A 57,671-nucleotide genomic window follows, 5' to 3' on the forward strand; every position below is an offset into this window, starting at 1 on the left:
TCTTTCCTTTTAACTCAGATGGTTTCATCTCTTTTCCATCCAGGTAATATTTTAATTTAACAGATACCGGAAGTTTCTTATCTGTCGTTCCCTGATAGTAGATATCCTCGCTATCAGTAGTCCATGTCAGCTTATCTCCGTCTGCGGTATATTTTTCATCACCTTTTACGTTCTTGATATCGCTCAGTGTACTTTCATCTTCCAGATTGCCGGATACGCTTCCGGAATTCTTAAGCCAGTTAGATACGGTTACCTTATCCGTCTTACCACTTGCCTTGGCATTCACGTATACTGTTTCTTCTTTATATACATCACTGTCTGAAGTTCCACTTGCCGCAAAAGCTGGTGTCACACCCATCATCACTGACATTCCGACTGCTACAGATGCTGCAATTTTTCGTTTCATTTTTCTGTTCTTATTCATAATTCCTGCTTCCTTTCTTAATTATCATGGATTGTTAATAACAGGTTACTTTGCTTCACTTGTCTGTGCTTTTGCCTTTTTCCCAAGAAATCCGATGGATGTCTTGCAGATTAATTTGTCAAATATCATGAACATTGCCGGCAATACCAGAAGCACGACTACCATACTGATAATGGCTCCTCTTGCAAGCAATGTACAAATCGAACCGATCATTTCAACCTGAGAATAGCAGGCAACTCCGAATGTTGCAGCAAAGAAGCTAAGTCCACTGCTGATGATGGACGGCATACTCGTTTTATGTGCAATGCTGATTGCTTCCATCTTATCTTTTCCACGGCTTCGTTCTTTCTGATATCTTGTCGTCATCAGGATTGCATAGTCAACGGTTGCTCCTAACTGGATCGCACCGATAACGATACTTGCCACGAACGGAAGGCTGACTCCCTGATAGTACGGGATTGCCATATTGATCATGATCGCAAATTCAATAACCGCTACCAGGATTACCGGCAGTGAGATCGATTTGAAAATGATCAGAATGATTACAAATATAGCTGCGATCGAGATAATATTTACATTAACCAGATCAACATCTGTAACATCCTGCAGGTCTTTCATCAAAGGTGCCTCTCCGATGACCATTCCCGACTTATCGTAGGATTTTACGATCTTATCTATCTTTTTGATCTGTGTATTTACCGGATCTGTTGCGGATTCATATTTCGTACTGACGAATGCCAGTTCATAATCCTTACTCTGCATCATCTTACGGACATCCTTTGGGATCATGGAATCCGGTACGCTAGGACCGATCAGTGAACTCATGCTGATGGTCCATTTTACACCTTTTACTTTATCGATCTTCTTGAACATCTGCTGCTTATCTTTGGCACTCATGTTCTTATCCATCATGACGATGTGCATGTTACTTGTACCAAAGTCATCTTTTACTTTTTTGATCGATACATTACTGTTCAGTGTTGCAGGAAGTGAATCTGCAATGTTGTAGTAGATCTTTGTATGATTATTACCGTAAATTGCAGGAAGTAATAATACAAGAAATGCTACGATCCATACTTTATAATACTTTGTGATAAAAGCGGATGGACGATCCATGTTGCTTAACAGTAATTTGTGTCTTGTCTTTTCAATCGGCTTATCAAATACAAGGATCAGTGCCGGCAGGATCGTTACACAACAGATAACGCCGATCACAACACCTTTCGCCATTACAATACCAAGGTCACGTCCGAGTGCAAATGTCATAACACACAGTGCGATGAATCCGGCTACGGTAGTAACGGAACTTCCGACTACTGATTTGAATGTGTTAGCAATCGCGTGCCCCATGGCTCTTTCTTTCTCGCCAGGGAATCTCTTCTTATTCTCTTCATAACTATTCAGAAGGAAGATGGAATAATCCATCGTTACACCAAGCTGCAGGACTGCTGTCAATGCCTGTGTGATATAAGAAGTTTCACCAAGTATAATATTACTTCCAAGGTTATACAGAATCGCAAGTCCGATACTTAACAGGAACAGAAACGGAACAACAAATGATCCTGATGTAATCTCCAGAACTACCAGACTCAGAAGTGCTGCAATTACTACATAGATTGGAAGTTCTTTCATTGCAATGTTCTTAATATCTGTAACGATACCTGTCATACCGCTGATGAAACACTGTTTATTCGCAATCTTACGAAGCTGTGTCAGTGCCTCCATGGAATTATCGGACGATGTCGTATCATCGAACAATACCAGCATCATCGTGGCATCTCCATTGATAAACGCTTTTCTGATATCTTTTGGGAGCATCTCAGTCGGAAGACTGATATCTGTCACATCGTCATACCAGAGTACATCCTGTACATGTGGCACTTTCTCAAATTCTTTTTCCAGCTTCTGTACGTCTTTCATATCCATGTTCTCAACCGCGACCATGGAGAACGCACCCATTCCAAATTCATCTACCAGTATATCCTGCCCTTTTACCGTCTCTAGGTGATCCGGCAGGTAACTCAGCAGGTCATAATTTACTTTCGTCTTTGCTATGCCGATTACTGACGGAATAATTAATAAAACTCCAATTATCAACATCAGTATTCTGTGCTTGGCAATCCATTTGCCAACTTTGACCATTATTTCCATCTCCTCTTATTTTCTTTATGCATTTATTATTATAGCCAAAAATGACCGGTAGTCAATATTTTATTTAAATTATTTTTTTATTTCGTTGATAATCTTTATCCATATTGGCGCACACAAAAAAAAGAAACAGCACATCCCGTGTTGTTTCTTTTTTGTTTCTATTCTATAATTTATTGCTTCACACATTCCGAAAGCAGCTTAATGTGCTGCTGCCTCTGCATTTCCGGCAACTTTTTCTTTTCGTTTGTCATGCATTGCAAATAATCCGGCTAACAGAGTTCCTGAGATGGAATGCCATGTACAGGATACCGCACAGATAATTGCAGATTCCGGTGTAGATGCAAACTGGGCAGTTGTAGTTGCAAGATTCGTTGCAAGTCCGGCATTCTGCATACCTACTTCGATAGAAATGGTTCTCTTCTTTGACGTATTCATACCAACCAGTTTTCCTGCTCCATATCCAAGCAGATATCCAAGTCCGTTGTGCAGTAATACTGCTACGAAGATCACAACACCTGACTGGAAGAACTTGGCTCCCTGTGAAGATACCACACCGCCGACAACACATGCAAGTCCGAGAACAGCAACTCCCGGCATAACTTTCTGAAGTTCCCGGAATGTTTTATTCTTTCCCAACAGATAATTTAATAAAAATCCAACACCAACCGGAAGGATAACAGTCTCAATGATTGATACGAACATCGGAAGTCCCTTGATCGTGATCTGTGTACCGCTTGCCAGTAAAGATACCATGAGTGGTGTCATAACCGGTGAGACCAATGTGGATACTGTTGTCATTCCTACGGAAAAGGCTACATCCCCGCCGCACAGATAAGACATGATGTTGGAAGATACACCTCCCGGACAGCAGCCTACAAGAATCAGCCCAAGTGCGATTCCATCCGGCAGATTCAATACCTTTGAAAGCGCAAATGCAAGGAATGGCATGATCAGATACTGCGCAACCGCACCAACACAAATGTCAAATGGACGCTGTGCAAGAATCCTAAAATCTTCCGTTGTAAGTGTCAGTCCCATACTGAACATGATAATACCAATGATAATAGACTGACATGTGAACTTGTTCGATACCATGTCTGTGAACAGTGCCAGATTTACCCAGCCCATCATAGACGGAAGGAAAAATGTAACCACTGCGATTGCGATTACAACAATTGACGTGTAGTCTGATAAAAATTTGCTTACTTTTTGTAATGCTTTCATTACTCTTCTCCTCCTTTAAGCAATCACTGTCCACCAAAAAAAATCCCTTTCCAGAATATACTCTGAAAAGGGACGAAATCTATCCGCGTTACCACCCTAATTCTGTAGAATCTTTCTACAGCTCTCATTCACGTACCATCATACATGCTCCCTGTAACGGGGGATACCGGCGAGGTTTACTTTGATATTGCTTTCAACCCGCTTCTTAGAGAGGATATCCTTATCTGCTTATTACCTGCTTCCACCAACCGCAGGCTCTCTGTGAAATAACGATAGATACGGCATTGTTCTCATCAACGAATTTCGGTGAACTATATGTGTTTTTTACAAGTCCTTATTATAAACCTGTCATTTCAAATGTCAAGTATAATTTTCCATGATTTTGCATATTTTTTCATCTCATCTTGCAAAATACTCCTTGCCTTCCCGGATTTTTACTCTCCGATCCTTGGAAGATTCCATCTGTAATGAGCCGCAAGAAAACGTATCAGCATAACGATCAGTGATGACACCACCATCGCCGGAAGTTCTCCGTAACTTCTGTATATGATCACACATATCCACGCCCCCGCAATGGATGCGCATGCATAAATATGTTTCACAAATATATACGGCGCAACTCCTGCCATCGTATCACGCAAGAGTCCTCCTCCGACTCCCGTCATTGTACCAAGGAAGACCAGCAGAAATGTATTATCGATATAGCCGCAGCTGATACCTTTTGTCACTCCCATTGCCGAAAAGATTCCAAGTCCTACAGAATCCATTGCCAACATAAGTTTATCATAGACCTCACCAAAACCATCCTGCAGATATTTCCTGCGGAAATATATAATACAAAACACAAGCACCGCAGCAAGTACGGCATAGATCACATATACCGGATGCAGAAGTGCCGATGGCACCTTCCCAAGTATAACATCACGAACCATACCTCCGCCAACTGCCGTTGACACACCAAGCACGATCACTCCGAATATATCCATGCTGCACTCAATTCCAACCATTGCCCCCGATGCTGAGAACGCTACTGTTCCGATCAGTTCGATTGCAAATATAATCCACTCCTGAATATCCATCTTGTTTTCCCCATCTTGTCTTTTATTTTTTGTAAATTTACTGTCCTGTTCATGCTCTGTCATTCTATTTCCGAAGGTCTTCCAGCATCTCTCTGACCGTCTTCCCATACACCGGATGACGTTTATAAGGTGCAATCTCATGCAAAGGCTCCAGTACAAACGCTCTCTTATGCATCTCCACATGTGGAATACATAAAGTATCCGTCTCTGCAACCAGATCATCATAAAATATAATATCCAGATCCAGCGTTCTCGGTCCCCAATGTATGATTCGTTCTCTTCCTGCCTCTTTTTCAATTCGGTTCAGCTCTTTTAATAACTCTTCCGGATATAATAATGTCGAAAGCTTCAGACAACCGTTTAAGAAATCCGGCTGATCCGTCACTCCGTACGGAGGTGTCGTGATAAATGTCGATACCTTCTCCACCTTTGTATTCTTCATCTCATCCAGCGCCTGTACCGCGGCTTCCAAAATGCTTCTGCTATCCCCCATATTCGATCCGAGCGCAATATATGCCGTATGCCATTCACGCTCAATCTCTACACTGACCGTCTTAAGCGGCAGTCCGACCGGTGCCCACGGTTTCTTGATCTCAATCTGCACCTTCTGCAGACCTGCTATACGCACCAGCATCTCCTCTGCCAGTCCTTCCGCAACCTTCTCCAGAAGCTTAAACGTATGACTTTTCAAATACTCTGTGATAAATGCACTTGCTTCTCCATAATGGATAGATGCAGTCAGCTCATCTGTCAGTCCTGCCCGTCTGGTATCCGTATACATAACCGCAGACACCACAAATTTCTGCCCCAGTACATTTTCCTCCGGAAACACACCATGATTGGCAAATACTTCCAGATCTTCTATCTTTATCTTGTCCGGTTTCATCTCATTCCTCACTCTTTCTATACTTCGTGTCCCCGCATGATTGCTTTCGTCATCTGAATGGCTCTCTTATTTTTCTCTACATCATGGACGCGTACGAATGCACATCCCTTCTGTACCCCATATACGGTCGTAACCATCGTACCTTCTTCCCGCTGCGTCACCGGAAGATCCAGCGTCAGTCCGATTACGGATTTTCGTGATGTTCCGAGCAATACCGGATATCCAAGTTCATTTAATATCTCCATCTTATCGATAATCTCCAGGTTCATCTCATAAGTCTTTCCAAATCCGACACCGGGGTCAAGGATGATCTTGTCATCCTCAATGCCTGCTGCTTTTGCAAGTCTTACACATTCTTTCATATCATCCATGAAATCTTTCAAAAAGTCCTGATATTCCGCCTTTTCCCGATTATGCATCAGACAGCATGCAGCCTGATACTTTGCGATCACACTTGCCATCTTCTTGTCATATTTTAATCCCCAGATGTCATTGACAAGATCTGCACCTGCCTGAAGTGCAGCCTCTGCGACATGGCTTTTGTAGGTATCGATCGACACCGGTACATCAAATTCTTTCTTAAGCACTTCAATAATTGGCGTCACTCTTGCAATCTCTTCTTCATCCGTGATCTGGATATGTCCCGGACGCGTAGATTCCCCGCCTACGTCAATGATATCTACACCTTCTTCAACCATCTGGTGTGCATGTGCAATTGCCGCATCCATTCCGTTAAACTTTCCTCCATCGGAAAAGGAATCCGGCGTCACATTCAGGATTCCCATAATGTATGTATGATTTGCTGTATCAAAATTCTTTCCACCTATGATCATATTATTATCTCCATATTTTTCTCTTCTTCATTCCAGTTACACTTCTTCTCTGCCATGCAGGAAAGACACATTCTGGAACGTTTATCACTTTCATAGAACAGTTCCTCTATCGGCTTCATATGCTCATGCCGTCTTCGGTGTCCCCTGACTGCCAGACAGATCAGTGCTTTTTCTTCATCCGTAAATGTAAAACCAGTCGGAAGAGAATCCAATATCCGCCTTGCTATTCTCTCTCCTGCAATCTCATGCGGAATCTGCTGTCTGTACTGAAAAGATTTGCCAATATCATGCAGCACCGCCGCTACGTAGATCAGTTCCTTATCGAATCCAAGTCCTTCTTCCAGATTCTTAATGTAAGCAATTCTTGCCACATCCAGAAGATGGTTCATCTGATGACAACAGAATACCCTATCCGTCTCACATTCACAGATACGCTTATAGTATGTCTGATACACTTCATGATTCACCACCGCATTCAGACGGGGCATCCCTTTTTGTCTTTCTGTTACTCTTTTCATCTACATCTGTATCTCTTTCTTTTTATCGTCCAAGCATCCGGAAAAATCTCTCTTCCAGTACCGGATCTGTCTCAAATACACCGCGTCTTGCAATTGTCACAGTCTGGCTTCCCGGCTTCTTGATCCCACGCATTGTCATACACATATGCTCTGCTTCGATCATAACGATAGCCCCTTCCGGCTGCATATGCTCCATCAAAGCATCAGCAATCTGTCCGGTAAGCTGTTCCTGAAGCTGCAGTCTTCTTGCGAATACCTCCACGGTACGGGCAAGTTTGCTTAATCCTACAACTTTCCCATCCGGAATATAAGCAATATGTGCTTTCCCATAAAATGGCAGAAGGTGATGCTCACATGTCGAATAGAATGTAATATCTTTCTCTATTACCATCTCATGACTGTCAACGGTAAATGTCTTAGAAAGATGTTTTCCTGCATCCTCATCCATACCTCCATATATCTCTTCATACATTCTTGCGATCCGGTCCGGTGTATCAATCAGTCCTTCCCGGTTCACATCTTCTCCCATTCCTTCCAGAAGCAGCCGCACTGCCTGTTCTATCTTCTCATGATCTATCATATTCTTTCCTTTCTCTGCGGATTCTGTACACATCCTTCCATACACCGGATTACTTCACTTAGATATGACAATGAACCACATGCGATCACCACGCGTTTCCCACTGTCTTCTGTTGCATAAGTGTACGCTTTTGCAACGGCATCTCCAATACTCTTTTCTGCGTACACGCTCAACTGTTCTGTCATACAGTCTCTTACACATTCTGCAAGCTTCTCTGCCGGCAGTGTACGTTTCTTATTCGGCAGATCTACCGTATACACCCGCTTTGCTGACGGACACAGAATCTGTACGATCTTCTCATATTCTTTATCTTTAAATACACCCATGATCAGGATAAGTTCCTCTCCCGTAAAATACCGTTCAATGGATGTCCTAAGCTTCTTCGCCGCATCTTCATTATGCGCACCATCTACGATCACAACCGGATCTTCAGACAGACAAGTAAAACGTCCCGCCCATCTCGTTGCATCAAGACCGTCCCTCACTGCTCCTTCCTCAATCTGATATCCCAGCTTCCTGAGGCTTTCAATTACTTCCAGTGCCACAGAAAGATTTTCTCTCTGGCACTCTCCTGCAATGTGATTCTGCATATGCGCATATTTTTTATATGAAAATGTAAGTCCTTTATAATCTTCTTTTTCGATACTCATCTGTTCCGGCTCTGCTTCTGTGTATATACAGTTCAGACTCTCTGCTTTCTTTCGCAGGATCAGTCTGACATTCTCTTGCTGTCTTGCTGACACTACCGTACATCCCGGTTTGATGATCCCGGATTTCGTCTGTGCGATCTCTTCCAGGGTATCTCCGATCACCCCCAGATGATCAACACTGATCGTTGCAAATACTGCGCAAACTGTATTCTTAATTACATTCGTCGCATCTGTCTCTCCGCCGAGACCGGTTTCCAATACAACCAGATCACATTTTTGTTTCTTAAAATACAAAAAAGCCATCGCCGTCTCTACTTCAAACACTGTCGGAACAGGTTCTCCTTTACATACAAGCCGGTCAATTGCTTCTTTTATCTCTTCCATGATCTCTGCAAATTCTGATTCAGAGATCCATTTCCCATCTATCTGTATCTTCTCCAGATAAGAAATGACTGTCGGTGAAACATATCGCCCGGTTTTGTATCCTGCCTTACTTAATATCATTGAAGTGTATGCAAGCACAGATCCTTTTCCATTCGTTCCTGCAATATGTATGAACTTCAGATCATCCTGGGGATTCCCAAGTTCACGCAACAGACCTCGAATCGTATCTAAGCCAAGTACACTTCCGTATTTCGACATCTCGTCCAAATATACCCTCGCTTCTTTATAGGTCACGTCTTTATTTTCCTTTCATCAAAAAAATAGTGCTGTCAAACAGACATTTCTGCCTAACAGCACTATCATACCACTATTGAATCACACTAACAAGTGATTGCTTCTTTAATTTATTAGATATTCAACAGATCACTGAACACCTTCAGTGCACCCTCTGTCTCGTGTGCAAGTACACGTTTTGCAAGTACTTTACCAAGCTGTACACCTTCCTGGTCAAAGCTGTTCACATTCCATACAAATCCCTGGAACATAACTTTATTCTCAAAGTGTGCAAGAAGTGCACCGAGAGATCCCGGATTTACCTGCTCTCCGATAATGATGCTTGATGGACGTCCGCCTTCGAAATTCTTATTACGGTTCTCATCGGATTTACCACATGCAAATGCAACGATCTGGGCAGCTACATTTGCACAAAGTTTCTGCTGGCTTGTACTATCCTGGATCACAACATCTGTTTCCATCTGGCTGTTCTTGTATCCAACGAACTGTAACGGCACGATATCCGTTCCCTGATGCAGTAACTGATAGAATGAGTGCTGTCCGTTTGTTCCAGGCTCTCCGAAGATGACCGGTCCTGTAGGATAGTTAACCGGCTCACCGAAACGGTTGACAGATTTACCGTTAGATTCCATATCCAACTGCTGTAAATGTGCAGGGAAACGGCTCAGTGCCTGGGAATATGGAAGTATGGCCGTACTTGGATATCCCAATACATTTCTCTCATATACACCAATCAGTGCATCCAGCATTGCAGGGTTCTTGAATACATCTTTATTCTTAGAAAGTGCATCTTCTGCTGCAGCACCATCAAGGAACTGTGCAAATACTTCCGGTCCGAATGCCAGAGATAATACAGCGCCTCCAACTGCAGATGTAGAAGAATAACGTCCTCCGATATAGTCATCCATGAAGAATGCTGCAAGATAATCGTCACTCTTAGCCAGTGGAGATGTCTCACTTGTAACAGCGATCATGTGCTTAGAAGCATCCAGTCCCGCATTCTTCAGTGCATCTTTTACAAATGATTCATTGGTTAATGTCTCAAGTGTTGTTCCTGATTTTGATACCAGTACGAAGATAGAATGTGCAACATCGATAGAATTAAGTACAGCTGCCGCATCATCAGGGTCTACGTTACTGATGAATTTGGCTTCCATCTTGAATGTGTCATTCTTCTTAGCCCAGTTCTCAAGTGCAAGATACATTGCACGAGGTCCGAGATCACTTCCACCGATACCGATCTGTACAACCGTTGTAAATTTCTCACCGGCTCCGTTTGTGATCTCTCCTGCATGTACTTTATTTGCAAAATCTGCGATCTTAGCCTGCTGTTCTGTATAGAATGTACGCTTGTCCACTCCGTCAGCCTCTACAGCTTCTCCAAGCTGTCCACGTGTCATGTGATGAAGTACCAGACGTTTCTCTCCTGTATTGATCACTTCTCCGTTATAGAGTGCTTCGAATTTTTCTGTCAGCTGAGCTTCATCTGCTAATTTAGCAAGTGCTGCCAACACTTTATCGTCAACCTGCTTTGCAGCATAGTTATAAGTAAGTCCCTCTGCCATCGGAACGCTGTAATTCTTTACTCTTTCGGCTCCGTTTTCTCCTGCCATTGCATTTACAAGATCTACACGTTCTACGTTCTCAAGTTCTTTGAATGATGTAAGGGTATCTAAGTTGTTCCAGGTAATCATAATATTAGATTCCTCCTTAAAAAATTAAATATGTTGCTGGTCTGTGATCCAAACCGTATTCTATATAAATATTAGCATATTTTAACGATAATAACAATTCCTATGGCGCCCTTTCATTATTTGTTATTCCTGCTTCCGTAATCATAGCCATATTTTCCATATGTATGATCCGTATCATTTTCACAGACTATACTTATGTTAAATCTTGGTAAAGCTTCTTAATAAATACGCAACAAAAAAACAACCAACATATCGTTGATTGCTTCTTATCTTTCATATACCTTCAAAACTGCATACAAGAAATATTTCTTTCATCCTACCTATCACCTTGCTTGGTCATGCCCTCGACCGATTAGTATCAGTCAGCTCCATACATTACTGTACTTCCACCTCTGACCTATCTACCTCGTCGTCTTCAAGGGGTCTTACTACTTACGTAGGGATATCTCATCTTGAGGGGGGCTTCACGCTTAGATGCCTTCAGCGTTTATCCCGTCCCGGCTTGGCTACTCTGCCATGCATTTGGTATGCAACAGATACACCAGCGGCCAGTCCATCCCGGTCCTCTCGTACTAAGGACAGCTCCTCTCAAATATCCTACGCCCACGCCGGATAGGGACCGAACTGTCTCACGACGTTCTGAACCCAGCTCGCGTACCGCTTTAATGGGCGAACAGCCCAACCCTTGGGACCTACTTCAGCCCCAGGATGCGATGAGCCGACATCGAGGTGCCAAACCACTCCGTCGATGTGAACTCTTGGGAGTGATAAGCCTGTTATCCCCAGGGTAGCTTTTATCCGTTGAGCGATGGCAATCCCACTTTATACCACCGGATCACTAAGTCCTACTTTCGTACCTGCTCCACCCGTCGGTGTCGCAGTCAAGCTCCCTTCTGCCTTTGCACTCTTCGAATGGTTTCCGTCCATTCTGAGGGAACCTTTGAGCGCCTCCGATACCCTTTCGGAGGCGACCGCCCCAGTCAAACTCCCCACCTGACATTGTCCCCCGACCAGTTCATGGTCGCTGGTTAGAAATCCAATACTGCAAGGGTGGTATCCCAACAGCGGCTCCGTGACAACTGGCGTTATCACTTCCTAGCCTCCCACCTATCCTGTACATGCAATACCGAATCCCAGTATCAAGCTGGAGTAAAGCTCCATGGGGTCTTTCCGTCCTGGCGCAGGTAACCAGCATCTTCACTGGTATTTCAATTTCACCGGGTGCATTGTTGAGACAGTGCCCAAATCATTACGCCTTTCGTGCGGGTCGGAACTTACCCGACAAGGAATTTCGCTACCTTAGGACCGTTATAGTTACGGCCGCCGTTTACTGGGGCTTAAATTCAAAGCTTCGCGTTACCGCTAACCTCTCCTCTTAACCTTCCAGCACCGGGCAGGCGTCAGCCCATATACTTCACCTTACGGTTTTGCATAGACCTGTGTTTTTGCTAAACAGTTGCTTGGGCCAATTCTCTGCGGCCAGCTCTCGCTGGCACTCCTTCTCCCGAAGTTACGGAGTCATTTTGCCGAGTTCCTTAACAATGCTTCTCCCGTCGGCCTTAGGATTCTCTCCTCATCCACCTGTGTCGGTTTACGGTACGGGCTTAAGTAAAACAATAGCGGCTTTTCTTGACGCATGGCTCACACACTTCCCTACTCTTAATTCGGTCCGCATCACGTCTTCGGATTGTACAGCGGATTTGCCTACTGTACTCCTACCCCGCTTGCACCGGCTTTTCCATTTCCGGCTTGTGCTCTCCACACGTGTCCCCACAGTTCTGTTTACTTAAGGTACAGGAATTTCAACCTGTTGTCCATCGGTTACGTCTTTCGACCTGGCCTTAGGCCCCGACTTACCCAGAGCAGATCAGCTTTACTCTGGAAACCTTAGATATTCGGCCGGAAGGATTCTCACCTTCCTCTCGCTACTCATTCCGGCATTCTCTCTTCTATACAGTCCACAGCTCCTTATCGGTACTGCTTCGTCCCGTATACAATGCTCCTCTACCAATGTACTAGGTACATTCCTGAGCTTCGGCAGTGTGTTTCAGCCCCGGACATTTTCGGCGCAGGACCTCTCGACTAGTGAGCTATTACGCACTCTTTGAATGTATGGCTGCTTCTAAGCCAACATCCTAGTTGTCTTTGAAATCCCACATCCTTTTCCACTTAACACACATTTTGGGGCCTTAGCTGCAGGTCTGGGCTCTTTCCCTTTTGACTGTCCAACTTATCTCGTACAGTCTGACTCCCATACAACATCTACACGGCATTCGGAGTTTGATATTCTTCGGTAAGCTTTGACGCCCCCTAGGAAATTCAGTGCTCTACCTCCGCAAGACTTATATGAGGCTAGCCCTAAAGCTATTTCGAGGAGAACCAGCTATCTCCGGGTTCGATTGGAATTTCTCCCCTATCCACACCTCATCCCCACCCTTTTCAACGGATGTGGGTTCGGTCCTCCATTGCCTTTTACGGCAACTTCAACCTGGACATGGATAGATCACCCGGTTTCGGGTCTGCTCCGACTGACTCATTCGCCCTATTAAGACTTGGTTTCCCTTCGGCTCCACACCTTTGGTGCTTAACCTCGCCAGCCAGCGCAACTCGCCGGACCGTTCTACAAAAAGTACGCGGTTCCACATATAAAGTGGTTCCACAGCTTGTAAACATATGGTTTCAGGTTCTGTTTCACTCCCCTCCCGGGGTCCTTTTCACCGTTCCTTCACAGTACTATGCGCTATCGGTCACTAAGGAGTATTTAGCCTTACGGGGTGGTCCCCGCATGTTCAGTCAAGGTTCCACGTGTCTCGACCTACTCTGGATACCGCCATGTCAACTCATCTTTCGCTTACGGGGCTTTCACCCTCTCTGGCCGGCTTTCCCAAAACCGTTCTGCTAAATTTGTTGAATCAATTATGCGGTCCGAACCCCGGGATGCACGCACCCCGGTTTGGGCTCTTCCGTTTTCGCTCGCCGCTACTCACAGAATCACATGTTGTTTTCTCTTCCTCCGGCTACTTAGATGTTTCAGTTCACCGGGTTCCCCTCCTAACGTTATGTATTGGCGTTAGGATACTTGAGGTTTGCTCAAGTGGGTTTCCCCATTCAGAGATCTCCGGATCAAAGGATATTTGCTCCTCCCCGAAGCTTTTCGCAGCTTATCACGTCTTTCATCGGCTCTTAGTGCCAAGGCATCCACCATACGCTCTTTCTAGCATGACCAACTTGCTTTCATTCACGGGAATGAATGATCGCTACACCGATATAGCGTTATCGGCGTTGGCTTAAGGTCAATTTTATTTACGTCTGTTTTCTTCAGACAGTAATTATTACTCTGTTTATAACAATTACCTCGGATGTCTTGATTAAGATATTTAAAATCTTATCATTTCTATTTCTTATATGCAATTTTCAAGGTACATGGTGATGTATCATTCTTTCGAACTCTGCATCTTATTCAATTGACTGAATTTTTATCAGTCATTAGAAACCTGAAAGCTTACTTTCAACTCTCTAATCACTGGTAAAACCAGCTATCGCAACAGCACTGCCTTGCTGATGAGGTTGGCACCGATAAGTTGTTGCTCATCTCTTGCCTGTATCTATATGAATCTCCCGAACATTTGCAGCGGATCTGCTTCGTGTTCTTCAATTTTTTATAGCCTGGCGGCCACCTACTCTCCCGCACCGTCTCCAGTGAAGTACCATCGGCCGCTTGAGTCTTAACCATCGTGTTCGGGATGGGAACGGGTGTTACCCTCAAGCGCATCGCCACCAGAATTCATTATTAAGCTTTTGACAGCCTTAATAACTAAACAATAGATAACAACCCTTACTTTTATTCCTTAGAAAGGAGGTGATCCAGCCGCACCTTCCGATACGGCTACCTTGTTACGACTTCACCCCAGTTATCGGTCCCACCTTCGGCAGCTCCCTCCTTACGGTTGGGTCACTGACTTCGGGCGTTACTGACTCCCATGGTGTGACGGGCGGTGTGTACAAGACCCGGGAACGTATTCACCGCAGCATTCTGATCTGCGATTACTAGCGATTCCAGCTTCATGTAGTCGAGTTGCAGACTACAATCCGAACTGAGACGTTATTTTTGAGATTTGCTTACCCTCGCGAGTTCGCTTCTCTTTGTTTACGCCATTGTAGCACGTGTGTAGCCCTGGTCATAAGGGGCATGATGATTTGACGTCATCCCCACCTTCCTCCAGGTTATCCCTGGCAGTCTCTCCAGAGTGCCCAGCTTAACCTGCTGGCTACTGAAGATAGGGGTTGCGCTCGTTGCGGGACTTAACCCAACATCTCACGACACGAGCTGACGACAACCATGCACCACCTGTCACCGATGTTCCGAAGAAAAACTTCCATTACGAAGCGGTCATCGGGATGTCAAGATCAGGTAAGGTTCTTCGCGTTGCTTCGAATTAAACCACATGCTCCACCGCTTGTGCGGGTCCCCGTCAATTCCTTTGAGTTTCATTCTTGCGAACGTACTCCCCAGGTGGACTGCTTATTGCGTTAGCTGCGGCACCGAATGGCTTTGCCACCCGACACCTAGCAGTCATCGTTTACGGCGTGGACTACCAGGGTATCTAATCCTGTTTGCTCCCCACGCTTTCGAGCCTCAACGTCAGTCATCGTCCAGCAAGCCGCCTTCGCCACTGGTGTTCCTCCTAATATCTACGCATTTCACCGCTACACTAGGAATTCCACTTGCCTCTCCGACACTCTAGCTCAGCAGTTCCAAATGCAGTCCCGGGGTTGAGCCCCGGGCTTTCACATCTGGCTTGCCGTGCCGTCTACGCTCCCTTTACACCCAGTAAATCCGGATAACGCTTGCCCCCTACGTATTACCGCGGCTGCTGGCACGTAGTTAGCCGGGGCTTCTTAGTCAGGTACCGTCATTTTCTTCCCTGCTGATAGAAGTTTACATACCGAAATACTTCATCCTTCACGCGGCGTCGCTGCATCAGAGTTTCCTCCATTGTGCAATATTCCCCACTGCTGCCTCCCGTAGGAGTCTGGGCCGTGTCTCAGTCCCAATGTGGCCGGTCACCCTCTCAGGTCGGCTACTGATCGTCGGCTTGGTAGGCCGTTACCCCACCAACTACCTAATCAGACGCGGGTCCATCTCATACCACCGGAGTTTTTACCACTGTACCATGCGGTACCGTGGTCTTATGCGGTATTAGCAGTCATTTCTAACTGTTATCCCCCTGTATGAGGCAGGTTACCCACGCGTTACTCACCCGTCCGCCGCTCAGTCACAAAGGAAATCATCCGAAGAATCTTTCCAAAGCGCTTCGCTCGACTTGCATGTGTTAAGCACGCCGCCAGCGTTCATCCTGAGCCAGGATCAAACTCTCGTTAAAAATCTTTAATTCCGATTTGACTCGGACTTAAAATCAAGTTCGTTCCAGTTCAAGAAAACTACTAGCTTTCTTATCCCCTTTACTGTTTTAAGGTTCGACATTAAATGTCTGTTCTGAATAATTCTCTTTAGAATTTTCAGGGTTGTTGTCTATTGTTTAATTATCAAGGTTCTTTGTCTTTGCTGTTTGAAACAGCTTATTTAGATTATCATATTCATTGACGTTTGTCAAGAACTTTTTTTAATCTTTTTTCGATCAGCTTTTCAGCTGTTCGACTGCTATCCTTTCGTCAAACATTCGTTTGTCTCAAGCGACAGCTTATTAAGAATATCATAATCAGTTGTGTTTGTCAACTGTTATTTTATTCTTTTTTTCAGGAGCAATTCCTGAAGATTTCTGATTACCATTCAGCATTACCTGCTGTTTTCCAATCAGTTAGCGCCGTCTTCTGCTTCGACTCTGTTACCTCACGGCCTTGTCTAACGCGACAGCTAGATTAATATACCACAAGGGGGTTTGAATTGTCAAGATTGTTTTTATATTTTCTGCAATTCAGACAATTTAGACAATTTGAATCCTATTCACGGTTCTTCTGCAGACATTTTCACAATAACTATTGGGTTCTCTATGTGTCTATTCTATATTTGTTATCTCTATGTAATGACCGCTCTCTAAATACATCTACACGCTGCCGGCTTGCACATCCATACTTTTTGAATTCAGAATTCAGAAATTCTATTTTGGACGGTGCTACTTTTATCAGATTCATCGGCTCCGGTAATTTTCGAAGTGCTTCTATCGGTATTTTCTTATATACTGCAGCTGCAATATATTCCTCCGAGAAATAATCAACCACCTCTGCCGTTCCCGTCACCTGCATACCTTTCAGTTTTCCGAAACCTTCATACTTATCATAGATTGCAAGGCACACATTCTTATTCTTTTCAAGTGCTTTGAATTTCTCTCCACCTTCCGAGAACATCCAGAATGCCCCGTCATGATATGTGTACTCGATTGGTGTTACTCTGACAAATTCACCGCTTCCGGTTGCCAGTGCACAAGTGTTATTCGATTTTATGTACTGTTCGATTTCTTTCAATAATGTATCTCTGTCCATTTTTTCGTCAGATGCATCTTTAATCTTCCAGTGATTTGCTGCCCGCTCATAATCTTCATGTGTCATGATTATTCATCCTCTCTTATTTCTTTTTTATCATTTATTGATATTTACTAACACTTACTGAATATTGCTTTATCGAATACCGTTTTAACGAATCTTATCTTTAATAAACATTACTTTTTTTGTATACTTTCAAAATATAATCCTTTCTATAATATAATACCTACAAGAGATCACGAAATCCGCTTCATAAGCTCGTCATAGATTTCTTTTGCCACTGCAAGCTTATATGCCAGGCGAGTCGGCTGCGGCTCCAGTTCAATATAATACGACTGTATCTCTCCCTTTACTCCAATTGCAAAATACACCTGTCCCGGAACGGAAGCATCCGGATTGGATGGATCAATATTTCCCATTGTTCCGGTAACCCCGATTCCGATATCTGCATTGTAGGTTTCTGTGCATGCCCTGGTCATGGCCTCTGCCGTTTCCTTCGAATATACCGTATAGGTATCCAGTACTTCTGCCGGAACGCCCTGCATGATCTTCGCTTCATTACAATATGTAACAAACGCCCCCTTCAGAACTGCTGATGATCCTTCTGTATCTGTGATCAGCGAAGCAATCTGCCCCGATGTTGCAGATTCCATTGTGGTGATTGTCAGATTTTTTTCGATCAGAAGCTTTGTCAGTTTTCTGTAATCATTTCTGATGTCGGCTTCATGGTATACTTTTGAATTATTTTTATAGCTCAATTCTACGCCTCCATATTTCACACTAACTTATAAAATTTTTTCTGCCGGTTAATGTTGGTAACCAATATATAGTATAACATATTAACCCTCTGCAAAAGCTACCACCAACAGCTTTTCATGAATACTTTGGTATAACAAAAAGAAGCATCTGGATCCTACTCCAAATGCTTCCTTTTCTGCTATATGATTTATAATCTTATTTTCGTTTTCTGACTGCTACACCTGCTCCTGCGAGTACTCCACAAGAAATAACTGCAAGCGCGATCCAGAGTAATACATTTGCGTTATCACCTGTCTTTGGAACATTTTTGTTGTTCTTTGCTGCAACGTTCTTTACAACTGGTTTAACATTATTTGTATTATTGCTTACTTTTTTGTCTGTGACTTTCTTATCCCCGTTTGGATTTGAAGGGTTTGTCGGATCTGTAGATGCAGAATTATTTTTACTGATCGTAAATACTGCTTTTCCTGTTGATCTTTCATAGTTTCCGATACCAGTTACAGTTATTGTGTAATTTCCTTCTTTTACAAATTCTGCCCCTGCGAAATCTTTTGTCTCGGCATCCTCACCATATACATAAGAAAGTGTATAATCTGTTCCTTCTTTCAGTACTTTATCTCCGTCTTTTACTGTAACTTCCGGAGTTTTGCTCTTTCCATCATATTTTGCTGAAGATGGATCTGCTACAACCGCCAGTTCTGCTGCCTTTGGCGAGATAGTAAATGTTACGTTCAGGTTCATGCCTGCGTATGTTCCAAGACCGTTAACTGTTACTGTATACGTACCTGCATTTACCGGAGTTTCTGACAATTCATTTCCTTCTGAATCTTTGTAAGTCAGTGTATAATCTGTTTCTTCTGCAAGTACTTTATCTCCTGCTTTTACAACCGGACCATTTACGGCTTTGCCGTCATAAGTCTTATCCAGTGTACCTTCTAATGAAAGAATATTTTCCACTTCTGATGTTACATATTTGTCTATCGGTGGTGTTGCGTCAATTCCTTCTTTCCAGTACAGACCGCTCAAAGCATCATCTGTTCCGTAATTATCGCTTACTTCTCCATCTTTGATATAACGATCCGATGTTATAACTCTGATGTTATCTCCGATTGCTTTTCCTGCTTCTTTGTTTTTTGCTTTACTTGCAGTAGCTCCCTGAAGGAATGCTGATGCAGTCTCAATCGTACCATTTCCGGTTACGGCATTTCCACCATTTCCCCAGAATGTCTTACCACCAATAGCTACAAGTTTTCCATTTCCGGTAATCTTTCCGCTCTTAATATCAATTGCAGTTCCACCGTCATTTTCGTTGATCATACCTTCTCCGCCGGTTGTAACCAGTATTGCCCCGTCTGCCAGGCGCAGTGTTCCATCTACGCGAAGTGCTGTCTGTCCGATTCCGTCTCCATCTTCGGCACCTTTAATAAATACCTGACCTTTGATCGTCACATTACCTGTTGCTGTTACAACCGGTTCTGATGTGTTGCGGTCTGTCAGATCCCCATTTGCCAGATAATTTGCATGAGAATAGATAGCTGCATTTTCTAATATTGCCCCATCTGCCAGACGCAGCTGTCCGCAAATAGAAGAACCTGTTGTAAATGCATTCTTATAAGCGTCATAATTCATAGAGAATGTACCGCCGCTCTGGACATCGATAATTCCCTGAACAACTGAATCTGACAATGTCAGCTTACCGCCGTTTTCTACTACAATACGTACACTGCTGAGAATTTCCATATTCGTCAATGTAAGATTACATCCATTCGGAATATAAAGTGTCTGTGGGATATCTCCACTCATCACCTTCTTCCACGGCAGATCGTATCCCAGATAGCCATATGTACCGCTCTCTTTTGAACCGAACCAGGCTTCTAACCCTGCCGGCACGCGTACGCTTTCTTCTTCACCTTCTACATTCGTTCCAAATTTGCTGATTGCCCATGGTTCCATGATATCCCATGCATACAGTCCGCTGTCATATTTCTTAAAATTCTCTTCTTTCAGACGTTCTGCAAGAGTTTCATCTCCTGAATAAACTCTGAATGGCAGTGTATTGCTGACTGCAGTTCGTCCCTGATCATCGGTAATGGATACTGAGACCAGATATGTCCCCGCATCTTTCGGTGTTCCGTTAAGTGTCAGATTACTGCTGATCGTCATATAAACACCTTTCATACCGCTGTCGCTGTCTGCAGGAGTTCCGTTTGCTGTGTCCGGAACGATATCTACTTTACATTTACTTCCGTCTAATTTAATCTTTGATAAGTTATCCAGCTCTTCCCAGTCATTGTCTGCAGGCTCTGTTCCTTTGTTCACAAGGGCGCCATACACTTTTACTGAGCTGTTCTTATTGCTGGATGATCCTCCGACACTTGCACTTGATACACCATCGTAGTTCTTCTGTCCTACAATAGCTGCCTCGAACGAACCATCAATCTTTACATGAAGATCATATGGATCTCCCTGTCCATCGTCTTCTACAAGAGACGCATTGCCATCTTTGATAACAAGTTTGAATGTCAGATCCTCGTATCCATTTGCTGTAATGGTAATGATATCACCACTTTTCAGAACCGGAATTGTCGGATTTGCACTGTACTCTCTTGCTGCACAGACTAATTTATTGCTGCTGGTATTTTTATAATACTGGCCGCCTGACGAAACGCTATAAGATTTTTCCTCCCATGAAGTTCCGTTTACTTTTACATCTGTGATCGCGCTTACATAATCTTCAGCATTTTTAAAAGTGAATTCCCAGTCACTTCCCCAAAGATCTTTGTTGATGCTAACCTGACTCACTTCAATTTTTTTATTTCCGGCTATAGCTTTCTCTTTAAATGTAGCTGATACAGTTACGTTTTCTGCCGGCATCTTAAATGTATAAATTCCTTCTGCATTCTGGACATCAACAGATTTTCCACTTACTCCTTTTACAGTGACTGCAACTACTTCATAATTTTCGTCCGGAGTTGCTGTTACGGTAACTGTGTCACCTTCTTTTATATCTTTTGCGGCACTAAGTGTTATTTTACCATTTACTGCAGGTGTCACGTCAACAGTATATGTCTTATTGGTTGTCTCCCCAGAATTTGAAACTACTTCCGCTTTATAAGTATCTGTATAATTTACTGTTTCTTTGGTAATTTTAACAGTCAGATCCTTGTATCCGTCTGCCGAAACCTTAACTGTCCATAATTTTCCATCCGGAACTGCCAGTTTCAATGCTTTGTAACTTCCATATGCACCCGTAGCACTGCCAACTTCCCAAATATTTGTATCACTCGAGAAACTGTTGATCGTACTTTTCTTGCATTCTTTATCATTTACAATTACTTTATTAATATTATCCATCCAGGTTGTATCTTCAAACTCCAGATTTAAAACTGTTGTCCAAAGACCACTGGCCGTAACGCTCTTTACTTCTGTCGGTGCCTCTTTTGTCCCCGCTGCCATCGCAGGCGTAACTGCTGTAGAAATAATAACCAGCATGGACAGAATAAAAGATATTACTTTTTTTACATTCTTTTTCATATTTTCCTCCTCGTTAGTATTTTTACATTCTTTTTCCATTCTCACTACCATCTCAATAACAATTAGATATTGAACCCCCGCTCCTTTCATGGTATATTAAATGATAGTTTTGTTAGGCAAATCTAACCTAGGTAGCACAATGCTACCAATATTTTCCTGCCATGTCAATCCAAACTAACACTGTTGAAAATTTTTCACCAATTATAGTCTGAGGAGATTTTGTTATGAAGAAAATTTTATCAATAATACTGATCACTGCCTGTCTGGCGTGTGGATGTTCCAGTGCTTCCGGCACCGGAAAAAACACCTCAAAAAGTACAGCCAGCGAACCGGAACGCATTGATTTTTTTGCTATGGATACTACCATCAAATTCAGCGCATATGGGGATAAAAAAGTACTAAAAGGTGCAAAGAAAGTACTGACGGATCTTGAAAAGAAAGTATCCGTCACAGATTCCGGAAGTGAGATATATCATATCAATCAGAACGGTTCCGGAACCCTTACCGGCGATGTCTCTGACTTAATGCAGAAGGCACTTCAAATGTGTACCCAGACAGACGGTGCACTCGACATCTCTATCTACCCGATCGTCAAGGCATGGGGATTTACCACCGGTGACTACCAGGTACCGGATGAATCCACGATCCAGTCATTACTTCCTATGGTAGATTACACTAAGGTGGAATTTGATAAGACAACCAGCAACGTAACCATTCCTTCCGGAATGACCATCGACCTCGGAAGCATTGCCAAAGGATATGCCGGTCAGCAATCTGCCCAGTATCTTCGCGATAACGGTGTCAAATCCGCACTCTTAAACCTTGGAGGAAATGTACAGACAATCGGTTCCAAGCCCGACGGTTCTCCATGGAAAGTCGGAATCAAGGATCCGAATGGCGATACGCCTATGATGGTTCTTTCTATCACAGACCAGGCCGTCATTACCTCCGGCGGATATGAACGCTACTTTGAGCAGGATGGGCACACCTACTGGCACATCATGGATCCGGCAACCGGACATCCGGCAGACAGCGGCCTTTGTTCCGTGACAATTGTCGGCGATGATGGCGGAACCTGCGATGCGTTATCCACTTCATTATTTGTTATGGGTCTTGAAAAAGCGGCCGATTTCTGGGGAAAGAGTAATGATTTTGAAGCGGTCTTCGTAACGGATTCCGGTGAAGTCTATATCACAGAAGGCCTGAAAGATAAATTTGCACTAACAGATGATCATGCCGATACAACTGTTAAAGTTATCAGCCGTTAACAAAGAAGGCAGTGAATCAGTTTTGATTCACTGCCTTTTCTATATCGCCATGCGTTCGGAAGAAGCTGCCGGTGGCAGGCTCTGTAGATCAATATCTCATAAATCCATTCTTCCGAATCTGCTCTATGTTATTATCATGCCTTATGTTTCGCAGCCTTCTTTTATCTGCTTCTGTATCATATGTGCTGTTGCCTTGCCACAAAAGCATATAACTTGCTCCTTCCTGTTATCTCTTGTTGTTTCTTGCTGCTTCAAGTATAATGAAATTCATAAAGGAAATAGACGTACAGCATGTGGACTTACCACCCGATAATCCTCATGTTTTGCGATATACAGGGAGGTTATTCTCATGGGGAAACAATCTACAAGAGAAAATAAGACAATTTATCAGATTTGCCGGGAAGAAGCCGGTCTTACCAGATCAGAAGCCAGCGAAAAAATGACTGCTGTTTCTGATTCTAAAATTGAAAAATTTGAATATGAAATGCAGGAACCTACACCTTACGATATTATCCAGATGGCCGATGCTTACGGGCGACCAGATCTCTGCAATTATTACTGCTCTCATAAATGCGAAATCGGTCATCGTTATGTCCCGGAAGTCGAAGTTTCTGACTTATCCAATATAATCCTGGAAACCATTGCCAGTCTGAATGAGATTAATCCTCTTACCACACGTCTGATCCAGATTGCCCGTGACGGTAAGATCAGCGATGATGAGATCAAGGATTTTGCTTTTATCAGTAACAAACTGGATGAAATTTCTCTGGCAATAGATTCTCTGAATCTCTGGGTTGATAAAACAGCCGGAGAGCAGGGACTAAACATCGAATTGCTCAGAGAAGAAAAAAAGAAACAGAAATAAGTATGAAAAAACAAGGCAGCGAACCTATTTATGGTCCACTGCCTCTTTCCTTTACATATGCTGTAACTGGTTTATGATGTATTCCGTTCTGCGGATGGCTTCTTCCACCTGATGTCTGGCATTATTGATTCGATCCTGCACCATCCAATCCACAACAAATTCATCAAAAAAATAATCTGCAAAGGATAAGAAGTCTCCAGTATTGATCTTCAGATTACAAGCCATGTTCACATCATTTAATTCCCTACTGAAATTACGAAGATCATATTTCGCCTGTTCCATATTTTGTCTGGCCTGATCCATCTTGGAGTGTTTCAACATCGTAGAAAAGAATCCACCGCCAAACATATCTACCAAGCCCCAATTTTTTGCACTGTTCAGGTTTTCTTCTGCTGTTCGAAGACTACTTAACGCACGTTGTCCTGCTTCAATCGCTTCTCGTTTCTCTTTTTCTATATCATATCCCATAATTTCTTCCCTCCTATTTTTATGAGTTAGACGATATAAGTGCAATGATTCCGCCGATAATCAACAATGGAAATGCAATATAAATCAGTCCGCCAACAACCATTCCTATCAAAATCACCGGGAAAAATACAACTGTACAGAGCAGCTTTAAGATTCCCCAGGATGCTTTTACACCAAATATAAAAAATTTTCCAATAAACCAGATCATGCATATAGCAAATAGTAACGATAACATATTCTACTCCTTCTGACTTCTGTTATGATTTGAATCATTCATTTTTTTGATTGTTTACTTGATATAAACTCAGATGTATTTCTCACACCAATTTTACTACTGAATTCTGGATTCTTCTCTATTTTTTCAATCATCCGAATTAACCTTATTTTCTGTGCTGTATCCATCTGCTCACCTCATTCTAACAGTTCTGCCTTTTGATATTGTCAGTATAACCGGACAACTTTTCAAAATATATACCTAATACAAAGAATTGAACATATGTAATTCTCAATTTTCGAGGAATCTTAAGAAAGACCCAGAGGAAATTCCCTGAGCCTTTTGGTTATATAGCAGTATTTTTTTCAAATAGAATCAAACCATTTCGCAAAATCTAAAACAATCCATATTTTCCTCTCATATCTGAAATCACATCATCTGCGGTTCTGATTTCTTGTGCAACCCCACCTATCATTACCGCTTTTTTTGAATTAATCACTTTCTTCTTCGTAATAATCTCATCTCCTTAATAATTCTCTTCATGTACTTCAAAATAGCTCTGTGGATGATTACATACCGGACATACTTCAGGCGCCTTAGTTCCTACCACAATATGTCCGCAGTTACGGCATTCCCATACCTTAACTTCGCTCTTTTCAAATACCTGTGCAGTTTCAATATTCTTAAGAAGTGCACGATATCTTTCCTCATGGTGCTTCTCAATCTCACCTACTGCCCTGAATTTTTCTGCAAGCTCAGGGAATCCTTCTTCCTCAGCTGTTTTAGCAAAGCCATCATACATATCTGTCCACTCATAATTTTCGCCTTCTGCCGCTGCCGCCAGGTTTTCCTTTGTATCACCAATTCCTGCTAATTCCTTGAACCACATCTTTGCATGTTCTTTCTCATTATCTGCAGTCTTTAAAAACAATGCTGACATCTGCTCGTAACCTTCCTTTTTCGCTACAGAAGCAAAATAGGTATACTTATTTCTTGCCTGTGATTCCCCTGCAAATGCCTCCTGTAAATTCTTCTCTGTCTGTGTTCCTGCATATTTGTTTGCTGCCATCTCTTTTACCTCCGTTTTCTTTACTACTTTTTCAAAATCTGATGCCGGGTGCTTGCACAAAGGACATATAAAGTCATCTGGTAATTCCTCTCCTACATATTCATATCCGCAAATTCTGCAACGCCATATTGTCTGACTGTCCTCTGTTTTTCCAACCTCCTGTGGCTTAGGCTTAATATTATTCTGATAATAATCATATGTTACTGAAGGAACATTGCTTAAAACTTCCATATCGGTTATCTCACCGATAAACATCGTATGTGAACCCAAGTCCTCTGTTTTAGTAACTGTCACGGAAATGTATGCATTTGTACCTTCTGTAATATAATAAATACCATTTGTGCCCCTGGCACACTGCTCAAATGCTTCAAACTTATTGGTATCTCTTCCTGATTGGAAGCCAAAATGTTTGAACAATTCAAATTGTGCCTTCTGACTTAAGACTGATACAGTAAATTTTCCAGTTCTTTGAATCATATCATGCGTATAATTTGCCTTATTTACACAGATACTTAACTGGTTTGGTTCCGAAGCTGCCTGAATGGCTGTATTAATGATGCATCCGTTATCTTTTTCTGCTTCTTTAGCGGTCAATATAAACAGTCCATAACTCAACTTATACATTGCTTTCCTATCCATGCTGTTCCTCCTTTACTTTCTCCCTGCATTTCGGGCAAATGCCTTTAAATGAAATATCATAATCCACAAATTCAATTCCATGAGTGTTATGAATTCTTTCCAGCAAATCCGGTATTTGATCCATATCCACATCAAAAATTTCACCGCACTTTATACATCTTACATGGTAATGATTTTTCAATGTAAAATCAAATCTGTTCGATCCATCCGGAACTTCAACCTTTCTTAATGCACCTTCCTCTACCAATATATCAAGATTTCTATATACAGTTCCTTTTCCAATTGTTGGATATGCTTCTTTTATAAATTCATACACTTCATTTGCCGTAACATGTCTTCTCATTATTATAAAAGATGCCAAACTGAGCATCTTTTACCTGAATAGCTATTTTATTTTGCGTTCAAATACATATTCTGAATCTGAAGATAAATCAGACCTAAACGAATATCCGAGTCTGTCAAATTTCTGAATCTCCACCGGATTTTCAATATTATTTTCCGCTATGAATCTGACCATTTCACCACGAGCCATCTTGGCATATGTACCTTTTGTTACCAATTTATCTCCGGATAACTCACAAAATACAATCGTAATATATCTGTCCTGTGGTGTCAGATACTTTTCTATACATTTTGAGTATTCTTTTGATGCAAGATTAATGATAATCCTACTGTCATCGATTACTGAGCGGTATAACAATTCTCCCCAGTACTCATACAGATTTTTTGCATCTCCAATTCCAACCTTTGCCTGCATTTCAAGACGATAAGAAGTCACACCATCCATTGGTTTTAAAATGCCATAAAACGCAGACAAGATTCTTAAATGATTTTGCAAATACTCAAACTGCTGGATTTCAAACACAGATGGTGCCATATATTGAAATGCAATCCCTTCATATGCTAAAACAGCCGGAGTAAGCCTGTTATAAAGATCCATATTTTCCAATCTGTTAAAGTTCTGCTCTGCAATCTTGTCATTACATTTCCATATAGCTTTCAGTTCTTCTTTTGATTTGCTTTTCATCCAGTTTAATACTTCTGCTGTCTTATCAATATAGACAGGCAGCTCAACCGGTGCTAAGTTATCGGTATCTACAATCATCTTTTTTGCAGGTGATAAAATAATCTTCATTATGCCAATTCCTCAAGCATATTTTCAGGATCATCTGCCGCCTTGACTTTATCATTTGCCTTTATAATGATTCCCTGCTCATCAATAAGATATGTAGTTCTTACTACACCCATAGATACTTTTCCATAATTTTTCTTTTCTTTCCAGACATCATATGCTTCAATAACTTTACGCTCCGGATCTGCTAATAGCGTAAATGCCAGTCCGTATTTTTCTTCAAATCTCTTGTGAGACGCTACAGAGTCCTTGCTTACTCCGAGAATAACAGCTCCCTTCTCAGTAAACTGTGGATAACGCTCAGAAAAACCACTTGCCTGCTTCGTACATCCTGGTGTATTATCCTTTGGATAAAAATATAAAATTATTTTTTTACCTAAATAATCACTTAATTTATGCACTTCTCCGTTCTGATCCGGCAATTCAAAATCCGGTGCTTTTATTCCTAACTCTAACATTTACTATTCCTCCGCTTTTGTATTTTCCACCTGTTTTCTTGTTCTTTTATTACCTGAAATCATTTTATGTCCCGTATACATAGACATGAATAATTCTGTATGCCTCCTTCTTCCATGAGATTACAGCAAACGTAGTAGTAATGTCTATCAAAAGGCTTTTACATATTAGATAAAAGCATGTAAAATTTCTTTTACATAGCTTAATTGCGGTCTATTTAGCTTGTTTCTTGACTACTCAGGAAAAATATTTCTACCCTCGCCCCACCTGTATTTTCAGAATTTGAAAGTTTAATACCTCCACCATATTTTTCAGCCACAGTTTTTGCAAAAAATAGTCCCATCCCATAATGGGCTTCGCCATTTCTACTTGTGTCATCCATAAAAAACTGCTCTGTGCCATACAATAATGCTTCTTTTGTAAATCCTGATCCGCTATCCTCCACAATGAATGTCAGCCGGTCATCCTGCTCCTTTGCGTCAATATAAATGATTCCATTTTCTTTTGTATGCTCCACTGCATTCTGAATCACATTCATTACGGCCCGGAACATTGGATCATAAGCAATCGTTACCTTTTTATCACTTTGTTCCGCCTTCCAATCTATCTTCTGGTGATAGATTTCTACCAGTCCGAGTGCATGTTCCTTTATATCTGCGAAAAAATCTTCTAACCTCACCGTTGTATAGGTAACATCACTGCAATTCCATGATTTTGTGACATCTATCAACTGTTTTACATAACTTTGTATCTGTGTTGTGCCGTTCAAAACATAAGTGATATTTTTCTTCTGTTCTGTGGTCAGTTCAGTCTCTGAAAGTAGTTCTGCATTTCCCCGTACAATCGTAAGAGGTGTTTTAATATCATGCGCCAAAGCAGACATCTGCTGTTTCTTTTCCTGCTCTGTTTTCCACTGCTTTTCTAAAGATTCTCGCAATGCATCTCGCATATCATCGATTGCCGATAAACAGTCATCAAACTCTTTGATACCGGAACAGGATGTCTCATATTCCAGATTTTGATCCTTTATTTGTCCGATTGCGTCTAATACAGGCTGCATCTGCTTTTTGATTCTTTTTCCAAAACGTATGGACGGAATGATGATAATCGCTACCGCTCCAATCACAGACATAATAATCATCACATTCTGTGGTCCTATAAAATGCTCCCTCAAAAAAGCTGAATGATATTGAGGTGTCAGGCGATATTGCAATACAACATATTCATTTTCCCTTACAATTACTTTATAAAAATATTTCCCGGATGCGTTTCCATACTTTGCAACATTCCATGCTATCTGTTCGTATTGTTCTGACAGATCTCCACCTATTTTCTCTCCATTCTCTGAAAAGATTACATAATCACAAAGTGCGGGAATCATCTCAGCAGTCACTTTATCTGCACGTAGAATCGTATCATATGCTTCATTAATCTTTTGCTCTGCATAATTTGCCGGATAAATACAGCCCACACTAATCAAAAGGTACAGCAGCAGATAAGCAACAATCACCAAACCAACTAATGATCCAAGCATGACCAGTACATATCTCATAAAAATCCTGCTGAGTGCATTGCTTCTCTTTACTCTTCCCATTTATATCCAATCCCCCAGACTGTTTTTATCGGTGTATAATCATAATCCGCAAATTTTGCTCTTATATTTTTGATATGCGTGATTATAGTACTGTCATTACTCTCATTGTCAAAGCCAAAGACCGCTTCCAATATCTGTTCCTTCGAGAAAACCTGTCCTCTGTTTTTAGCCAGAAATTCACAGATTTCGTACTCCGCTTTCGTAAGAAGAAGTTCCTTATCATCAACCAATAGTTTCTTTTGAGATATTTGAATACAGACCCTCCCCAAAACCATCCGGACAGAATGTTCCCTGTGCTCTCTTCTAAGATGTGCATTGATCCTTGCCCGAAGTTCCATCACTCCAAATGGCTTTGAAATATAATCATCTGCTCCTAAAGAAAGTCCGTTTACCAGACTGTTTTCCTCCGTTTTTGCCGTAAGAAACAAAATCGGACAATCCACAAGTATCCTAATTCTTTTGCATAATTCGAAGCCATCAATTCCAGGCATCATAATGTCCAGTAAAATCAGGTCATAACGATGTAATTCTTCCATATTAATTTTTAGTGGATTACTTACTTTGGTAACCAGATGTCCATCCTTATTCAAAATGCTTTCTATCATTTCCAAAATTGCCGGTTCATCATCAACTGCCAGTATTTTTGCCATAGTTTCCCTCGATTCTATTCCGATATTCTGTTTCCTTCCCAGTGGTTTACCCACCAAAAATAGTATACCATACTAATCCCTGTAAATATTAAGCAACCTGGTATGAATGACAACCATTCACCTACACTAGTTTCTCCCAATACAGATTGCAGATAAGTATATGGTACTCTACCCGTCCAGCAGACAAATACATATTTCCACACATAATCTCCAAGTCCGGTAAGCATCAATGCACTAATTAGTCCTGATATAATCCCTGCTCCAATGGATACCCCTTTTCCAAACTGAAAAGCCAGAATCAGCTGCCACAGATAAAGTGGAACACTGCTTCCCCACAGCAGCAATGCTGCAAATATACATCCTTTCATGATTTCGATATCGCTTGATGCGATTCTTCCAAATCCAATTCCGAATATGATTGCTGTCAATAGGATAGAGCACAGACACAAAACCAGTAGCATCAACAGTTTCGATAAAAATGCTGCAGGTTTATCCGGTAAAGACAACAGATTTTGAAAATCACCTGCATTTTGTTCCTGTTCCATCACACTTGCTGTAAAAATTCCAATAAGTACCGGAAGTCCTGCTCCTATTGCCTGATAAAATGCAATCACTTTCATATTTTCATTCCATGGTGAAAAAAAGTAATATATTAAAAATATAACGCTGGTTATAATCGGAATCAGTAAGTGTGCCAGAATCACAGATGTTCCTTTCATCTTTCGCAAGTCTGCATTAAGAGATCTTCCAATCATCTTATTTCACCTCTCTTCTCTCAAACCATTTCAAAAACAGAACCGTTACAAAAACAAACCAGATGATTGAGAGACACATTCCCGGAACAATGACTCCCGTATCCAAAAGAGGATTCCCTGCTTCTGCGGCAAGTCCATTTGGTAAAACATGAAGCAACGGGCACATCATTCGCATAGGGATTGCAGAAACAAGTACATACCAGATTCTGGTTTGTGATATTACCACACCGCTGACGGTAATAAATAGGCAGACGAACAGGTTTACAATCATTCCAAATCGTTCACTTAAAAATAAAGCTACCGGAATCTCCCATAACTCAGAAACCGTCAGAAACAATACTGCAATCAACGCTCCTCCAACTGGAACATGTGTCGTTAGAAGAAAGCCTCCAAGCGTTGCTCCTGCAAACACAATCACATTAGAAAACAAAATCATGTACCCAATATAAATAATTTTCCCCAGCAACAATTTTCTTCTGTCTGTGGGAATAGTCATTAAATGATAGTATTTTATCTTTTTCTCCTGCGCCACAGAAAGATAACAAAATAGAGCAATCATCCCCGGCAGCAAAAGTGTATACCACCAGTTCCAAACACTTTCTGCATAAGCATTTGTCATCCCAAGAGTAAATATAAATGCCATGACAAATGTAAGAAGAGGAAATCCCCAGATAAACTTTTTTCGCATGGTTCTTTTGGCTTTTTGATGTTCTGCTTTTATAATATTAACCATGGATTTCACCTGCTTTCTGGTTTTTTCTTACCACATTCATAAACAAATCTTCAAGATTATCTCCCTGCTTTAATGCTCCTTCGTATCCTAAGATTCCACCTGAAATAATCCCGACTTTATCTGCAAGTAACTGTACCTCTGAGAGAATATGACTGGAGAGAATTACAGTGATTCCCTGTTCCGGAAAAGACCGGATCAGCTCTCGTAATTCCTCGATGCCTATTGGATCTAATCCATTCGTAGGTTCATCCAATATCAAAAGTTCCGGTTCTCCAAGCAATGCCATTGCAATGCCTAGTCTTTGCTTCATCCCCAAAGAAAACTGTCCTGCTTTCTTCTTTCCGGTGTTTGTAAGTGATACAATCTGCAAGACCTCATCAATTCTGTTTTCATCTGTACCAAGCAATAATTGTCTTACCTTCAAATTCTCTCTGGCGGAAAGATTTTCATAAATAGGCGGATTTTCAATTAACGCTCCTATTTTTGATAAATCTTTCCTATCCAAAAGTTTTCCATCAAAGTAAATCTTTCCTGCAGTTGGTTTCATCATACCGGTCAGCATTTTCAATGTGGTAGATTTACCAGCGCCATTCGGTCCAAGCAGTCCATAAATCTGTCCCTTTTCGATATTAAGTGAAACATTATTTACCGCTTTCTGTTTTCTAAAATATTTACATAGATTTTGTGTCTGTAACATCATTTCCATCTTTACTATCCTTCCTTCTATATTTCATTTCTTACTGAAATATAACCTAACAGAAAAAAATAAAGATTTGATGAAGATTTATTCCCGTATGGAATAAACCATCAATTGAATATCATTATCAGAACTCGGCTTTCCACTGAAATCAGCAAAGCTGTTACAAATACGAAGTCCTAATTTACAGAATATCTCCGTGATTTCATCCAAACTATATAACCTTATAGGATTTCCTTCTTTCATTTCAGGCTTATAAAGTGCTTCTCCATACATATAGTCTACCTGCCCATATATCAGCGTTTTTCTATCCTTCTCCCATTCAAAAGCAGATAATGTAAGTCCCTTTTCTCCTGCATCCCATAACTTGCAAGGGAAATGTGTTTGGGCATAGCTTCCATTCATGATACCCATAAAGTGCTTTCCACCATTTTTTAATGCTTTCGCAATGACAGAAAAAATCTTATGATTTTCCCCATCGTCTTCAAGATATCCTATTGCTCCATCCGCCATATTCAGCACAACATCAAATTCCTCATCAAATGTGATCGTGCGAATGTCCTGACAAATGAACTTTGCATTCAAATTTTCTTTTTTTTCCTGCTCGTTTGCATAATCTATGTACGCCGGTGTAATATCAATACCGGTAACATCATACCCACGTCTGGCAAACTCCAGTGAGTGCCGACCAAATCCACATGCAAGATCAAGTATCTTTTCCGTTCCTTTTAAATGTAACTGCTTGATTAGAAAATCTACTTGTCTGTTGGCGTCTTCTACCCATGACATATTCTGAATATCCAGCGTTCAATTTTTCTGATACCAGTCTTTTTCCATTGCTTTCATCTAAATTTACCTCCTGCTTTTCATCATTCAAAAATCTGTCCCAGAAGTTTTTTCTTCTCCATATACGGGAACTCTCTATCAAATGCCTCTGCTTCCTTTTCATTTACCAGATACCCTGCCGGAGGTGCATACTCTCCTGTAATTCCATTAAGATATCCCGGTATCAGTTCTTTGCACAGAAAGAAAGATGCATCCTCGCCTTCCGGCAATCCATGATAGCGGATATCGGGCATTTTTCTCCATTGGAACGAGCCTTAACGCTTGTTTGCCATTCGTGTCCGCAAGTACCTTTCCACCATACTTTTTTATTTGAACCAAAGGTAATATCATCAGGTGTAAGCGGTAAATTCTTCTCCGACCATTCCGTAATAAGCTCTGGGTGTACTTCTGCTAAACTGTTGTTCATAGCCAAACCTCAACCTCCTTGTGCTTAGAGTATATGAAGTTTTGGCTTTATCTTGTAGTTTGCGAATATCCGTATAAATAGAAAAAGCCCTTTGAGAAAAGGTGATATGCTACCCTCATATAGGACAATGAAATATAAAAGTCCTATATGGGGGTATTTTCATGTTCAGAAAGAGTAAGATAGAACCAGTAGAAAAAGTAAAAATAGTCGAACGCTACCTTGCAGGAGAAATTGGCATACAGCAAGCAGGAAAAGAATTGGGAGTTGATCATCATAGTATTCGAAATTGGATTTCTATTTATCAGTATGATGGACCAACTGGATTACTCAATCAACCGAAAAACAAATCTTATTCAAAAGATTTAAAAATATCTGCTATAAATGATTATCTTAACGGAGAAGGATCTCTTCAGGATATTTGCACAAAATACGGAATTCGTTCACACAGACAGCTTTCCGATTGGATTAAGGTGTATAATTCTGGTGGAATATTAAAAACATCCACTGGAGGTGCTTACATGAAAAAGGCAAAGAACACTACACTTGATGAGAGATTAAAAATAGTAACAGATTGTCTTGCAAATGATAAGAATTATGGTGCAATGGCACTCAAATATGATTGTTCCTATCAACAAGTTCGCAATTGGGTAATACGATACGAAAAGATGGGTCAAGCGGGTCTGGAAGACAGACGTGGACGTCGTATAGCTTCTCTTCCAAGCAGAACACCTGAAGAAGAGCTACGTGACAAGATAGCTGAACTGGAAAGAAGAAATCTAGACTTACAAATGGAGAATGATCTGTTAAAAAAAGTCAGAGAACTGGAAAGGAGGGGTCGCTATCTTTAATCCATCGGTTAGCCGAATATGAAGCCATCCAAAAACTATCGTCTACTAAGCATTATCCCATAGATAGACTTTGTAAATATCTTAATGTTACACGTTCTGCGTATTACCGCTGGGGAAAATATCCGAAAAGTAATAATGAACTTCGAAACGAAAGACTATCCACTGAAATCCAAAGGATTCATCACCAGCATCCAGATATGGGATACCGAAGGATTCGTGATGAATTAGATGGACATAAAGGAATTCATGTGAATGATAAACGAGTACTTCGTATTTGTAGGAAATACGATATAAAATCAAATATTAAATGGAAACCTAAGAGTTGTACCAGAGGAGACAGAAATCCTGATCACATAGCAAAAAACTATTTACACCGTGAATTTCACGCCGAAAAACCGAATGAAAAGTGGCTTACAGATGTTTCTGAATTTAAATACTACAACGGAATAGAAGTTCATAAAGTTTATCTGAGTGCTATTTTAGATTTATATGATAGAAGGATTGTTTCCTTTAAAATCAGCGATCATAATGATAATCCATTAGTTATGGACACGTTTGATGAGGCTGTTCGTCAGGAGCCAGATGCACACCCATTAGTTCATTCTGATCGAGGCTTTCAATATACAAGCGCACAGTTTTATACTAGATTAAAAAAACATCATATGAAGCAGAGTATGTCTAGAGTTGCCCACTGTATTGACAATGGACCAATGGAAGGGTTTTGGGGAATTCTAAAACGAGAAATGTATTATAAACAGCGTTTTAATGACAGAAGCTCTTTGATTACTGCGATAGCTAATTACATAGATTACTACAACAACCAACGACTTCAAAGGAAACTGCATGTAATGACACCAATGAAATATCATGAGCAATATACAAAAGCAGCATAAAATATCGCCAGCCATAGCATGGCTGACGATACAAAAATTTATTATTTTTTATTGTCCTCTTGACGGGGAGCATACCAAGGATTTCTCCTCTCCCAAAGGGTAGTTTAACTTTTATTTAGAATTATCTTTTTTAATAACTAAGTTATAATTGCTATCATAATACAGTCCAAGTTCTCTACACATTCTATCGTTCACATTATCTAACGCTTTCTTATATTCTGCATACGTTGGAGACAGAACCATTAAATTAGGAATGAATATATCGTTATATCCTTTATTTTGTAACTTTTTCTGCATTTTTCTCTGTGCAATAAATGCTGGATGGTATTTCATTATACCGTTTTTCATTTTAGCACCTTTCCATACTTTTTCTTTTAGTCTTTCATATTCACTTTCACTCATATCACGATAATAGGCTATCATCTCATCTGCGGTTCTGGTTTTTTGTGCAATCCCACCTATCATCTTCGCACCTATTCCCATAATAAAAGGAACTTTCAATGTCGTTTCATCGCAATATTCTAATATATTCTGTAGTGCCTGCTTCTGTTCCAGAGTCTTCAACCTTACATTAAGAAATGGTTTGAAATGACTTTTAAAATAATCTCCCCATTCTTTTCCCGGTAGCAAAGACTCAATTGCATTTTCAACGGTTTGATAATCAAGTGCCTCATTTGCTTTGTCTGCGTCACCATCATCTATAAATTGCTTCAAAGCTTCAAGTTCTGAGTCTTTTAAAACTTTTTCCTGCACTTTTTCTTGATAAATACGAAGAAGAATACTTTTGTCGCCAGTTTCCAAAAGGCTCTGTATGTCTTTAATACTAATACCGAGTTTTCTATATACTGAAATCTTTTTTAAAGTTTCAACATCTTGTGCAGTATAGTTACGATAACCATTGTTATCTTTATCCACTGACAGCAATCCTTTTTCTTCATAATACTTAACTGCACGCTTTGTCATTTCAACCTCATTTATAATTTCATTTAATAACATCAGATGCACCTCCTTATGATTTATGTTGATAGTATAAGCGTATACGCTGCGTGCAGGTCAAGAGTTTTTCGTCTTTCTTCTAAAAATGGGCAATCCCGATTTCAGGACTGCCCATTCATTCTGCTAATTATGCGATTTTTCTTGCTTGCACCGATTTCTGCATCAATTGATGTAAGTTTGATGTAAATCGCTGTTTTTTTAGTTTTTTATCAAATGAAGTACGTCCCGTCTATTTTGTAAAACGGTACATCTTTACATCATCTTAATAGAGCTTTGCACCTGCTGGAATGTGGTCATCAACCATCAGAAGATGAAGCTTTTCTTCGCCTTCTTCTTCGTGGATAGCACTGAGAAGCATACCACAAGAGTCAATGCCCATCATAGCTCTCGGTGGAAGATTTGTGATAGCGATAAGAGTCTTTCCAACCAGTTCTTCCGGCTCATAATAAGCGTGAATACCGCTTAAAATGGTTCTGTCTGTGCCTGTTCCGTCATCAAGAGTAAACTGTAACAGCTTCTTTGACTTCGGTACTGCAACGCACTCTTTAACCTTTACTGCACGGAAATCTGACTTGCTGAATGTATCAAAATCAACCATTTCTTCAAACAATGGCTCGACTTTTACCTTAGAAAAATCAATCTTTTCAACCGGTTTTTCAGCCTCTGCAGGAGCTGCTTCGGAAGTCTTATTTGCCTTCTTATCAGCATCCAGTGACTTCATTGTCGGGAATAATAACACATCACGAATAGCCTGTGCATCTGTCAGTAACATTACCAGTCTGTCGATTCCGTATCCGATTCCACCTGTTGGTGGCATACCGATTTCCAGTGCATTCAGGAAATCTTCATCTGTGTGGTTTGCCTCTTCATCACCGGCTGCAAATGCTTCTTCCTGTGCTGCAAAACGTTCTCTCTGATCAATCGGGTCATTTAACTCTGAGTATGCGTTACACATCTCACGTCCGTATACATATAACTCAAAACGCTCTACATAGTTCGGATCTTCCGGATTCTTCTTTGTCAGTGGTGAGATCTCGATCGGATGATCTGTTACGAATGTAGGCTGGATCATCTTCTCTTCACAGAACTCATCAAAGAACAGGTTCAGGATATCACCCTTCTTGTGGCGCTCTTCGTATTCTACGTGATGCTTGTCTGCTAATGCTTTTGCTTCTTCGTCTGTCTTAACTTCTGAGAAGTCAACACCTGCGTATTTCTTAACAGCATCGATCATGGAAATTCTTTCGAATGGTTTTGCCATATCGATGACTGTTCCGTTGTAGCTGATCACTGCACTTCCACATACCTTTTCTGCAAGGTAACGGAACATGCTCTCTGTCAGTTCCATCATTCCTTCATAGTCTGTATATGCCTGGTATAATTCCATCAGTGTAAATTCCGGGTTGTGACGTGTGTCTACACCTTCGTTACGGAATACTCGTCCGATCTCGTATACTCGCTCAAGTCCTCCGACGATCAGTCTCTTCAGATATAATTCCAGAGAAATACGAAGTTTTACATCTTCGTTCAAAGCATTGTAATGTGTCTCAAATGGTCTTGCAGCTGCTCCACCTGCGTTGCTTACCAGCATTGGAGTCTCTACTTCCATGAATCCACGTCCGTCTAAGAAGTTACGGATCTCTTTGAGGATCTTAGAACGTTTGATAAATGTCTCTTTTGACTCTGGATTCATGATAAGGTCTACATATCTCTGACGGTAACGTGTATCTGTATCTGTTAATCCGTGGAACTTCTCCGGAAGGATCTGTAAACTCTTGGAAAGAAGTGTCATCTTCTCTGCATGGATAGAGATCTCTCCGGTTCTTGTTCTGAATGCAAATCCTTCTAATCCGAAAATATCACCGATGTCAGAACGTTTGAAATCTGCATAAGATTCTGTTCCGATCGCATCTCTTGCAACATATACCTGGATGCTTCCCTGAAGATCCTGAATGTTACAGAAAGAAGCTTTACCCATAACTCTCTTGAACATCATACGTCCTGCGATTGCTACGTGGATTGGATTGGCATCCATGATGCTTCTTCTCTCTTCATAATCTTTCTTCAGAACCTCTTTTGCCTGCTCTTCATCCATACCTTCTACATCTGGTGTATGATGATCTTTTAAAAGTTCTGCCTCATGTGCTTCATACAGACTCTTCACTTCCAGTGAGTGATGTGTCTGATCGAATTTTGTGATCTTGAACGGATCTTTTCCATTCTGCTGCAGTTCTGCTAATTTATCACGGCGAACCTTTCTTAACTGGTTCACGTCCTGTTCCTGTCCATTGTTCTGCTGCTTAGCCACTTTTTTATTCTCCTTCCTTATCTGAATTCAGACCTCCCGTGTAAGAGAGGCCTGAGTCTTGTGTCCTGGTTATTCTTCGACGGGTATCTGCCTGTCTCTTATAATGAACGGCTGATGTCCAGTACCTTGTACTCCATTACTCCAGCCTGTGTCTCTACTGTTACGACATCTCCGATCTGTTTGCCCATCAGAGCCTGACCAACCGGTGATTCGTTAGAGATCTTTCCTTCCAGACTGTTCGCCTCTGTAGAGCCGACCAGTTTGAATTCCATCTCTTCGTCAAATGTGATGTCGAATACTTTTACAGTACATCCGATGTTGATCTTATCGAAATCAACTTCATCTTCTACTACAACTTCTGCATTCTTAAGAATTGCTTCCAGTTCTTCGATACGTGCTTCAATGTCTCTCTGCTCGTCTTTTGCTGCATCGTACTCAGCGTTCTCTGATAAGTCTCCCTGTTCTCTTGCTTCTTTGATCTTCTGTGCAATCTCTCTACGTTTTACAACCTTGAGGTTTTCAAGTTCGTCTTCCAGTGCTTTTAAACCAGCATAAGTAAGTAATTTTTTCTTTGCTTCCATCTGTCTCCTGCTCCTTTTTCTGTTCCATATTACTCTGACATTTTTATGCCTGAATCATCTATCTGAATATTTAATCTGTCATAGAATAAAGATACTTTCACAATTTCATTATTATACATAAATGCGTGTTTTATGTCAATGTTTTTGTCTCTTGTATATCCCTATTTTACGCCTGTTCTTTTCATTTTCCGACGGTATCTATTATTCAGATTCTCTGTTTATACAATCGCCTTGTCCAGAAGTTCCACCAACTCTTCATAAGATTCCACCTGGTTGATCGCATCCCTGAGTTTTGCAGAACCTTTCATTCCCTTTGTGTACCAGGCAACATGCTTACGCATTTCCCTGATCCCGATAAAGTCTCCCTTGAATTCAATCTGTAGTCTTGCATGTCTGAGCATTGTCTCTTTGATTTTCTCCGGAGTCGGTCTCGGAGGAACAACACCGGTTCTTTCATATTCCTGAAGTTCATGGAAGATCCATGGATTGCCCTGTGCACCTCTTCCGATCATCACGCCGTCACAGCCGGTTTCTCTTCTCATCTGAAGTGCCTTTTCTCCTGAAATCACATCACCATTTCCTATCACCGGAATGGATACGGCTTCTTTGACCTGACGGATGATATCCCAGTCTGCTTTACCGGAATAATACTGTTCCCTTGTCCGTCCGTGCACGGCAACTGCCGCACCGCCTGCATCTTCAATGATCTTTGCGATCTCTACAGCATTGATATGATCATCGTCAAATCCTTTCCGAATCTTCACCGTTACCGGCTTTTCGATTGCTTTCGACACTGCCGATACGATTTCATGTACCAGCTTCGGATTCTTCATAAGTGCAGAACCTTCGCCGTTCCGTACTACCTTCGGAACCGGACATCCCATATTGATGTCCAGGATCTGGAACGGCAGCTCTTCGATCATTTTCGCCATCTCACTCATGATCTTTGGATCGGAACCAAAGAGCTGTAACGACACCGGATACTCTTCCGGATGGATTGCAAGTAATGCTTTGGTATTCTTATTTTTATACTGCAGGGCTTTCGCGCTGATCATCTCCATGCACAAAAGTCCGGCTCCCTGCTCTTTACAGAGCAATCTGAACGGCAGATCCGTTACTCCCGCCATCGGCGCGAGAATATATGGATTTGCCAGATTAACATTCCCGATTTTCATCTTTCTACTCCTGTTAATTAATTTTAATTACTATTATCTTCTATCCTGGTTATCCCTGAACAATTTACAAACATCTTCTATTTTCGATTATTCCAGGATACTTATCATTCTTCTCACAATTATACTTCATTTCCTCCAAGAAACACACAGCACTATATATCAGCTAAGATAGCCCCACTCTTACACTGGCGGAACCATCTTGATATATAGTGCTGCACATTTCTCTGAAAGTCTACATTATCAACACCGTAGATTATTTACTTTTTTTATTCTTTTCGTAAATGAACCGAAGTCCTTTTAACGTAAGCTGTGAATCATACACATCGATCATGTCTGTTTCATTCGCAATCATCTTGCCAAGTCCGCCGGTTGCAATAACCTTTGCATCCGGGTAGCCGGACTCTTCTTTCATACGCTTAATGATATATTCAGTCTGACCGATCTGACCATATACAAGGCCTGCCTGCATTGCCGTGATCGTCTCTTTTGCGAGAATGGAATTCGGCTTACGGATCTCGATTGCCGGAAGCATATCTGCCTCTCCCCAGAGAGACTGTGCCGAAGTGCGGATTCCCGGTGCGATCACGCCCGCCTCAAATGTTCCGTCCGGGCCGATCACATCAAATGTCGTTGCCGTTCCGAAGTCTACCACGATCGCCGGTCCACCATATAAGGTGTAAGCACCGACTGCATCTACGATACGGTCCGGGCCGACCTGTCTCGGATTCTCCGTGACGATACGGATTCCCGTCTTAATTCCTGCAGATACAACCACCGGCTTTACGCCGAAATATTTGATAATCGCACTGCCGAGTGAATGCATCACATCCGGCACTACGGATGCAAGGATCACTGCATTGATCTTCGAGCTTTCGATCCCGTGTCTTTCTACCAGTTCCTGTAAAGTAATTCCATATTCATCCGATGTTCTCGGCTGCTTTGTCTTCATACGGAATGTGCCAAATAATTCGTCTTTGTTAAACACTCCGAGTGTAATGTTCGTATTTCCTACATCGATTACAAGAAGCATCTTTCTCCTCCTGTTTTGTCTGTTTCCTTATAGTTACTCTTCGCTGTTTATCTCTTCACCCAGGAAGAATACTTTATAATATAACTGCAATGCCTGCAGAAGATCCTGCTTGTCTCTCTGCAGCTGCTTGATCTTAAGCTGGCTTCCGATGTCATCGAACATCGGGTCAAAATCATCGGAGGTTACTTCAAAGCATAATTCCCCGTTCTCTTCGAATACCAGCGTCAGGATTCCTCCTACATCATGCACATACAACACGCACATGATCTTCAGTTCATTCTTTACATCATCCGGGAGCTGTTCAAAATCCGGATTCAGATAATATTTTTCTTCATATGAATTGGCGCCGCAAAGCACCACTTTTTCATCATACATACCCATAAACACCTCTAACTGATACCTCTCCGGCATAGATTTCTTTTTCTTTCCCATCCGGCGTTCTTACAATCAGTTCTCCAGTCTGATTGATGCCGATGGCGTGCGCTTTATATTCATTTCCTGGTTCCAGGACCTTGACCTCCTGATCCCGGTTCACCAGCATGGAATTATAAAGTTCCTGTAAGCCCGACAGATCTTCCGTCTTAATGAAGATCTCATAGCATTTTTCAAAGCTCTTCATCACTGCTGCGATCAGCTCGGAACGCTTTACGCTCTTTCCGAGTTCCAGCTTAAGTGAGGAAGCCGTTGCCTTAATATCATCCGGAAATGTATCCTGATTCACATTGATTCCGGCACCGATCACGACATGATTGATATAGTCGATCTCCGTACTCATTTCCGTCAGAATACCGCAGATCTTCCGGCCATTCACCACGATATCATTCGGCCACTTGATCTTCGTCTCAAGTCCGGTCACTTCCTGGATACCTTCTGCCACAGCGATCGCCATAAGTAACGTAAGCTGTGGTGCCTTTACCGGCGGAATATCCGGATACAACAGGATCGTCATATAGATACTGCTTCCGGACGGTGATTTCCAGACACGGCCTCTGCGGCCTTTTCCTGCCACCTGCATATCTGCCACGAATAAAGTACCGTGAGCAGCCCCGTTATCTCCGGCTTCTTTGGCGCGGTTATTGGTCGAGTCAATTTCATCGTAATATACGACATTTTTTCCTGCCCATTTTGTGTCTACAAGACTTTCAATCTCTGCTTTTGACATAACATCCGGACTGTCGATAAGGCGGTAGCCTTTGTTGCGCACCGCCTCTATCTCATAACCTTCTTTTTTAAGCTGGTCGATCACTTTCCAGATGGCCGTTCTGGATACCTGAAACTGTTCGCACAACTGCTGTCCGGAAATATATGTATCGCTTTCTTTTAACAAACGTAATATTTCTGATTTCATAATCTGTCTGCTCTTGCCTACTCTCTTTCACCAAGTGTTGCCACCATGACAGCCTTGATCGTATGCATACGGTTCTCAGCCTCGTCAAATACCTTTGACTGCGGAGACTCGAATACTTCATCTGTAACTTCCATATCGTCCAGGCCGAATTTGTCATGGATCTGTTTACCGATCTTTGTCTTCAGATCGTGGAATGCCGGCAGACAGTGTAAGAAGATTGCCTGTTCTCCTGCATTTTCCATTACTTTCTTTGTCACCTTGTATGGAGACAGTTCGCGGATACGTTCTTCCCATACTTCGTCCGGCTCACCCATGGATACCCATACATCCGTACAGATAACGTCTGCATCTTTGGTTCCGCTTTCGATATCTTCTGTCAGTGTGATGGTTGCTCCTGTCTCTTTTGCATATCCTTTGCAAGTCTCTACCAGTTCCTCATTCGGGAAATAGTTCTTAGACGTACATGCCACAAAATGCATACCTAATTTGGCACATGCGATCATCAGGGAATTGCCCATATTGTATCTTGCATCACCCATGTATACCAGTTTGATACCTTTCAGATGTCCGAAATGTTCACGGATCGTCAGCATATCCGCCAGCATCTGTGTCGGATGATACTCATTCGTCAGTCCGTTCCATACCGGAACGCCTGCATATTTGGCCAGTTCCTCCACAATCTCCTGTCCGAATCCACGATACTCGATTCCATCAAACATTCTTCCGAGAACTCTTGCTGTATCTTCGATACTTTCTTTCTTCCCGATCTGTGAACCTGAAGGATCAAGGTAAGTCGTTCCCATACCCATATCGTGAGCAGCTACTTCGAAAGAACAGCGGGTTCTGGTACTGGTCTTTTCAAAGATCAATGCCACATTCATTCCTCTATATTTATCAACCGGAATTCCTTTTTTCTTTTTTTCTTTTAATTCTGCGGAAAGATCAAGCAGATATGTGATCTCTTCCGGTGTGAAATCTTTCAGCGTCAGGAAATTTCTGCCTTTTAAATCCATTGTTTTGTACCTCGCTTTTATTCTTTGACTTTTATCTTATGTCTTTTGTCTACTTTTCTTCTTTTTTATCATCTGCGCCAATCTCTGTAACAGATTTTACCAGACCTGCAATGCTCTGGATCTCTGACGGAATGATGATCTTCGTTGCTTTTCCATCAGCAGCTTTTGCAAATGCTTCCAGACTTTTCATGGTAAGAACAGCCTCATCGGCTCCTGCTTCTTTCAGGAAACGAATTCCATCGGCATTTGCCTGCTGTACTTTCATGATGGCTTCTGCCTTACCTTCAGCCTCACGGATCGTTGCTTCCTTCTGTGCTTCGGCTTTCAGGATGGCTGCCTGCTTCTCAGCTTCGGCGTCCAGAATTGCAGACTCTTTGTGACCTTCTGCCACAAGAATTGTAGACTTCTTCTCACCTTCGGCACGTAAGATGGCTTCACGACGTTCACGCTCTGCTTTCATCTGCTTCTCCATTGCATCCTGGATGGCTGCCGGTGGGATAATGTTCTTAAGTTCCACGCGGTTTACCTTGATTCCCCAAGGATCGGTTGCCACATCCAGAGATGCTCTCATCTTCGTGTTGATCGTCTCTCTGGATGTCAGTGTCTGATCTAATTCCAGATCACCGATGATGTTACGAAGTGTCGTGGCTGTCAGGTTCTCGATCGCCATGATCGGATTCGCCACACCATAACAGAACATCTTCGGATCCGTGATCTGATAAAATACAACGGTATCAATTCTCATCGTTACGTTATCTTTTGTGATAACCGGCTGCGGTGCAAAATCCACTACCTGCTCTTTCAGATCCACTCTTCTTGCCACACGGTCAAAAATCGGAATCTTAAAGTGAAGTCCGGTTCCCCATGTTGCCTGATATGCCCCCAGTCTTTCAATAACCAATGCCTGCGCCTGTCTGACTACCTTTACACAGGAAATCACTACGCAGATAATAATCGCTAATAAAATCAATCCAAAAATCATACTCTACTCCTCTCTGGCATGCACAATCAGTTTCACGCCCTGAATACCATTTACTACAACAACTGTGTTCTTCGGGATTGTTCCGTCCGGCTCATCCGTCTTCGCCGACCAGATTTGGCCCCGGATCTCTACCTGCCCTTTGGCCTTTATCGTATCGATGTCTTCTGTCACCAGTGCATGCTGTCCGATCAGACTCTCTGCGTTCGTCTTCTGCCTCTCCTGATTGAAGAACTTCACCGCGATCGGTCTTGTCAGAATCAGCAGCAGAATGGAAACTATAACAAATACTCCGATCTGCACTCCCAGCCCAAAACCGACAAGTCCTGCACAGAATGCGAGCAGTGCTCCTCCTGCGAACCAGATCGTAGTAAGTCCCATTGTCGCGATTTCAATGATCAACAGTACAATGAATATTGCCAGCCAACAGATCACTCTCATAAGCCGTCCCCTCTTTTCCGTATATATTATTTCTTGTTCACTATATTACTATACTCTGATAAAGAAAGCAATTTTCTTCTGTAAAATGAGTGGATTGTATCTCATTTAATTACACTTTCCTTCTCTGTCTTGCGGCTTCGAACATCAACACCGAAGAAGCGATTGCCGCATTCAATGACTCTACCTGTCCAAGCATCGGGATCTTGACATAGCAGTCTGCCATGTCTGCGATCTCGCGTCTCAGGCCATTCCCCTCGTTCCCAATCAGGAATGCACATGGATTCGTCAGGTCTTCCTCATCATAGGAATTCGTTCCTTCCAGATGTGCAGCATAAGTGGTGATACCTTTGTCTTTTAAATCCTGTATTCCTTTGCCAAGATCTTCCACATATACGAACGGCATGCGGTATATCGATCCCATCGTTGAGCGGATTGTCTTCGGATTATAGACATCGACGCATTCTCTGTCCATGAGGATGCCGGTCACGCCGGCTCCTTCTGCTGTACGCAGGATGGTTCCAAGATTGCCCGGATCCTGCAGATGGTCTAATACCATGATCAGCGGGCATTTTGCCGACGTCAGTTCATTGATTTCATGGTTCATCTGTTCCACCACGCACAGGATTCCCTGAGGGGTCTTAGTATCTGATGCATGGGCGAATACAGTATCTGTCAGTTCTTCTACTCTTACTTTAGAGTCTTTCAGGACTTCTTTTACGGTATCTTTTTCTTTTTTGTAAAAGGATTCGGATACATAGACTTCTTTTAACTTGTCGAGCGGCACTTCCCTGAACATACGGATTCCTTCTACCAGGAAGACGCTTTCTTCGTCTCTTAATTTTCTCTTCTTCTTTAAATTCACCAGACGTTTGATTCTGGCATTGGATGTACTTGTGATCATATATGTCGTTCCTCGTGTTTCTTATTTATTTACATTATCATATCATATCCTCCATTGAATAAAAACCCCCGGAGGTGTACCAGACCTCCGGGGATATTTTTGCATCTCAAAATATTTTGCTACATTTTTACTTACACCTTAAACCGATACCCAACACCCCATATCGTCTCGATATACTGCGGGTTGGATGTATCTACTTCTACTTTCTCACGGATTTTCTTGATATGCACCGTTACCGTTGCGATATCCCCGATGGACTCCATATCCCAGATCTCCCGGAATAACTCTTCTTTCGAATATACGTGGTTCGGATGGCTCGCAAGGAATGTCAGCAGATCGAATTCCTTCGTCGTAAATGTACGTTCTTCTCCGTTCACCCACACACGTCTTGCAGTTGTATCAATCTTCAGTCCTCTGATCTCGATCACTTTATTCTTCTCTGCCGCACTTCCGGTCAGACGGTCATATCTTGCCAGATGCGCTTTCACTCTCGCTACCAGCTCGCTCGGGCTGAACGGCTTCGTCATGTAATCATCGGCGCCGAGTCCCAGTCCCCTGATCTTATCGATATCATCTTTCTTCGCAGATACCATCACGATCGGTGTATTCTTCACATCACGCACCTGACGGCAGATATCGAATCCGTCCGTTCCCGGCAGCATCAGATCCAGGATCAGAAGATCATAATCTTCGTTCAGTGCTTTCTGAAGTCCTATATCTCCGTCATTTGCAACCTCTACGGTGAACCCGCTCAGTTCCAGATAATCCCGTTCCAGATCTGCAATTGCTTCTTCGTCTTCTACTATTAATATCTTACTCATTGACTGGTACCTCCTGATACTTTCTTAGTACAAAATACATTGTCGTTCCGGTCTCTTCTCTGCTTGTTGCCCAGATCTTACCGCCGTGTTCTTCTACAATCTTCTTTACTACAGACAAACCGATTCCACTTCCTCCGGTGGACGAATTTCTCGACGCATCGGTCCGATAAAATCGGTCAAAGATATTCGGCAGGTCTTTTGCTGCAATTCCTTTTCCGTTGTCTTCCAGTTCAATCTGTACAAAATCTCCTACATCTTTGACACGCAGATTGATCATTCCCTTTGGTTTGTCCATATATTTCAACGAATTGTTGACAATATTGTGAATCACACGTTTTACCTGCTCCGGGTCTGCAATGATCCGTACATTCTTCTCTACATAATTAAAATAACCAAATCCTACATTCTGTGCTGCCAGTTCAACCGACAGGTCATCCGCACAGTCGTTGAAATATTCATTCGCCGACACGATATTAAAATTGTAAGGGATCTTATTCGTATCGATCTTAGAATACAATGTCAGCTCATTGATCAGCGTATTCATCTCTGTCGCTTTATTGTAGATTGTTCTGACATACCGGTCTATCTTCTCCGGTGTATCTGCAACACCATCTATAATTCCTTCGGCATAACCTTTGATCGTTGTCACAGGTGTCTTCAGATCATGTGAAATGTTACTTATCAGTTCTTTACTTTCTTTGTCATATTTCAATTTTTCTTCGGCACTATCCTTCAGGCGTCCTCTCATCTCTTCCAGGCTCTGGCAGAGTTTTCCAAGTTCATCGTCAGCCTCCGGTTTCAACTCAAAATCCAGATTCCCATCCTTGATATTCTGCGCCGCTGTCTGCATCTTGCCGATCGGCCCCATAACCGCACGGTAAATCCAGATAATAAGAACTGCCGAAGTAAGTATCAGTATCACTACAATTCCAATCAGGATTTCGCAGAAAAACTGTCCAACCTCCGGAATTACATTGGATACATCTGACACAATGAACGCACTTCCCTTATTGCCGTCATCATATCTGAAATCTACCTGTTTTACCAATGCTTCTGCATCTCCGCCAAGATAAATTCCGTTCTCCGATGTTGTATCTGTATCTCCATATCCCGGCAATTGTTCGATCACCGCTTTTACACGATCATCATCGCTGCCCGTATATACGATTGTTCCGTCTTTTCTCACCAGCAGATATGCATTCTTATTCTCCAGTTTTTTATTAAACTGGTCCAGTTCTGTCGCATCTTCCATCTCAGATGCATGCTCTGACATCTTCTTCAGTTCATGATACGGCTTCTCCGTAACACGTGCAAGTACCTGCATGGAATTCGTAAAATCAGAAATCGTCGTTCCTGTAATCCCATAATTCTTCTCCACCACTCCGATCTGATAGCGGCATACCATTGAAACCATCATGGCTGCCATAAGGACCGGTATAATGATAATCGTAAAAAATGCTATAACTAATCGCGTTTTCAGCTTCATGTATCTGTCCTCCACTAAAAAAAATTATAGCATGAAAAATGGGTGCTTCACACCAAAGCACCCATAAACTTTTATAAAATTTCTATAAATATTTTTTCAGATCTTCTACTTTGTCCAGTTTCTCCCATGGAAGATCAATATCTGTACGTCCGAAATGTCCGTAAGCCGCTGTCTGTTTGTAGATTGGTCTTCTAAGATCAAGCATCTGAATGATTCCTGCCGGACGCAGATCAAAGTTCTCGCGGATGATCTCTACCAGTTTGTCATCTTCTAACACACCTGTTCCGAATGTATCTACCATGATAGATGTCGGATGTGCAACACCGATTGCATAAGATAACTGGATCTCACATTTCTTGGCAAGTCCTGCTGCAACGATGTTCTTTGCAACGTAACGTGCTGCATAAGCTGCGGAACGATCAACCTTTGTACAGTCTTTTCCAGAGAAAGCTCCGCCGCCGTGACGTGCCATTCCACCGTAAGTATCTACGATAATCTTACGTCCTGTAAGTCCGCTGTCTCCGTGTGGTCCGCCGATTACGAAACGTCCTGTCGGATTGATGAAGAACTTTGTCTTATCATCTACCATTCCTTCAGGAATTGTTGTATCGAATACATATTTCTTAATATCTTTATGAATCTGATCCTGTGTCACTTCCGGATCATGCTGTGTCGAAAGTACGACTGCATCCAGACGTGCCGGAACACCATTCTCATCATATTCAACCGTAACCTGTGTCTTTCCATCCGGTCTTAAGTACGGAAGTGTTCCGTTCTTTCTTACTTCTGTAAGCTTTCTTGAAAGCTTGTGTGCAAGTGCGATCGGGTATGGCATATATTCCGGTGTCTCATCAGAAGCATAACCGAACATCATTCCCTGGTCTCCGGCTCCGATTGCATCAATCTCTTCTTCTGACATTGTATGCTCTTTTGCTTCAAGTGCTTTATCAACACCCATAGCGATATCTGTAGACTGTTCATCGATTGCTGTGATCACACCGCAAGTCTCTGCATCAAATCCATATTTTCCTCTTGTATATCCAATCTCTTTGATCGTATCACGAACGATTTTCTGAATATCAATATATGCATTCGTTGTGATCTCACCCATAACAAGAACCATACCTGTTGTTGTTGCTGTCTCACATGCAACACGGCTCATTGGATCCTGCTCCATCAATGCATCCAGAATGGCATCTGAGATCTGATCACACATTTTATCCGGATGTCCTTCAGTTACTGATTCTGACGTAAATAATCTTCTTTCCACGTTCTTTTCTCTCCTTCTTTTCTAAAAAACAGTTCCTGCATTCTTTCTCTTGGGATTGTCTGTATCTCCAGAACCTGCCACCGGCAGCTTCTTCCGAACGCATGGCGTTTTAAAAACCGTCCACTTATATAAGTGGACGGTTTGATATCTTCATAAACCAATCCTCTTATTGTTCGATCACTCGCTCAGGCTGGCACCTTCCTACAATGGGGTTGCCGCAGTTTCACAGATCCTTTGTATCTCCACTGCTCTGAATAAGAGAAAGTTTGCTTTTATTAAGTTATTTTTGATACGACTAAGACTTTACTCTATTTTCCCTGTACTGTCAATAGACATATATAAGAAAATGTATCATCTAGCCTACTTTTAATTTGAACTTCTGAATCGCTTTTTCAGAATCTACTCTTTCGATGATTCCACCAATGCTGCGAAGTTTCTCTTCGAATCTTTCATATCCTCTCTGGATATATACGATGTCATCTACAATTGTGATTCCATCCGCTGCAAGACCCGCGATGCAAAGTGCGGCTCCTGCACGAAGATCCGGTGCACTTACTCTTGCTCCGGAGAATTCTGCCACGCCTTCGATCGTTGCGGAATTGCCTTCTACCTTTACATTGGCTCCCATTCTTGCAAGCTCATCCAGATATTTGAAACGGTTTTCAAAAATACTCTCTGTAATGATACTTGTCCCCTTACATAAGGCCAGTGTCACGCCGATCTGCGGCTGCATATCTGTCGGGAATCCAGGATACGGAAGGGTCTTCACATGTGTGCTTGTAAGATCTCCCTTTGATACGACACGTACAGCATCGTCGAATTCTTCCACTTCACAGCCGATTTCTACCAGTTTTGCGATCGTAGCTTCCAAATGCTTCGGAATAACATTTAGTACCGTTACATCTCCCCTGGTAGCTGCTGCTGCGAACATGAATGTTCCTGCTTCAATCTGATCCGGGATCACAGAATATTCTGTGCTGTGGAGACGCTGTACACCACGGATCTTGATCACATCTGTACCTGCTCCTCTGATGTTGGCTCCCATGCTGTTCAGGAAGTTTGCAACGTCTACAACGTGCGGCTCTTTCGCAACATTTTCCAGAATGGTAAGTCCTTCTGCCATAGCTGCTGCCATCATAACATTGATGGTTGCTCCAACACTTACAACGTCAAAATAAATATGTTTTCCAACAAGACGGTCTGCTTCTGCAACAATCTTGCCATGTTCGATATCTACATCTGCACCAAGCGCACGGAATCCTTTGAGATGCTGGTCAATTGGTCTGCTTCCGATATTGCATCCTCCCGGAAGTGCAACTTCGGCACGTCTGTACTTTCCAAGTAATGCTCCGAGAAGATAGTACGAAGCACGGATTTTCTTAATGTAATCATACTCGATATCTACATTCTTAATGCTGGCTCCGTTAATCTTCACTGTATGACGGTCAACACGATGTACCTGTGCTCCAATCCCCTCGATTGCGTCAATCAGTACGTTAATGTCATTTACATCCGGTAAGTTATCGATCAATACAGTTTCATCTGTCATGATTGCTGCCGCAAGAATTGCAAGTGCTGCATTCTTCGCACCACCGATTTCCACTTCTCCCACAAGCGGATGACCGCCCTTAATAATATACTGTTCCATCAATTACACCTCATTAATATTTATATAAATCTCTATCTACAATAAATCTATTCTTAATCTGCTATTCTATCTTTCTGCAAATCTGTTTCAATTATCTAATTCTAAATATCTCTAAATCTAATTTTTCTAAAATTCGTGCATAAATTTCTGCATCACAATATAACCCCTAAAAAGGGTTCGCGCCTATTATAGCACAAATTTTCCAATTGTAAAATATTTTTTACAGTTATGTAATTTTATTGTAACATATTCCAATTGTTCTATCTATACTTGTGCACTTTTACTCCCCTAATGCATCTAATACCGATTCAATCGTATCTTCCAGCTTCTGATTATCTTCACACACTGTAATATCTGCATACTTTTCAAAAAGCTTTACTCTTTCATCATACAGATCTTTGAGCGTCTGTCCGTCACGCAATACCACTCCACGGCCTTTGGCATTTTTAAGTCTGCTGTTTATTGTCTCAAAGGATGCCTGTAAATATACGACTTTGCCGATTTCTTTATAATGTTTCATCGCATTTTCACAATATACTACGCTGCCTCCTGGCGAGATAACGGTACGTTCCGCTTTCACCTGTGCATTTACCCGGTCTTCTACTTTCAGGAAGCCATCCGGTCCAACGTCAGCAATAATATCTTTCAGAAGTTTCCCTTCTGATTCCTGAATCAGAATATCTGTGTCTACAAATTTGTATCCCAGTCTCTTTGCAATTACCACACCAACTGTACTTTTCCCAACTGCCGGCATTCCGATAAAAATAATGTTATTATCTGCCATGATGTGCCCTCCTGTATGTTATGTTCTGATTTTTTCTTTCATTTGAAAACTATAATTATCACCGCACAGTATAACATACAAGAGGGCGAAGTGGAAGTTTTTTTCCAGATGCCCTCTTGTAGATCAATATATTTTTTTACGTATCTCTCTATGTTCCACACGTCTCCTGCAAAGTTCCTGATATGTCATAACCTCGATCAGATCCATAAGCCAGCCACCCGGGTTTTCTTCTTCCTTCTCCGCCTTATCATAGATCCTGCGGCACATCAGACGAAGCTGCAGGCGGTCCGGATATTCATCATACATCATGCTTCCGTCATATTCCATTCTGTCACATTCCTCTTCCATATAAGGAAGTACTCTCTTCGCCGTATCCGGGTAAATGCTTTTCATATAGTCATAGTCTCTTCTTGCATTCCGGTCATCATTATACAGCAGCGGAACCGGATAAGCCATATAGAACGGTAATTTGTTCTCCATAATCCTGATTGCTCCTTGGCGGTTCTATCTGTATTAAGATATGCACGGAGAGATCAATCGGTGAATGAGAAACTATCTATTCTAATTGAATGTTATCTCATATTTTTCAATATTAACGGTTGCCGCTTCATCACTAGTAAATATAATTTCATTTGCTTCTAATGGCGTAGGAATGACCACACTTGCCGTCTGCTCTCCATCATTAATAAATAATTCTACAGAATATCTGTCCATGATAAAATGTAGTTTCGGCGCATGATGTTTTTCCGCAATTTCTATCTTTCTCACACAGACAACATCTGCATTTACACCACTGTAGGTCCGGTCAATTTCAATCTGATGTTTTTCCGGATAATATGTAAATGTTGTTGTATATTCTTCATTATGTGCCACATCTACCTTGAACTCCCTACCTTCTACATTCGTAAGTTCTACCGTCATGTCAATCACCCGGCCATTGATACCATCCAAAGACATCTGTCCGCTAATTTTCTGTTCTGTATAGATGATTGGATTTTTCTTATACTTTTCCAGTTCTCTCACCGGACTTTGCCAGATTTTCCCATCTTTGATTTTTAATTCTCTTGGGAGTGTCATCATTCCCTGCCATTTCTGTCCTTTTGTCATGACACGTGCATCCCACGACTTCATCCATGCGACCATGATCCGCCTGCCATCCGGGAGCTCTGTTGTCTGTGGTGCATAAAAGTCCAGTCCATAATCTAGGCTTCTCTTTTTCTCCCATGCAAAATCCGATATTTCTTTTTCTGCATCTCCAATAATATAAATGGAATTATGACCGTTATGAAATTCGTACTTTTGAGCATGCATATTCTGCGGAGAACAAATGATTACAGGATACCCGTCTACTTCCAGATAATCCGGACACTCTAACATATCTCCATTCTTTCCGTCATTTCTCAAAAGGACTTTTTCATATCGCCAGTTTTTATAGTCCGCACTGCTAAATAAGACTATTTGCCCACAATTTTCCTCATAGCGATTGCCTACAACGCAATAATATCTGCCATCCTTTTTCCATATTTTCGGATCACGGAAGTCTTTTCTGTCAAATTTCTCCGGCATGATATCTCCTTTTATAACTGGATTATCCTGCCATTTTTCATAAGTCTTCCCATCTCCAATGGCAATACACTGATTCTGGATTTCTTTTCCGTCTTTCTGGCTTACTCCTGTATAAAGCAGCACATGCTTTCCATCAGCTTCTACTGCACTTCCCGAGAAACATCCTATGTGATCATAATCCTGATCAGGTGCCATAGCTACCGGATATGCTTCCCATTTTAGCAGATCTTCGGTCACCTGATGCCCCCAGTGCATCGGTCCCCATTCTGTTTTATATGGATAGAACTGATAGAACAAATGTACTTTTCCCTGGTATACAGAGAAACCATTCGGGTCATTCATCCATCCTGTTTCCGGTGTCACATGGAATAATGGTTTTTCTTTTTCATCTATGTAATTCTGTCTGATATATTCATTGGCTTTTTCAAGCATACGTTCTTCCTCTTCTATTCTAAATCATTCTGCTCCGATTACCTGCTCTGTTTCCTTATCAAAGAAATGCATCTTATGTGGCATAAAGGTAAATTCCACCTCATCTCCCACCTGGCTTACTTCATATTTTGATACTCTTGCAATCGTTACGCTTCCTCCGAAGTCAAAATACAGATTATTCTCATTTCCCATAATCTCCGTATTGTCAATAACTGCTTTCTGATGACTTCCATAAACGTCCAGATTAGTTATATCGAACTTGATATCTTCTCCTCTGATTCCCATGATAACTTCTGAATATCCTGCAATACGTTTTGCAATTGCTTTCGGAAGTTCCACTGTATTGCCATCTGCAAATATCAATTTCTTTCCGTCTACTTTCACATCATAAAAATTCATCTGCGGAGATCCTATAAATCCCGCAACAAATTTATTCACCGGATGCTCATACAGATCCATTGGTTTACCAACCTGCTGGATCACTCCATCTTTCATGATTACTATGCGGTCTGCCATTGTCATGGCTTCTACCTGGTCATGCGTGACATAGATGGTTGTACTTCCAAGATTTCTGTGTAACTTACTGATCTCATTTCTCATGCTGACACGCAGTTTTGCATCCAGGTTAGAAAGTGGCTCATCCATCAGAAAGACTTTCTGGTCTTTTACAATCGCTCTTCCAAGTGCCACTCTCTGTCTTTGTCCACCTGATAAATTCTTAGGCTTACGGTAACGATATTCTTCGAGTCCCAGGATATCAATTGCCCAGTCTACTTTTTTCTTGATCTCATCTGCCGGAACCTTCATGTTCTTCAATCCATAAGAAATATTTTTTTCTACCGTCATATGTGGATACAGTGCATAGTTCTGGAACACCATAGAGATTCCTCGATCCGCCGGTGCAACCTCATTCACACGTTTTCCATCAATAAAAAGGTCTCCACTTGTAATCTCTTCAAATCCTGCAATCATTCGGAGTGTTGTGGATTTACCGCATCCGGATGGTCCTACAAATGCGATAAATTCTTTTTCTTCTATATCTAAGTTAAAGTCTGTCACGGAATTCTTATCGTTTCCTGCATATTTTTTACATATATTTTTAAATTCGATAAAGCTCATCTTTTAGCCCTCCTTGGAACCTGTTGATATTACACCCTCTACGATCTGTTTTGAGAAGAGTGAATAGATAATAATGACCGGAATTGTTACCATTGTGATAACTGCAAGGGTCTGTCCTGTTGTTGTGTTATCATTTGATGTAATCGCATTCAGACCAATCTGTGCTGTCAGAAGATCACTGGATGTAAATACAAGTGACGGCCACAGATAATCATTCCATACATTCAGGAATGTAAATACACTAACCGTTGCCACTACACTCTTTGACATTGGAAGAACCATAGTAAAAAAGTATTTTACCGGTCCACAGTGATCTAACTGTGCTGCCTCATATACATCATCCGGAAGTCCCAGGAATACCTGACGGAACAGGAAAATGTTAAACGGATTCACGATCATTGGAAGTACATATCCAAGCACCGTATTCAGAAGTCCAAGTTTTGCAATGATCAGGAAATGTATCGTAATGATCGTCTCCATCGGTACGATCATCAGAAGCATAATGATCAGAAGCCAGCGTTCTCTGAATGGAAAATTAATCTTAGCCAATGCATATCCTGCCAGTCCATTTACAATTACACCAAGTACGATCAATATTGCTGCATAGAACAAGGTATTACACATATATCGTACAAATCCTGTATTTGTTAATACAGATACATAATTTTCAAAGAAATTGCCGTTCAATGCCGGTGGAATGAATGCCGCCATACTGTTCATATCAGCAGTGATTGCCGCGTCTGGTTTGAATGAGTTTGCCAGCATCCAGATAACCGGAAACAGGAACAACAATGATACGATCAGAAGTACGACCGTCAGTATCCAATTATTTCTTTTTTGCTTTTTTGTTAACATTCTGATCCTCCTTATCTCTTGTTGCGATTGTCTGGATCACGGTCAGTATCATTACAAAGAATGCGAATACAATAGCCATTGTAGATGCCAGTCCAATTTCCCAGTTAACAGTACCTGTTTCATATATATCATACACAACCGTATACGTTGAATTCGATGGTCCTCCTCCGGTCATAACCATTGGCTGTACCAACATACGGAATGCTCCGATTGTAATCGTAATTAAAACGAACACACACAATGGTTTCAATTCCGGCAGGGTAATGTCCTTGAATTTTTGCCACGGTGTTGCATGGTCCATCTCGGCCGCTTCATAAAGTGCCGGATTGATTGCCTGGATTCCTCCCAGGAAGATGATCATCTGATATCCCATTCCCTGCCATGCACTCATAATCGCGATGGATGGAAGTGCCTGACTGGCACTGTTGATGAATGGCTGTGCATCAATTCCAAAGAAAGAAAGGATTGCATTCATAATTCCTTCCGGGCTGTAGATCTGGATCCACAGTGTTGACACAACAGCAAGTGACATGACCACCGGAACAAAGAATGCTACTTTGAAATACTTCTTGCAATGCGTCACTTTATTAATCAGAAGTGCCAGCACAAGCGCTCCAATTCCCTGCAGCGGAACAATAATGATCACAAACTTTACGGTATTAAAAAATGCCTGTGAAAACACATCATCTTTAAAAATCTGAATATAGTTGTCCAGTCCGACAAAATGCGTCAGTCCCGGATTTAAAGCAAAGAAATCAGTAAAACTGAAAATCAATGTCAGGATCATCGGCAGGAATAAAAATATCGTAAGTAACACAAGTGCCGGTCCAAAAAACGCCATTCCCATAATGGATTCTGTTCTTTTCTTCATTATTTCATCACATAACGCTTTAATTTTGCGTTAATCCTTTCTACAGATTTATCCAGTTCTGTCTTCGCATCATTATCGGTAAGTACCGAATTTTCCAATACTTCCTGTACCGATGCACTAACCTGTGGATATACAGGTGTTTTTGATCTTGGATGTCCATATTTACTCAGCTGATGATATAAGGCTTTATAATTCTCATCTTCTTCAAAAATCGGACTGCTCTCAAACGCTTCATATGTAGATGGGAAACTCTTACTTTCATCCCACAGACGCTTTCCACTTTCTACACCACTCATCCACTGTACCAGCTTTGTCGCACCTTTTAGTTTCTTCGTCTTTGATGATGCCGCAAATGCCCAGGAACCGGTTGGTGTATATCTTCCGCCATCCCAGTTATCGGATACTACATATGGTGCAACTCCAAGGTTTACATCCGGATAGTTATTATAGATTGTATTTACTTCCCATGCCCCGTCGAACTTAAATGCTGCTCTTCCGCTTTCGAACAGGTCTGTGATCTGTACTTTAGACATATATCCATTATCCAAAAACGATTTAAAATAATTCACTGTTTCCAGATTCTCTTTTGAATTGAATACACCGTTCACCTTCAGTCCATCTTTATTTACAAAGTCACCGCCATTTGACCAGAAAAACGGTGCATAATAATAAATCGTAGCTTCTCCTGTCGGGAAAGTCATATCCAGCGCATAACCTTTTTTCTTCTCTACTACCGGCTGTACTTTCTTTAACACCTCTGTGAATTCACTCCATGTCCATGGGTGATCTGCATCTGGAACTTCTACACCTGCTTCTGCGAGAATATCTTTGTTATAATAAAGTCCCACGCTGGATTCCATTGCTCCAAGCGCATAGAGCTTGTTATTATACGTTCCCTGCTGAATAATGGAATCCAGATACACGCTCTTTTCTTCGTCTGTTAATTTTGCAAGCGGCTGGATAATTCCGTTCTCTGCATATGCCGCTATATTAGGGCCATCAA

At 41.7% G+C, this 57,671-nt stretch carries 55 protein-coding genes, 3 rRNA genes, 1 pseudogene, 1 riboswitch and 1 other annotated feature (2 of these 61 cut by a window edge); of the genes and pseudogenes, 4 read left to right on the forward strand and 55 right to left on the reverse strand.

Annotated elements, in window-relative coordinates; translation table 11 throughout:
* The 16 genes from NQ508_RS12560 to NQ508_RS12635 all read right to left on the reverse strand — a co-directional run.
* Window positions 1-424, reverse strand: partial view of a methyl-accepting chemotaxis protein gene (locus NQ508_RS12560; RefSeq protein ID WP_006428052.1) — the start only. 2,057 nt of this gene lie to the left of the window's left edge; 424 of the gene's 2,481 nt are visible here — the first part of the coding sequence; the start codon lies at window positions 422-424; its stop codon lies beyond the left edge, outside the window.
* Window positions 425-469: 45 nt separating this feature from the next.
* Window positions 470-2,566: an efflux RND transporter permease subunit gene (locus tag NQ508_RS12565; protein ID WP_044920278.1), complete on the reverse strand. Its 2,097-nt coding sequence runs from the start codon at window positions 2,564-2,566 to the stop codon at window positions 470-472.
* Window positions 2,567-2,773: 207 nt separating this feature from the next.
* Window positions 2,774-3,799 carry a bile acid:sodium symporter family protein gene (locus NQ508_RS12570; protein ID WP_006428050.1) on the reverse strand — a complete coding sequence of 342 codons (1,026 nt, stop codon included), beginning with the start codon at window positions 3,797-3,799 and terminating at the stop codon, window positions 2,774-2,776.
* 65 nt (window positions 3,800-3,864) lie between these two features.
* Window positions 3,865-4,105, reverse strand: a binding site (T-box leader).
* Window positions 4,106-4,233: 128 nt separating this feature from the next.
* On the reverse strand, window positions 4,234-4,878 hold the full coding sequence (locus NQ508_RS12575; protein WP_028088091.1) for a trimeric intracellular cation channel family protein: 645 nt from the start codon (window positions 4,876-4,878) through the stop codon (window positions 4,234-4,236).
* Window positions 4,879-4,942: 64 nt separating this feature from the next.
* Complete coding sequence (gene folK, locus NQ508_RS12580; RefSeq protein ID WP_006428048.1) at window positions 4,943-5,764, reverse strand: 2-amino-4-hydroxy-6-hydroxymethyldihydropteridine diphosphokinase; 822 nt, start codon at window positions 5,762-5,764, stop codon at window positions 4,943-4,945.
* Between the two features lie 17 nt (window positions 5,765-5,781).
* Window positions 5,782-6,597: a dihydropteroate synthase gene (gene folP / locus NQ508_RS12585; RefSeq protein WP_006428047.1), complete on the reverse strand. Its 816-nt coding sequence runs from the start codon at window positions 6,595-6,597 to the stop codon at window positions 5,782-5,784.
* Window positions 6,594-7,115 carry an HD domain-containing protein gene (locus tag NQ508_RS12590; RefSeq protein WP_006428046.1) on the reverse strand — a complete coding sequence of 174 codons (522 nt, stop codon included), beginning with the start codon at window positions 7,113-7,115 and terminating at the stop codon, window positions 6,594-6,596. The genes folP and NQ508_RS12590 overlap by 4 nt, the downstream gene beginning before the upstream one ends.
* A 22-nt stretch (window positions 7,116-7,137) precedes the next feature.
* Window positions 7,138-7,695, reverse strand: coding sequence for a GTP cyclohydrolase I FolE (folE, locus tag NQ508_RS12595; protein ID WP_006428045.1), 558 nt, complete (start codon window positions 7,693-7,695; stop codon window positions 7,138-7,140).
* Window positions 7,692-8,987, reverse strand: a complete 1,296-nt coding sequence (locus NQ508_RS12600) for a bifunctional folylpolyglutamate synthase/dihydrofolate synthase (RefSeq protein ID WP_006428044.1) — start codon at window positions 8,985-8,987, stop codon at window positions 7,692-7,694. Before NQ508_RS12600 ends, folE begins: the two co-directional genes overlap by 4 nt.
* A 149-nt stretch (window positions 8,988-9,136) precedes the next feature.
* Window positions 9,137-10,717, reverse strand: coding sequence for a glucose-6-phosphate isomerase (locus NQ508_RS12605; protein ID WP_006428043.1), 1,581 nt, complete (start codon window positions 10,715-10,717; stop codon window positions 9,137-9,139).
* Window positions 10,718-11,049: 332 nt separating this feature from the next.
* Window positions 11,050-13,942, reverse strand: a 23S ribosomal RNA gene (locus tag NQ508_RS12610).
* A gap of 439 nt (window positions 13,943-14,381) precedes the next feature.
* Window positions 14,382-14,499, reverse strand: a 5S ribosomal RNA gene (gene rrf / locus NQ508_RS12615).
* A 70-nt stretch (window positions 14,500-14,569) separates the two neighbouring features.
* A 16S ribosomal RNA gene (locus NQ508_RS12620) occupies window positions 14,570-16,101 on the reverse strand.
* Together the 16S, 23S and 5S rRNA genes form the textbook arrangement of a ribosomal RNA operon.
* 625 nt (window positions 16,102-16,726) lie before the next feature.
* Window positions 16,727-17,284: a pyridoxamine 5'-phosphate oxidase family protein gene (locus NQ508_RS12625; protein ID WP_006428671.1), complete on the reverse strand. Its 558-nt coding sequence runs from the start codon at window positions 17,282-17,284 to the stop codon at window positions 16,727-16,729.
* A gap of 170 nt (window positions 17,285-17,454) precedes the next feature.
* Entirely contained in the window at window positions 17,455-17,976 is a 522-nt protein-coding gene (locus NQ508_RS12630) for a CinA family protein (RefSeq protein ID WP_044920583.1), read from the reverse strand.
* 196 nt (window positions 17,977-18,172) lie between these two features.
* On the reverse strand, window positions 18,173-21,511 hold the full coding sequence (locus NQ508_RS12635) for an InlB B-repeat-containing protein (RefSeq protein ID WP_044920588.1): 3,339 nt from the start codon (window positions 21,509-21,511) through the stop codon (window positions 18,173-18,175).
* 224 nt (window positions 21,512-21,735) lie between these two features.
* Here NQ508_RS12635 and NQ508_RS12640 point away from each other — a divergent pair, with 224 nt between their 5' ends.
* Both NQ508_RS12640 and NQ508_RS12645 read left to right on the forward strand, forming a co-directional pair.
* Window positions 21,736-22,779 (forward strand): FAD:protein FMN transferase, encoded by a 1,044-nt coding sequence (locus NQ508_RS12640; RefSeq protein WP_044920597.1) that lies wholly within the window; start codon window positions 21,736-21,738, stop codon window positions 22,777-22,779.
* 349 nt (window positions 22,780-23,128) lie between these two features.
* Complete coding sequence (locus tag NQ508_RS12645; RefSeq protein ID WP_044920599.1) at window positions 23,129-23,644, forward strand: helix-turn-helix domain-containing protein; 516 nt, start codon at window positions 23,129-23,131, stop codon at window positions 23,642-23,644.
* A gap of 51 nt (window positions 23,645-23,695) precedes the next feature.
* Here NQ508_RS12645 and NQ508_RS12650 read toward each other — a convergent pair whose 3' ends face one another.
* From NQ508_RS12650 to NQ508_RS12725, 16 genes and pseudogenes are all read right to left on the reverse strand, one after another.
* Window positions 23,696-24,112 (reverse strand): hypothetical protein, encoded by a 417-nt coding sequence (locus NQ508_RS12650; protein WP_006428680.1) that lies wholly within the window; start codon window positions 24,110-24,112, stop codon window positions 23,696-23,698.
* Between the two features lie 19 nt (window positions 24,113-24,131).
* On the reverse strand, window positions 24,132-24,347 hold the full coding sequence (locus NQ508_RS12655; protein WP_028087389.1) for a hypothetical protein: 216 nt from the start codon (window positions 24,345-24,347) through the stop codon (window positions 24,132-24,134).
* Window positions 24,348-24,852: 505 nt separating this feature from the next.
* Entirely contained in the window at window positions 24,853-25,395 is a 543-nt protein-coding gene (gene rbr / locus NQ508_RS14305; protein WP_242654806.1) for a rubrerythrin, read from the reverse strand.
* A gap of 18 nt (window positions 25,396-25,413) precedes the next feature.
* A pseudogene (locus NQ508_RS14310) lies at window positions 25,414-26,034 on the reverse strand (flavin reductase family protein); the annotation flags it as partial.
* Window positions 26,027-26,404, reverse strand: coding sequence for a Fur family transcriptional regulator (locus NQ508_RS12670; RefSeq protein ID WP_006428686.1), 378 nt, complete (start codon window positions 26,402-26,404; stop codon window positions 26,027-26,029). The pseudogene NQ508_RS14310 and the gene NQ508_RS12670, both read right to left, overlap by 8 nt.
* Before the next feature lie 15 nt (window positions 26,405-26,419).
* Window positions 26,420-27,169, reverse strand: a complete 750-nt coding sequence (gene yaaA, locus NQ508_RS12675) for a peroxide stress protein YaaA (RefSeq protein ID WP_006428687.1) — start codon at window positions 27,167-27,169, stop codon at window positions 26,420-26,422.
* Window positions 27,169-27,624 (reverse strand): thioredoxin-dependent thiol peroxidase, encoded by a 456-nt coding sequence (gene bcp, locus NQ508_RS12680; protein ID WP_006428688.1) that lies wholly within the window; start codon window positions 27,622-27,624, stop codon window positions 27,169-27,171. Before bcp ends, yaaA begins: the two co-directional genes overlap by 1 nt.
* 3 nt (window positions 27,625-27,627) lie before the next feature.
* Entirely contained in the window at window positions 27,628-27,711 is an 84-nt protein-coding gene (locus tag NQ508_RS14315; protein ID WP_465220215.1) for a DUF6219 family protein, read from the reverse strand.
* Between the two features lie 128 nt (window positions 27,712-27,839).
* The gene (locus NQ508_RS12690) at window positions 27,840-29,216 is read right to left on the reverse strand and encodes a sensor histidine kinase (RefSeq protein WP_006428689.1); all 1,377 of its coding nucleotides are present in this window, start codon (window positions 29,214-29,216) and stop codon (window positions 27,840-27,842) included.
* Entirely contained in the window at window positions 29,204-29,866 is a 663-nt protein-coding gene (locus NQ508_RS12695) for a response regulator transcription factor (RefSeq protein WP_006428690.1), read from the reverse strand. Before NQ508_RS12695 ends, NQ508_RS12690 begins: the two co-directional genes overlap by 13 nt.
* Window positions 29,867-29,880: 14 nt before the next feature.
* Window positions 29,881-30,621: a lantibiotic immunity ABC transporter MutG family permease subunit gene (locus tag NQ508_RS12700; protein ID WP_005330844.1), complete on the reverse strand. Its 741-nt coding sequence runs from the start codon at window positions 30,619-30,621 to the stop codon at window positions 29,881-29,883.
* Window position 30,622: 1 nt separating this feature from the next.
* Window positions 30,623-31,354, reverse strand: a complete 732-nt coding sequence (locus NQ508_RS12705; protein ID WP_004853398.1) for a lantibiotic immunity ABC transporter MutE/EpiE family permease subunit — start codon at window positions 31,352-31,354, stop codon at window positions 30,623-30,625.
* Window positions 31,347-32,060, reverse strand: a complete 714-nt coding sequence (locus NQ508_RS12710; protein ID WP_005609481.1) for a lantibiotic protection ABC transporter ATP-binding protein — start codon at window positions 32,058-32,060, stop codon at window positions 31,347-31,349. The genes NQ508_RS12705 and NQ508_RS12710 overlap by 8 nt, the downstream gene beginning before the upstream one ends.
* A 78-nt stretch (window positions 32,061-32,138) precedes the next feature.
* Window positions 32,139-32,840 carry a class I SAM-dependent methyltransferase gene (locus NQ508_RS12715; RefSeq protein WP_006428691.1) on the reverse strand — a complete coding sequence of 234 codons (702 nt, stop codon included), beginning with the start codon at window positions 32,838-32,840 and terminating at the stop codon, window positions 32,139-32,141.
* 80 nt (window positions 32,841-32,920) lie between these two features.
* Window positions 32,921-33,130 carry a hypothetical protein gene (locus NQ508_RS12720; protein ID WP_006428693.1) on the reverse strand — a complete coding sequence of 70 codons (210 nt, stop codon included), beginning with the start codon at window positions 33,128-33,130 and terminating at the stop codon, window positions 32,921-32,923.
* The gene (locus NQ508_RS12725; protein ID WP_080543158.1) at window positions 33,061-33,303 is read right to left on the reverse strand and encodes a zinc-ribbon domain-containing protein; all 243 of its coding nucleotides are present in this window, start codon (window positions 33,301-33,303) and stop codon (window positions 33,061-33,063) included. Before NQ508_RS12725 ends, NQ508_RS12720 begins: the two co-directional genes overlap by 70 nt.
* A gap of 161 nt (window positions 33,304-33,464) precedes the next feature.
* Between NQ508_RS12725 and NQ508_RS12730 the strand changes: the two genes are divergently transcribed.
* Together NQ508_RS12730 and NQ508_RS12735 are read left to right on the forward strand one after the other, a co-directional pair.
* A complete protein-coding gene (locus NQ508_RS12730) occupies window positions 33,465-34,151 on the forward strand; it encodes a helix-turn-helix domain-containing protein (RefSeq protein WP_006426148.1) in 687 nt (228 codons plus the stop codon).
* Window positions 34,151-35,044: an IS3 family transposase gene (locus NQ508_RS12735; protein WP_226851847.1), complete on the forward strand. Its 894-nt coding sequence runs from the start codon at window positions 34,151-34,153 to the stop codon at window positions 35,042-35,044. The genes NQ508_RS12730 and NQ508_RS12735 overlap by 1 nt, the downstream gene beginning before the upstream one ends.
* A gap of 111 nt (window positions 35,045-35,155) precedes the next feature.
* On the opposite strand, the gene NQ508_RS12740 is transcribed toward NQ508_RS12735, so the two are convergent.
* The 23 genes from NQ508_RS12740 to NQ508_RS12850 form a co-directional block, all read right to left on the reverse strand.
* Window positions 35,156-36,040, reverse strand: a complete 885-nt coding sequence (locus tag NQ508_RS12740; protein WP_006428694.1) for a MerR family transcriptional regulator — start codon at window positions 36,038-36,040, stop codon at window positions 35,156-35,158.
* A gap of 262 nt (window positions 36,041-36,302) precedes the next feature.
* The gene (gene lysS / locus NQ508_RS12745) at window positions 36,303-38,348 is read right to left on the reverse strand and encodes a lysine--tRNA ligase (RefSeq protein WP_044920602.1); all 2,046 of its coding nucleotides are present in this window, start codon (window positions 38,346-38,348) and stop codon (window positions 36,303-36,305) included.
* A 98-nt stretch (window positions 38,349-38,446) separates the two neighbouring features.
* Window positions 38,447-38,929 carry a transcription elongation factor GreA gene (gene greA / locus NQ508_RS12750; RefSeq protein WP_006428696.1) on the reverse strand — a complete coding sequence of 161 codons (483 nt, stop codon included), beginning with the start codon at window positions 38,927-38,929 and terminating at the stop codon, window positions 38,447-38,449.
* A 218-nt stretch (window positions 38,930-39,147) separates the two neighbouring features.
* The gene (gene dusB, locus NQ508_RS12755) at window positions 39,148-40,104 is read right to left on the reverse strand and encodes a tRNA dihydrouridine synthase DusB (protein ID WP_006428697.1); all 957 of its coding nucleotides are present in this window, start codon (window positions 40,102-40,104) and stop codon (window positions 39,148-39,150) included.
* 253 nt (window positions 40,105-40,357) lie between these two features.
* Entirely contained in the window at window positions 40,358-41,134 is a 777-nt protein-coding gene (locus NQ508_RS12760) for a type III pantothenate kinase (protein WP_006428698.1), read from the reverse strand.
* Between the two features lie 33 nt (window positions 41,135-41,167).
* Window positions 41,168-41,509 carry a DUF6145 family protein gene (locus NQ508_RS12765; RefSeq protein WP_044920685.1) on the reverse strand — a complete coding sequence of 114 codons (342 nt, stop codon included), beginning with the start codon at window positions 41,507-41,509 and terminating at the stop codon, window positions 41,168-41,170.
* Window positions 41,502-42,482, reverse strand: a complete 981-nt coding sequence (locus NQ508_RS12770; protein ID WP_006428700.1) for a biotin--[acetyl-CoA-carboxylase] ligase — start codon at window positions 42,480-42,482, stop codon at window positions 41,502-41,504. Before NQ508_RS12770 ends, NQ508_RS12765 begins: the two co-directional genes overlap by 8 nt.
* A gap of 17 nt (window positions 42,483-42,499) precedes the next feature.
* On the reverse strand, window positions 42,500-43,495 hold the full coding sequence (gene argF / locus NQ508_RS12775; RefSeq protein ID WP_006428701.1) for an ornithine carbamoyltransferase: 996 nt from the start codon (window positions 43,493-43,495) through the stop codon (window positions 42,500-42,502).
* A 49-nt stretch (window positions 43,496-43,544) separates the two neighbouring features.
* The gene (locus NQ508_RS12780) at window positions 43,545-44,477 is read right to left on the reverse strand and encodes an SPFH domain-containing protein (protein ID WP_006428702.1); all 933 of its coding nucleotides are present in this window, start codon (window positions 44,475-44,477) and stop codon (window positions 43,545-43,547) included.
* A 3-nt stretch (window positions 44,478-44,480) separates the two neighbouring features.
* Complete coding sequence (locus NQ508_RS12785; RefSeq protein WP_006428703.1) at window positions 44,481-44,915, reverse strand: NfeD family protein; 435 nt, start codon at window positions 44,913-44,915, stop codon at window positions 44,481-44,483.
* Window positions 44,916-45,024: 109 nt separating this feature from the next.
* The gene (gene rlmB / locus NQ508_RS12790) at window positions 45,025-45,816 is read right to left on the reverse strand and encodes a 23S rRNA (guanosine(2251)-2'-O)-methyltransferase RlmB (RefSeq protein ID WP_006428704.1); all 792 of its coding nucleotides are present in this window, start codon (window positions 45,814-45,816) and stop codon (window positions 45,025-45,027) included.
* Between the two features lie 131 nt (window positions 45,817-45,947).
* Window positions 45,948-46,637, reverse strand: coding sequence for a response regulator transcription factor (locus NQ508_RS12795; RefSeq protein WP_006428705.1), 690 nt, complete (start codon window positions 46,635-46,637; stop codon window positions 45,948-45,950).
* Window positions 46,630-48,123: a HAMP domain-containing sensor histidine kinase gene (locus NQ508_RS12800; RefSeq protein WP_006428706.1), complete on the reverse strand. Its 1,494-nt coding sequence runs from the start codon at window positions 48,121-48,123 to the stop codon at window positions 46,630-46,632. The genes NQ508_RS12795 and NQ508_RS12800 overlap by 8 nt, the downstream gene beginning before the upstream one ends.
* An 82-nt stretch (window positions 48,124-48,205) precedes the next feature.
* Window positions 48,206-49,393, reverse strand: coding sequence for a methionine adenosyltransferase (gene metK / locus NQ508_RS12805; protein WP_044920607.1), 1,188 nt, complete (start codon window positions 49,391-49,393; stop codon window positions 48,206-48,208).
* Window positions 49,360-49,554, reverse strand: coding sequence for a hypothetical protein (locus NQ508_RS12810; protein ID WP_006428708.1), 195 nt, complete (start codon window positions 49,552-49,554; stop codon window positions 49,360-49,362). The genes metK and NQ508_RS12810 overlap by 34 nt, the downstream gene beginning before the upstream one ends.
* A gap of 2 nt (window positions 49,555-49,556) precedes the next feature.
* Window positions 49,557-49,654, reverse strand: a riboswitch (SAM riboswitch).
* A gap of 94 nt (window positions 49,655-49,748) precedes the next feature.
* The gene (locus tag NQ508_RS12815) at window positions 49,749-51,041 is read right to left on the reverse strand and encodes a UDP-N-acetylglucosamine 1-carboxyvinyltransferase (protein ID WP_006428709.1); all 1,293 of its coding nucleotides are present in this window, start codon (window positions 51,039-51,041) and stop codon (window positions 49,749-49,751) included.
* A gap of 280 nt (window positions 51,042-51,321) precedes the next feature.
* A complete protein-coding gene (locus NQ508_RS12820) occupies window positions 51,322-51,825 on the reverse strand; it encodes a shikimate kinase (RefSeq protein WP_006428710.1) in 504 nt (167 codons plus the stop codon).
* Between the two features lie 123 nt (window positions 51,826-51,948).
* Entirely contained in the window at window positions 51,949-52,305 is a 357-nt protein-coding gene (locus tag NQ508_RS12825; protein WP_006428711.1) for a hypothetical protein, read from the reverse strand.
* 81 nt (window positions 52,306-52,386) lie between these two features.
* Window positions 52,387-53,823, reverse strand: a complete 1,437-nt coding sequence (locus tag NQ508_RS12830) for a glycoside hydrolase family 32 protein (RefSeq protein WP_006428712.1) — start codon at window positions 53,821-53,823, stop codon at window positions 52,387-52,389.
* Between the two features lie 24 nt (window positions 53,824-53,847).
* Window positions 53,848-54,942, reverse strand: a complete 1,095-nt coding sequence (locus NQ508_RS12835; RefSeq protein ID WP_006428713.1) for an ABC transporter ATP-binding protein — start codon at window positions 54,940-54,942, stop codon at window positions 53,848-53,850.
* Between the two features lie 3 nt (window positions 54,943-54,945).
* On the reverse strand, window positions 54,946-55,797 hold the full coding sequence (locus tag NQ508_RS12840; protein ID WP_006428714.1) for a carbohydrate ABC transporter permease: 852 nt from the start codon (window positions 55,795-55,797) through the stop codon (window positions 54,946-54,948).
* On the reverse strand, window positions 55,769-56,668 hold the full coding sequence (locus tag NQ508_RS12845; protein ID WP_006428715.1) for a carbohydrate ABC transporter permease: 900 nt from the start codon (window positions 56,666-56,668) through the stop codon (window positions 55,769-55,771). The genes NQ508_RS12840 and NQ508_RS12845 overlap by 29 nt, the downstream gene beginning before the upstream one ends.
* Window positions 56,668-57,671, reverse strand: partial view of an ABC transporter substrate-binding protein gene (locus NQ508_RS12850; protein ID WP_006428716.1) — the 3' portion only. Its footprint extends 319 nt past the window's final position; only the last 1,004 of its 1,323 coding nucleotides appear in the window; its start codon lies beyond the right edge, outside the window; its stop codon occupies window positions 56,668-56,670. The genes NQ508_RS12845 and NQ508_RS12850 overlap by 1 nt, the downstream gene beginning before the upstream one ends.

Source organism: Dorea longicatena, assembly GCF_025150085.1.
GTDB classification, from domain to species: domain Bacteria; phylum Bacillota; class Clostridia; order Lachnospirales; family Lachnospiraceae; genus Dorea_A; species Dorea_A longicatena.

Coding starts and splice junctions, on each gene's coding strand:
- NQ508_RS12695 (WP_006428690.1), bottom strand. CDS start 29,866: ATGGCAAAAATACTGGCAGTTGATGATGAACCGGCAATTTTGGAAATG.
- NQ508_RS12845 (WP_006428715.1), bottom strand. CDS start 56,668: ATGAAGAAAAGAACAGAATCCATTATGGGAATGGCGTTTTTTGGACCG.
- rlmB (WP_006428704.1), bottom strand. CDS start 45,816: ATGATCACAAGTACATCCAATGCCAGAATCAAACGTCTGGTGAATTTA.
- NQ508_RS12770 (WP_006428700.1), bottom strand. CDS start 42,482: ATGAAATCAGAAATATTACGTTTGTTAAAAGAAAGCGATACATATATT.
- NQ508_RS12690 (WP_006428689.1), bottom strand. CDS start 29,216: ATGGGAAGAGTAAAGAGAAGCAATGCACTCAGCAGGATTTTTATGAGA.
- NQ508_RS12780 (WP_006428702.1), bottom strand. CDS start 44,477: ATGATTTTTGGATTGATTTTATTAGCGATTATTATCTGCGTAGTGATT.
- NQ508_RS12820 (WP_006428710.1), bottom strand. CDS start 51,825: ATGGCAGATAATAACATTATTTTTATCGGAATGCCGGCAGTTGGGAAA.
- NQ508_RS12635 (WP_044920588.1), bottom strand. CDS start 21,511: ATGAAAAAGAATGTAAAAAAAGTAATATCTTTTATTCTGTCCATGCTG.
- NQ508_RS12645 (WP_044920599.1), top strand. CDS start 23,129: ATGGGGAAACAATCTACAAGAGAAAATAAGACAATTTATCAGATTTGC.
- NQ508_RS12825 (WP_006428711.1), bottom strand. CDS start 52,305: ATGGAGAACAAATTACCGTTCTATATGGCTTATCCGGTTCCGCTGCTG.
- NQ508_RS12705 (WP_004853398.1), bottom strand. CDS start 31,354: ATGGTTAATATTATAAAAGCAGAACATCAAAAAGCCAAAAGAACCATG.
- NQ508_RS12600 (WP_006428044.1), bottom strand. CDS start 8,987: ATGTCGAAATACGGAAGTGTACTTGGCTTAGATACGATTCGAGGTCTG.
- folE (WP_006428045.1), bottom strand. CDS start 7,695: ATGATAGATCATGAGAAGATAGAACAGGCAGTGCGGCTGCTTCTGGAA.
- argF (WP_006428701.1), bottom strand. CDS start 43,495: ATGGATTTAAAAGGCAGAAATTTCCTGACGCTGAAAGATTTCACACCG.
- NQ508_RS12765 (WP_044920685.1), bottom strand. CDS start 41,509: ATGTATGATGAAAAAGTGGTGCTTTGCGGCGCCAATTCATATGAAGAA.
- NQ508_RS12740 (WP_006428694.1), bottom strand. CDS start 36,040: ATGTTATTAAATGAAATTATAAATGAGGTTGAAATGACAAAGCGTGCA.
- NQ508_RS12565 (WP_044920278.1), bottom strand. CDS start 2,566: ATGGTCAAAGTTGGCAAATGGATTGCCAAGCACAGAATACTGATGTTG.
- NQ508_RS12800 (WP_006428706.1), bottom strand. CDS start 48,123: ATGAAGCTGAAAACGCGATTAGTTATAGCATTTTTTACGATTATCATT.
- NQ508_RS12575 (WP_028088091.1), bottom strand. CDS start 4,878: ATGGATATTCAGGAGTGGATTATATTTGCAATCGAACTGATCGGAACA.
- NQ508_RS12795 (WP_006428705.1), bottom strand. CDS start 46,637: ATGAGTAAGATATTAATAGTAGAAGACGAAGAAGCAATTGCAGATCTG.
- greA (WP_006428696.1), bottom strand. CDS start 38,929: ATGGAAGCAAAGAAAAAATTACTTACTTATGCTGGTTTAAAAGCACTG.
- dusB (WP_006428697.1), bottom strand. CDS start 40,104: ATGAAAATCGGGAATGTTAATCTGGCAAATCCATATATTCTCGCGCCG.
- NQ508_RS12730 (WP_006426148.1), top strand. CDS start 33,465: ATGTTCAGAAAGAGTAAGATAGAACCAGTAGAAAAAGTAAAAATAGTC.
- NQ508_RS12710 (WP_005609481.1), bottom strand. CDS start 32,060: ATGGAAATGATGTTACAGACACAAAATCTATGTAAATATTTTAGAAAA.
- NQ508_RS12785 (WP_006428703.1), bottom strand. CDS start 44,915: ATGAGAGTGATCTGTTGGCTGGCAATATTCATTGTACTGTTGATCATT.
- NQ508_RS12590 (WP_006428046.1), bottom strand. CDS start 7,115: ATGAAAAGAGTAACAGAAAGACAAAAAGGGATGCCCCGTCTGAATGCG.
- NQ508_RS12715 (WP_006428691.1), bottom strand. CDS start 32,840: ATGTCATGGGTAGAAGACGCCAACAGACAAGTAGATTTTCTAATCAAG.
- NQ508_RS12835 (WP_006428713.1), bottom strand. CDS start 54,942: ATGAGCTTTATCGAATTTAAAAATATATGTAAAAAATATGCAGGAAAC.
- rbr (WP_242654806.1), bottom strand. CDS start 25,395: ATGGCAGCAAACAAATATGCAGGAACACAGACAGAGAAGAATTTACAG.
- NQ508_RS12840 (WP_006428714.1), bottom strand. CDS start 55,797: ATGTTAACAAAAAAGCAAAAAAGAAATAATTGGATACTGACGGTCGTA.
- NQ508_RS12570 (WP_006428050.1), bottom strand. CDS start 3,799: ATGAAAGCATTACAAAAAGTAAGCAAATTTTTATCAGACTACACGTCA.
- NQ508_RS12625 (WP_006428671.1), bottom strand. CDS start 17,284: ATGACACATGAAGATTATGAGCGGGCAGCAAATCACTGGAAGATTAAA.
- NQ508_RS12830 (WP_006428712.1), bottom strand. CDS start 53,823: ATGCTTGAAAAAGCCAATGAATATATCAGACAGAATTACATAGATGAA.
- NQ508_RS12670 (WP_006428686.1), bottom strand. CDS start 26,404: ATGCTCAGTTTGGCATCTTTTATAATAATGAGAAGACATGTTACGGCA.
- NQ508_RS12700 (WP_005330844.1), bottom strand. CDS start 30,621: ATGATTGGAAGATCTCTTAATGCAGACTTGCGAAAGATGAAAGGAACA.
- NQ508_RS12640 (WP_044920597.1), top strand. CDS start 21,736: ATGAAGAAAATTTTATCAATAATACTGATCACTGCCTGTCTGGCGTGT.
- NQ508_RS14315 (WP_465220215.1), bottom strand. CDS start 27,711: ATGTCTATGTATACGGGACATAAAATGATTTCAGGTAATAAAAGAACA.
- yaaA (WP_006428687.1), bottom strand. CDS start 27,169: ATGAAGATTATTTTATCACCTGCAAAAAAGATGATTGTAGATACCGAT.
- NQ508_RS12815 (WP_006428709.1), bottom strand. CDS start 51,041: ATGGAACAGTATATTATTAAGGGCGGTCATCCGCTTGTGGGAGAAGTG.
- NQ508_RS12655 (WP_028087389.1), bottom strand. CDS start 24,347: ATGTTATCGTTACTATTTGCTATATGCATGATCTGGTTTATTGGAAAA.
- NQ508_RS12720 (WP_006428693.1), bottom strand. CDS start 33,130: ATGCCCGATATCCGCTATCATGGATTGCCGGAAGGCGAGGATGCATCT.
- bcp (WP_006428688.1), bottom strand. CDS start 27,624: ATGTTAGAGTTAGGAATAAAAGCACCGGATTTTGAATTGCCGGATCAG.
- NQ508_RS12760 (WP_006428698.1), bottom strand. CDS start 41,134: ATGCTTCTTGTAATCGATGTAGGAAATACGAACATTACACTCGGAGTG.
- NQ508_RS12650 (WP_006428680.1), bottom strand. CDS start 24,112: ATGGGATATGATATAGAAAAAGAGAAACGAGAAGCGATTGAAGCAGGA.
- folP (WP_006428047.1), bottom strand. CDS start 6,597: ATGATCATAGGTGGAAAGAATTTTGATACAGCAAATCATACATACATT.
- NQ508_RS12725 (WP_080543158.1), bottom strand. CDS start 33,303: ATGAACAACAGTTTAGCAGAAGTACACCCAGAGCTTATTACGGAATGG.
- folK (WP_006428048.1), bottom strand. CDS start 5,764: ATGAAACCGGACAAGATAAAGATAGAAGATCTGGAAGTATTTGCCAAT.
- NQ508_RS12605 (WP_006428043.1), bottom strand. CDS start 10,717: ATGATTACCTGGAACAACTTAGATACCCTTACATCATTCAAAGAACTT.